The organism is Actinoplanes sp. 13 (genome assembly GCF_056134165.1).
Genome location: NZ_JBVYOQ010000007.1, coordinates 1 through 57,671, shown reverse-complemented (window position 1 = coordinate 57,671; position 57,671 = coordinate 1). Strand labels below are relative to the sequence as shown.

Annotated in this window: 45 protein-coding genes (1 of these 45 running past the window's edge); 19 read left to right on the top strand and 26 right to left on the bottom strand. The window is 69.6% G+C overall.

All coding sequences use genetic code 11. The annotated features are described in order from the left end of the window. The 5 genes from AC0NH5_RS16665 to AC0NH5_RS16645 form a co-directional block, all read right to left on the bottom strand. Nucleotides 1–750, bottom strand: the 5' portion of a protein-coding gene (locus tag AC0NH5_RS16665; protein ID WP_474404538.1) for a cytochrome P450 family protein. The gene continues 435 nt to the left of window position 1, outside the view; the window shows 750 of its 1,185 coding nt (coding positions 1–750); the start codon lies at nt 748–750; its stop codon lies beyond the left edge, outside the window. Then, nucleotides 734–1,414 (bottom strand): hypothetical protein, encoded by a 681-nt coding sequence (locus tag AC0NH5_RS16660; protein ID WP_474404536.1) that lies wholly within the window; start codon nt 1,412–1,414, stop codon nt 734–736. Before AC0NH5_RS16660 ends, AC0NH5_RS16665 begins: the two co-directional genes overlap by 17 nt. Before the next feature lie 100 nt (nt 1,415–1,514). Beyond that, nucleotides 1,515–2,516, bottom strand: coding sequence for a TRAP transporter substrate-binding protein DctP (gene dctP, locus AC0NH5_RS16655; protein ID WP_474404534.1), 1,002 nt, complete (start codon nt 2,514–2,516; stop codon nt 1,515–1,517). A gap of 27 nt (nt 2,517–2,543) precedes the next feature. After that, nucleotides 2,544–4,526, bottom strand: a complete 1,983-nt coding sequence (locus AC0NH5_RS16650; protein ID WP_474404532.1) for a putative bifunctional diguanylate cyclase/phosphodiesterase — start codon at nt 4,524–4,526, stop codon at nt 2,544–2,546. An 88-nt stretch (nt 4,527–4,614) separates the two neighbouring features. Next, the gene (locus tag AC0NH5_RS16645) at nt 4,615–4,986 is read right to left on the bottom strand and encodes a DUF4267 domain-containing protein (protein WP_474404530.1); all 372 of its coding nucleotides are present in this window, start codon (nt 4,984–4,986) and stop codon (nt 4,615–4,617) included. A gap of 84 nt (nt 4,987–5,070) precedes the next feature. Here AC0NH5_RS16645 and AC0NH5_RS16640 point away from each other — a divergent pair, with 84 nt between their 5' ends. Continuing rightward, nucleotides 5,071–5,673, top strand: a complete 603-nt coding sequence (locus tag AC0NH5_RS16640; protein WP_474404528.1) for a TetR/AcrR family transcriptional regulator — start codon at nt 5,071–5,073, stop codon at nt 5,671–5,673. Nucleotide 5,674: 1 nt separating this feature from the next. Here AC0NH5_RS16640 and AC0NH5_RS16635 read toward each other — a convergent pair whose 3' ends face one another. Beyond that, nucleotides 5,675–6,526, bottom strand: a complete 852-nt coding sequence (locus AC0NH5_RS16635) for an SDR family NAD(P)-dependent oxidoreductase (protein ID WP_474404526.1) — start codon at nt 6,524–6,526, stop codon at nt 5,675–5,677. A 168-nt stretch (nt 6,527–6,694) separates the two neighbouring features. On the opposite strand from AC0NH5_RS16635, the gene AC0NH5_RS16630 reads away from it, so the two are divergent. Further along, complete coding sequence (locus tag AC0NH5_RS16630; protein WP_474404524.1) at nt 6,695–7,552, top strand: helix-turn-helix transcriptional regulator; 858 nt, start codon at nt 6,695–6,697, stop codon at nt 7,550–7,552. A 105-nt stretch (nt 7,553–7,657) separates the two neighbouring features. Further along, a complete protein-coding gene (locus tag AC0NH5_RS16625) occupies nt 7,658–9,490 on the top strand; it encodes a LamG-like jellyroll fold domain-containing protein (RefSeq protein ID WP_474404522.1) in 1,833 nt (610 codons plus the stop codon). Here AC0NH5_RS16625 and AC0NH5_RS16620 read toward each other — a convergent pair. Next, a complete protein-coding gene (locus AC0NH5_RS16620) occupies nt 9,435–10,913 on the bottom strand; it encodes a diguanylate cyclase domain-containing protein (RefSeq protein ID WP_474404520.1) in 1,479 nt (492 codons plus the stop codon). The genes AC0NH5_RS16625 and AC0NH5_RS16620 overlap by 56 nt on opposite strands. A 143-nt stretch (nt 10,914–11,056) precedes the next feature. On the opposite strand from AC0NH5_RS16620, the gene AC0NH5_RS16615 reads away from it, so the two are divergent. Next, nucleotides 11,057–12,610, top strand: coding sequence for a diguanylate cyclase domain-containing protein (locus tag AC0NH5_RS16615; protein WP_474404518.1), 1,554 nt, complete (start codon nt 11,057–11,059; stop codon nt 12,608–12,610). Here the strand turns inward: AC0NH5_RS16615 and AC0NH5_RS16610 are convergent, their stop codons facing one another. Next, entirely contained in the window at nt 12,611–13,279 is a 669-nt protein-coding gene (locus tag AC0NH5_RS16610; RefSeq protein WP_474404516.1) for a TetR/AcrR family transcriptional regulator, read from the bottom strand. A gap of 108 nt (nt 13,280–13,387) precedes the next feature. Between AC0NH5_RS16610 and AC0NH5_RS16605 the strand changes: the two genes are divergently transcribed. Beyond that, nucleotides 13,388–14,341: an SDR family NAD(P)-dependent oxidoreductase gene (locus tag AC0NH5_RS16605; RefSeq protein WP_474404514.1), complete on the top strand. Its 954-nt coding sequence runs from the start codon at nt 13,388–13,390 to the stop codon at nt 14,339–14,341. Here the strand turns inward: AC0NH5_RS16605 and AC0NH5_RS16600 are convergent. The 5 genes from AC0NH5_RS16600 to AC0NH5_RS16580 form a co-directional block, all read right to left on the bottom strand. Next, on the bottom strand, nt 14,313–16,328 hold the full coding sequence (locus AC0NH5_RS16600) for a SpoIIE family protein phosphatase (protein ID WP_474404512.1): 2,016 nt from the start codon (nt 16,326–16,328) through the stop codon (nt 14,313–14,315). The genes AC0NH5_RS16605 and AC0NH5_RS16600 overlap by 29 nt on opposite strands. Nucleotides 16,329–16,429: 101 nt before the next feature. Next, nucleotides 16,430–17,233 (bottom strand): nitroreductase family protein, encoded by an 804-nt coding sequence (locus AC0NH5_RS16595; protein ID WP_474404511.1) that lies wholly within the window; start codon nt 17,231–17,233, stop codon nt 16,430–16,432. Next, complete coding sequence (locus AC0NH5_RS16590; RefSeq protein WP_474404509.1) at nt 17,233–17,586, bottom strand: hypothetical protein; 354 nt, start codon at nt 17,584–17,586, stop codon at nt 17,233–17,235. The genes AC0NH5_RS16595 and AC0NH5_RS16590 overlap by 1 nt, the downstream gene beginning before the upstream one ends. After that, nucleotides 17,583–18,320 (bottom strand): methyltransferase domain-containing protein, encoded by a 738-nt coding sequence (locus AC0NH5_RS16585; RefSeq protein WP_474404507.1) that lies wholly within the window; start codon nt 18,318–18,320, stop codon nt 17,583–17,585. Before AC0NH5_RS16585 ends, AC0NH5_RS16590 begins: the two co-directional genes overlap by 4 nt. Before the next feature lie 225 nt (nt 18,321–18,545). After that, nucleotides 18,546–18,998: a lamin tail domain-containing protein gene (locus tag AC0NH5_RS16580; protein ID WP_474404505.1), complete on the bottom strand. Its 453-nt coding sequence runs from the start codon at nt 18,996–18,998 to the stop codon at nt 18,546–18,548. Between the two features lie 468 nt (nt 18,999–19,466). On the opposite strand from AC0NH5_RS16580, the gene AC0NH5_RS16575 reads away from it, so the two are divergent. Then, the gene (locus tag AC0NH5_RS16575) at nt 19,467–19,820 is read left to right on the top strand and encodes a putative quinol monooxygenase (protein ID WP_474404503.1); all 354 of its coding nucleotides are present in this window, start codon (nt 19,467–19,469) and stop codon (nt 19,818–19,820) included. Between the two features lie 171 nt (nt 19,821–19,991). Here AC0NH5_RS16575 and AC0NH5_RS16570 read toward each other — a convergent pair whose 3' ends face one another. After that, nucleotides 19,992–20,597: a TetR/AcrR family transcriptional regulator gene (locus AC0NH5_RS16570; RefSeq protein ID WP_474404502.1), complete on the bottom strand. Its 606-nt coding sequence runs from the start codon at nt 20,595–20,597 to the stop codon at nt 19,992–19,994. 161 nt (nt 20,598–20,758) lie between these two features. On the opposite strand from AC0NH5_RS16570, the gene AC0NH5_RS16565 reads away from it, so the two are divergent. Then, nucleotides 20,759–21,730, top strand: coding sequence for an aldo/keto reductase (locus tag AC0NH5_RS16565; protein WP_474404501.1), 972 nt, complete (start codon nt 20,759–20,761; stop codon nt 21,728–21,730). A 238-nt stretch (nt 21,731–21,968) separates the two neighbouring features. On the opposite strand, the gene AC0NH5_RS16560 is transcribed toward AC0NH5_RS16565, so the two are convergent. Further along, complete coding sequence (locus AC0NH5_RS16560) at nt 21,969–22,637, bottom strand: VOC family protein (RefSeq protein WP_474404499.1); 669 nt, start codon at nt 22,635–22,637, stop codon at nt 21,969–21,971. A gap of 605 nt (nt 22,638–23,242) precedes the next feature. On the opposite strand from AC0NH5_RS16560, the gene AC0NH5_RS16555 reads away from it, so the two are divergent. Together AC0NH5_RS16555 and AC0NH5_RS16550 are read left to right on the top strand one after the other, a co-directional pair. After that, nucleotides 23,243–24,577, top strand: a complete 1,335-nt coding sequence (locus AC0NH5_RS16555) for a glycoside hydrolase family 6 protein (protein WP_474404498.1) — start codon at nt 23,243–23,245, stop codon at nt 24,575–24,577. 275 nt (nt 24,578–24,852) lie between these two features. Then, on the top strand, nt 24,853–25,821 hold the full coding sequence (locus tag AC0NH5_RS16550) for a right-handed parallel beta-helix repeat-containing protein (RefSeq protein ID WP_474404496.1): 969 nt from the start codon (nt 24,853–24,855) through the stop codon (nt 25,819–25,821). Between the two features lie 343 nt (nt 25,822–26,164). Here AC0NH5_RS16550 and AC0NH5_RS16545 read toward each other — a convergent pair whose 3' ends face one another. Then, nucleotides 26,165–28,867: an ATP-binding protein gene (locus tag AC0NH5_RS16545; RefSeq protein ID WP_474404495.1), complete on the bottom strand. Its 2,703-nt coding sequence runs from the start codon at nt 28,865–28,867 to the stop codon at nt 26,165–26,167. 232 nt (nt 28,868–29,099) lie between these two features. Between AC0NH5_RS16545 and AC0NH5_RS16540 the strand changes: the two genes are divergently transcribed. Then, a complete protein-coding gene (locus tag AC0NH5_RS16540) occupies nt 29,100–29,624 on the top strand; it encodes a GAF domain-containing protein (RefSeq protein ID WP_474404493.1) in 525 nt (174 codons plus the stop codon). A gap of 262 nt (nt 29,625–29,886) precedes the next feature. After that, nucleotides 29,887–32,118 carry a putative bifunctional diguanylate cyclase/phosphodiesterase gene (locus tag AC0NH5_RS16535; protein WP_474404491.1) on the top strand — a complete coding sequence of 744 codons (2,232 nt, stop codon included), beginning with the start codon at nt 29,887–29,889 and terminating at the stop codon, nt 32,116–32,118. 67 nt (nt 32,119–32,185) lie between these two features. Here AC0NH5_RS16535 and AC0NH5_RS16530 read toward each other — a convergent pair whose 3' ends face one another. Next, the gene (locus AC0NH5_RS16530) at nt 32,186–32,407 is read right to left on the bottom strand and encodes a hypothetical protein (protein ID WP_474404489.1); all 222 of its coding nucleotides are present in this window, start codon (nt 32,405–32,407) and stop codon (nt 32,186–32,188) included. 113 nt (nt 32,408–32,520) lie between these two features. After that, complete coding sequence (locus tag AC0NH5_RS16525; RefSeq protein ID WP_474404487.1) at nt 32,521–32,994, bottom strand: LIC_13387 family protein; 474 nt, start codon at nt 32,992–32,994, stop codon at nt 32,521–32,523. Nucleotides 32,995–33,060: 66 nt separating this feature from the next. Here AC0NH5_RS16525 and AC0NH5_RS16520 point away from each other — a divergent pair, with 66 nt between their 5' ends. Both AC0NH5_RS16520 and AC0NH5_RS16515 read left to right on the top strand, forming a co-directional pair. Beyond that, nucleotides 33,061–33,645, top strand: coding sequence for a TetR/AcrR family transcriptional regulator (locus AC0NH5_RS16520; RefSeq protein WP_474404485.1), 585 nt, complete (start codon nt 33,061–33,063; stop codon nt 33,643–33,645). A gap of 73 nt (nt 33,646–33,718) precedes the next feature. Further along, a complete protein-coding gene (locus tag AC0NH5_RS16515) occupies nt 33,719–35,503 on the top strand; it encodes a glycoside hydrolase family 15 protein (protein WP_474404483.1) in 1,785 nt (594 codons plus the stop codon). A gap of 143 nt (nt 35,504–35,646) precedes the next feature. On the opposite strand, the gene AC0NH5_RS16510 is transcribed toward AC0NH5_RS16515, so the two are convergent. Beyond that, nucleotides 35,647–36,909, bottom strand: coding sequence for a low temperature requirement protein A (locus AC0NH5_RS16510; RefSeq protein WP_474404481.1), 1,263 nt, complete (start codon nt 36,907–36,909; stop codon nt 35,647–35,649). Nucleotides 36,910–37,130: 221 nt separating this feature from the next. Between AC0NH5_RS16510 and AC0NH5_RS16505 the strand changes: the two genes are divergently transcribed. From AC0NH5_RS16505 to AC0NH5_RS16495, 3 genes are all read left to right on the top strand, one after another. Continuing rightward, entirely contained in the window at nt 37,131–37,466 is a 336-nt protein-coding gene (locus AC0NH5_RS16505; protein WP_474404479.1) for a CU044_2847 family protein, read from the top strand. After that, nucleotides 37,444–39,255, top strand: coding sequence for a trypsin-like peptidase domain-containing protein (locus tag AC0NH5_RS16500; RefSeq protein WP_474404477.1), 1,812 nt, complete (start codon nt 37,444–37,446; stop codon nt 39,253–39,255). Before AC0NH5_RS16505 ends, AC0NH5_RS16500 begins: the two co-directional genes overlap by 23 nt. 140 nt (nt 39,256–39,395) lie before the next feature. Then, entirely contained in the window at nt 39,396–39,908 is a 513-nt protein-coding gene (locus AC0NH5_RS16495) for a VOC family protein (RefSeq protein ID WP_474404475.1), read from the top strand. A 38-nt stretch (nt 39,909–39,946) separates the two neighbouring features. Here AC0NH5_RS16495 and AC0NH5_RS16490 read toward each other — a convergent pair whose 3' ends face one another. Together AC0NH5_RS16490 and AC0NH5_RS16485 are read right to left on the bottom strand one after the other, a co-directional pair. Continuing rightward, nucleotides 39,947–41,140 (bottom strand): hypothetical protein, encoded by a 1,194-nt coding sequence (locus AC0NH5_RS16490; protein WP_474404473.1) that lies wholly within the window; start codon nt 41,138–41,140, stop codon nt 39,947–39,949. Next, nucleotides 41,128–43,176 (bottom strand): NACHT domain-containing protein, encoded by a 2,049-nt coding sequence (locus tag AC0NH5_RS16485; protein WP_474404471.1) that lies wholly within the window; start codon nt 43,174–43,176, stop codon nt 41,128–41,130. The genes AC0NH5_RS16490 and AC0NH5_RS16485 overlap by 13 nt, the downstream gene beginning before the upstream one ends. A gap of 442 nt (nt 43,177–43,618) precedes the next feature. On the opposite strand from AC0NH5_RS16485, the gene AC0NH5_RS16480 reads away from it, so the two are divergent. Continuing rightward, entirely contained in the window at nt 43,619–45,988 is a 2,370-nt protein-coding gene (locus AC0NH5_RS16480) for an acylase (protein ID WP_474404470.1), read from the top strand. A 420-nt stretch (nt 45,989–46,408) separates the two neighbouring features. On the opposite strand, the gene AC0NH5_RS16475 is transcribed toward AC0NH5_RS16480, so the two are convergent. The 4 genes from AC0NH5_RS16475 to AC0NH5_RS16460 all read right to left on the bottom strand — a co-directional run bounded on the left by AC0NH5_RS16475 (nt 46,409) and on the right by AC0NH5_RS16460 (nt 54,734). Next, nucleotides 46,409–48,415, bottom strand: coding sequence for an ATP-binding protein (locus AC0NH5_RS16475; RefSeq protein ID WP_474404468.1), 2,007 nt, complete (start codon nt 48,413–48,415; stop codon nt 46,409–46,411). Nucleotides 48,416–48,703: 288 nt separating this feature from the next. Beyond that, complete coding sequence (locus AC0NH5_RS16470; protein ID WP_474404466.1) at nt 48,704–52,270, bottom strand: response regulator; 3,567 nt, start codon at nt 52,268–52,270, stop codon at nt 48,704–48,706. Nucleotides 52,271–52,388: 118 nt separating this feature from the next. Next, on the bottom strand, nt 52,389–52,928 hold the full coding sequence (locus AC0NH5_RS16465) for a hypothetical protein (protein WP_474404464.1): 540 nt from the start codon (nt 52,926–52,928) through the stop codon (nt 52,389–52,391). Nucleotides 52,929–53,126: 198 nt separating this feature from the next. Beyond that, nucleotides 53,127–54,734, bottom strand: a complete 1,608-nt coding sequence (locus tag AC0NH5_RS16460; RefSeq protein WP_474404462.1) for a methyl-accepting chemotaxis protein — start codon at nt 54,732–54,734, stop codon at nt 53,127–53,129. A gap of 127 nt (nt 54,735–54,861) precedes the next feature. On the opposite strand from AC0NH5_RS16460, the gene AC0NH5_RS16455 reads away from it, so the two are divergent. Both AC0NH5_RS16455 and AC0NH5_RS16450 read left to right on the top strand, forming a co-directional pair. Continuing rightward, nucleotides 54,862–55,479 (top strand): TetR/AcrR family transcriptional regulator, encoded by a 618-nt coding sequence (locus tag AC0NH5_RS16455; RefSeq protein ID WP_474404460.1) that lies wholly within the window; start codon nt 54,862–54,864, stop codon nt 55,477–55,479. Beyond that, on the top strand, nt 55,476–56,276 hold the full coding sequence (locus AC0NH5_RS16450; protein WP_474404458.1) for an NAD(P)H-dependent oxidoreductase: 801 nt from the start codon (nt 55,476–55,478) through the stop codon (nt 56,274–56,276). Before AC0NH5_RS16455 ends, AC0NH5_RS16450 begins: the two co-directional genes overlap by 4 nt. 28 nt (nt 56,277–56,304) lie before the next feature. Here the strand turns inward: AC0NH5_RS16450 and AC0NH5_RS16445 are convergent, their stop codons facing one another. Next, complete coding sequence (locus AC0NH5_RS16445) at nt 56,305–57,525, bottom strand: sensor domain-containing phosphodiesterase (RefSeq protein ID WP_474404456.1); 1,221 nt, start codon at nt 57,523–57,525, stop codon at nt 56,305–56,307. Nucleotides 57,526–57,671: the final 146 nt, after the last annotated feature.

Genomic DNA, 57,671 nt, shown 5'->3' with positions numbered 1-57,671 from the left:
TGGGTCGTTCCGCTTGTCCGGGAGTTGGCAGAGCAGGTGGACGGCGTTGCCGATCAGGTTCGTCGTGGTCTCGTGCCCGGCCACCAGCAGCAGGAGGGCCATGCCGACCAGTTCGTCGTCGGAGAGCCGGTCACCGTCGTCGACGACTGCCAGGAGCGCGCCGAGAAGATCGTCGGTGGGCCGGGCACGCTTGCGGGCGAGCAGGTCACCGAAGTAGGCGACGATCTCGGACATGGCCCGGACCATGTCGGCCGCGCCGGCATCACCCAGGATGATCGAGTCGGACCAGGCACGGACCGGGCCGCGCTCGGCGGCCGGGATGCCGAGCAGCTCGCAGATCACCTGCACCGGAAGCGGGGCGGCCAGCCCGTCGATCAGGTCCGGCGTGGAGGCGGTGGCCAGCTCGCCGAGCAGCCGGTCGGTGATCTCCTCGACCCGCGGGGCCAGGACCTGCACGCGGCGTGCGGTGAAAGCCGCCGAGACCAGCCGCCGCAGCCGGGTGTGGTCCGGCGGGTCGCGCAGCAGCATCTGCGTCTCCAGGGCCGTACGCAGCTGCCGGGGCAGTTGGTCGACCGGTTGCTGCTTGGACAGTGACGGATCGGTCAGCACCTGCCGAGCCTCGTCCCACCGGGTGACCATCCAGAACGGAATCCCGGCAGCCGAGGTGACCCGGTGCACCGGCCCGGTCTGCCGGAGCTCGGCCAGGGTGGGATGCGGGTTCGCCGCGTACGCATCATCGAACAGCGCCATCCGGCTTCCTTTCCACCGAGGGCATGCTCCGGCCGTCGCGGGGGGCCGCGCCAACCGTGTATCCGCCGGCCTGAACAGCGAAGAACGGTGCCGGCGCCATGCATCGCCGGAGCTCCGGATCGTCCGGGCGCCCGGGCACGCCGCGCAGCTGTGGACCGGACCAGCCGACCCGATCGACATCACCGCGACCGTTGTCGGCGATGCTGAAGCCGAACCGTTGCTTCATCCACCCGTTCTCGCGGCTGATCGGGTCCGCGTCGATGACCTCGCCGGTGATGGTGGCGACCCGGCCGCCCGTCACGACGCAGTCGACTCTGATCTGTGCCCAGATGGTCATCGGCCCGCCCGGCCAGTTCGGGGCGTAGTGGGAGATCCGCGCCGTGCCGTGGGCGGCGCCGTTCATCGGGTCGGTCGTCCCCGCCGGGTACGTGACGGCGGCGTTCACGGAGAACTGCACGTCATGCGTCGGGTCCTGATAGCGCAGGCGGCCCCAGCCCTGCACCGCGGTGGAATTCGTGGTCGACGCGTCTGCCGTGCCGCTCACGACAGACGCGCCCATCGCCGTGGCCATGACAGCAAACGCGGTCACTGCGAAATGACGGAATACTGTTCTCATCGGATCTCCTCCTGATGCTGCGGAGTTCAGCCCGCCGGTGGCCTCCACCTTCGGCGTGACCGGACCCCTGTCGCATCCCTCGGAGTAGCGAGCCGGGTCCCTCTGCGGAGGGACCCGGCTCGCGGGGTTCACGATGACCGGGCGGTGATCAGCCCGCGCCCGGCAGCAGGGTGGCGAGGTCACCGAAGGTGCCCCGGTGCGCACTGATCATTTTCGCCAGCACTCGCCGGAAGGCGGCCACGTCGACGTCGTCGAACCGGCTGCCCTGCTGTCGTGCCAGGCCGGTGCTGTCGCCCGTGGCCGCGGCCCACAGCCGGATCTCCTCCTCTTGGGCGAGGCGGCCCGCTTCCCTGATCGCGTCGCGCATCGGGGCCGGACGTTCCGACAGCCATTTCGCGCTGGCGAGCAGCACGTCGACCCCGTGCTGGTGGCGGGTCCAGGAGAAGTGCGGGGCGTGCTCGAGGTGTTTCTCGGTCGCGTAGAAGACGACGCTGTTCTCGGCACCGTCGACCAGCCCCTGTGCCAGGGCGGACCCGATGTCGTTGGTTGCCAGCGGCACGGCGGTGGCGCCCAGCGTGTTGATCATGTCGATCGACAGGATGCTCTGCGGCACCCGGATTCGCAGCCCTTTGAGATCGGCCGGCGCGTGGATCGGGCGTACCCGGTTGTAGAAATTGCGGTCCCCGGCGTAGAAGAAGCCGAGCATGACGAGTCCGTGTTCGCCCAGGATGGCCGAGCATCGGCGGCCGAAGTCGCCGCGCATGCTCTCCAGGCACCGCTCCCGGTCGGTGAACGCGTAGGGCAGGCTCGTCACCCCGAGCCGCTTGTCGTAGGCGGTGAGGTTCGCCAGCAGCGTCTTGCAGAAGGCGAGTTTCCCGGTGCGCAGCGCCTCCGCCATGCGCTGCTCGTCGCCGAGTTCGCCGCCGGGCTTGACGGTCACCAGGCACTGGCCGCCGGTCAGGTCGGCCACCCGTTCGGCGAAGAACTTCTCGGCGGCGACCAGCGGACTCGTCGGCTGGACCGATTCACCGAGCAGCACGGTCACCGGGCCGGTCGTGGCCGACGGCGATCGGTTGCAACCGGTCGCCAGGCCGGCACCGGCAGCGCCCACGACCGCGCACACCGACGTCATCAGGGCTCGGCGGTTCACCTGCTCACGGTATCCGGGCAAGCCACCTCAAAAGGAGCTAACCGTCATCCTGGATCGGGTCAGCCACGCAGTCATGTCGGCTGCCGGGAGCGGCCGGCTGATGTGATAGCCCTGCGCCTCGTGACAACCGAGGTCGCCGAGGGCCTGAAGCGCCGCTTCGGTCTCCACACCTTCGGCGACGACCCGAAGCTTCAGATTCTCGGCCAGGTCCACGATCGCGCGCACGATGGTCTCGTCCCGGGCGTTCCCGCACATGTCCGTCACGAAGCTCCGGTCGATCTTGAGCTCGTGCGGCGGCATGTCGCGCAGGTGCGCGATCGACGAATATCCGGTGCCGAAATCGTCGATCGAGATGGAGACACCCTGCTCCCGCAGCTCTGCGAGCACCTCGCCGGCGCGCACCGGGTCGGCGATCACGGCACTCTCGGTGATTTCCAAGGTCAACAGCTGCGGGCGTACGCGATGACGCGCCAGCGCCGCAGCGATCATGCCGGGGAACGTGTCGTCGGTCAGCGACCGGGCCGGGACGTTCACCGAGACCGGCATCTCGTGGCCGAGTCCTGTCCACGGGCCGACCTGGGCCAGGGCCTGGTCGAGCACCTCGGCGGTGATCAGGTCGATCAGGCCGCTCTCCTCGGCCAGCGGGACGAAGGCGTCCGGGCCGAGCAGTCCCCGCTCGGGGTGCTGCCAGCGCACCAGGGCCTCGGCACCGCAGGGCCGGCGGGTGGCCACGTCGATCTTCGGCTGGTAGAAGACGACCAGCTCGCCACGCTCGACGCCGCGCCGCAGCTCGCCCTGCAGAGTCAGCCGGCTCGCGTCGCCGCTGTCCAGCGAGGTGTCGTAGCCGTACACGCCGACGTGGCGGCGCTTGGCCGCGTACATGGCGACGTCCGCGTGCTGCAGCAGCTCGGCCGCGTCCTGGCCGTCGCGCGGGTACGACGCGGCACCGATGCTCGCGTCGATGTCGACCAGCAGGCCGTCCAGCTGGATCGGCCGGCGCAGCGCCTCGAGGATGCGCTGTCCGGCCTCCAGCGCGTCCGGACGGTCCGGCGTCGTGGGCATGATCAGCGCGAACTCGTCCCCGCCGAGGCGTACCACGACGTCGCCGGCCCGGCAGTTGTCGTTCAGCCGATGGGCCACCTCGATCAGCAGCTCGTCACCGACGTGGTGCCCCAGCGAGTCGTTGACCTCCTTGAACCGGTCCAGGTCGATCAGCAGCAGGCTGAACTGCCCGCCCGTCGCCTGCCAGTTGTGCACCGCCGCGTCGAGTTCGTCCCGTAGCTTCGCCCGGTTGCCGAGCCCGGTCAGCGGGTCGTGGGTGGCCTCGTGCAGCCGCTGCTCGGCCTGCCGTTCGGCGCCGCGCTGATAGACGAAGAGCACTCGCGCGCAGATCGCGAACAGCGCAACGACCATCGCGATCGTCGCCGCGGCGATGCCGTTCAACAGCTCGGCACGCCGGTTGACCTCACGCAGGTAGCCGGACAGTTCCTGCTGATGGTGGTCGCCGAGGTCGAGGACGGTGTCGCGCAGCGGCGCGAAGGTCAGTGCGGCGAGATCGGTGTATCCGGCGACGTCGGTGCCCCGGTCGGCGCGCGACATGATGTCGACGACGATCCGGTTGTAGTTCTCGTAGGCGCCGCGGATGGCGTCCAGCTCCGACCGGTCGACCGCGCTGTTGCGCTGCAACCACTCCAGGTTCGCCAGGCCCGCACCGAGCTTCGCCGTCAGCTGGCCGCGACGGTACTCGGTGCCGCCGGTGGCCAGGTATTCCCGCAGCGCGGCGTCCTCCGCGTTGATCTGGACCGACAACCCGTTCAGCTTCTGCGTGATCGTCTGAACGCGGCGGACCTCCTCGGTGGTCTCGGCCATGCCGGTGGAGGCCAGCACCGCCGAGACGGCCAGGATGACGATGCCGGCCCCGGTGCCGGCGATGGCCGACCGGGCCGTCGCGCGGGCCTCCAGCAGCCGGCGCCACTGCTCCCGCGCCGACCGGCCGCTTGCGCGATTCACCTTCACACGGTTTCTGTTCGGCGCTGCGGCCGCCGACTTGACCCTTCAGCCCGTGACGGATGCGATAGCGGCGCCGCTCGGGGTCGCGTCAGGCGGCGAACAGCAGGACGGCGCTGAGGAGTACGACCACCGCCGTCGCGAAGTGGATGCCGAAGGCCACGGCCTTGGTGCCGCCGTGGCGCAGGACGATCACCGTGTCTCCCAGCGGGGCCAGGGCGACGACGAGCATGAACCAGGCCTCGGCCTCAGCACCGACGAAGGCCAGAAGAGTCAGGCCGACCAGGCCGTACGTCAGATCGCGAACTCCTTTGACCGAAAGGTAGGCGTCTGCCTGTCCCGCTTCGGCCGGTACGCCGTAGCCCGCGGCAGCTGAGTGAGGGGCCAGCAGGAACCGGGCCCCGATGAAGACGATGAACAGGTTGAGCACGATGGCGAGCCCATAGGCGAGCGTGGTGACCACAACAACTCCTTGCTAGCACCGCTAGATTCAGGAGCGACACTAACATGTCATTGATAGTCGAGCTAGCGCCGCTAGGATGTGGGCATGCCGATCCAGGAGCGCCGTCAGCGCGAACGTCAGGAGCGGGAGCGGCTGATCATCGGCGCCGCCCGGCAGCTCGCTGAGGCCGAGGGGTGGGACGCCGTCACGACACGCCGGCTCGCCGACCACATCGAATACAGCCAGCCGGTGCTCTACAGCCACTTCAAAGGCAAGGACGCCATCATGGCGGCCGTGGCGGTCGAGTGCTTCGCCGAACTGGCCACCGCCCTGCGGGCGGCCCGCGCCTCGGCCGGCGACGCCCGAGCCTCGCTGACCGCGGTGGCCACCGCGTACGCGGACTTCGCCGAGACGCGGCCGGTCCTGTACGAGACCATGTTCACCAGTGCCGTCGATCTGACCTTCGCCAGCCCGGAAACCCCGGCCCCGCTGCAGGAGGGCTTCAGCGAGATCCGCGAGGCGGTGCGGGCGGTCGCCGGCGACGACGACCTCGACGCCCGCACCGAGGTGTTCTGGGCCGGCCTGCACGGACTCATGACCCTGACCCGGGCCGGTCGCCTGCGCCGCGAGCAGCACGAGCGGCGACTGAGCCTGCTGCTCCGTCAGTTCACCGGGTCAGGACCGGAGTCCGCGACCGGCAGCGCCTGATTCACGCCCCGGTGAGAGCGGCGGTGGCCTGCCACAGCTTTCGGGCGGCCACCGGGTCCTGGCCCGCGCGGCCGGGCTTACGGACGACCGGGTGTCCGGTGAAGCTGAACAGACCGTCCGGGCCGACGTACGCGTTGCCGGGAACATCCTGGGTCGCCGCGTACAGCAGAGGCAGTGCCCCGTGTTCGACGTCCTGGACCAGGAACGGCAGACGGTTGACGATGTTGAGCTTCGAGTGCGTGACCAGTCCGGTGCGTGCGACACCGGGGTGGGCGATGATCGAGCGGAGGTGGCTGCCCGCGGCCGTCAAACGGCGTTGCAGTTCCAAGGAGAACAGCACGACGGCGAGCTTGGACGACTCGTAGACGGCCAGCCCGTTGTACTTGCGGGTGCGCCAGTCCAGATCGCCGAGGTCCAGCTTGCCGAAGCGGTGCAGCTGGCTGGACACCGTCACCACGCGGCCTGCCAACCGGGGCAGCAGCAGGTTGGTGAGCAGGAACGGCCCGAAGTAGTTCGTCGTGGTCTGCAGGTCCAGCCCCTGCGGCGTGCGGGCCGCCGGGATGTCCATCACCCCGGCGTTGTTGATCAGGACATCGATGTCGCCGGTGTACGACTGCGCGAACGCACGGATCGAATCCAGGTCGGAAACGTCGAGGTGCCGAACGTCGAGGTCACCTCGCATGCCGGCCACGGCACGGCGGGCCTTGTCGACGTCACGCACGGCCAGCACCACGTGGGCGCCGGCCCGGGCGAGCTCGCGGGTCGTCACCAGCCCGATCCCCCCACCGGCACCGGTGATCACCACCGTCCTGCCGGTCATGCTCGGCACCTGGTCCACAGTCCATTTGGTCATGAAGTTTCCTCCTGATGGAAACGTGTTCGATCTGCCGCGATCCAGTAGAAGCGGCCCCGTGCCGGTGGATGAAGGACCTGCTCAGCCACTGAATGGCAGGGCGTGGCTAACGGTGGCCGGCTACCGGACGATGAGGCCGAGGCATACGACGTTCAAGGCGGGAGCCCGATGGTGGACACGACACTGGACCGCGACGGCCTGGCCGCCTTCCTGCGCGGCCGGCGGGAGTCCCTGCAGCCCGAGGATGTCGGGTTGCGCCGCGGTGCCCGTCGGCGCACGACCGGGCTGCGCCGGGAGGAGGTCGCCGAGCTGTGCGACATGTCGGCCGACTATCTGGCTCGTCTGGAGCGTGGCAGTGGGTCCCAGCCGTCGCAGCAGATGGCTGCTGCCATCGCCCGGGGCCTGCGCCTGACCCCGGACGAACGTGACCACCTGTTCCTGCTGTGTGGTCACCGGTTGCAACCACGGCACCTGCGCGACGCGCACATCAGTCCCGGTCTGCTGCGCGTCATGGACCGGCTCCAGGACACCCCGGCGCAGATCGTCAGTTCGATCGGCGAGACGTTGCAACAGACGCCGCCCGCCGTGGCTCTGCTCGGCGACGAGACGCTGCACACCGGCCAGGCCCGCAGCGCCCTCTACCGTTGGTTCACCGACCCCACCGCCCGTGATCGGTACCTGCCTGACGACCACGACCTGCACAGCCGCGTCTACGTCGCCATTCTGCGCGCCGGAGCGGCCGCGCAGGGTCCCGGATCACCGGCCGCCCTGCTCGTGGCCGACCTGCAACACCGGAGCAGTGAGTTCGCCGAACTGTGGAGCCGCCAGGAGGTGGGACTGCGGTGGAGCAGCGCCAAACGCTTCGTCCACCCCGAGGTGGGACGCATCGACCTGTACTGCCAGACCCTGCTCGACCCCGATCAGGGGCAGTCGTTGCTCATCTTCACCGCCACCCCCGGCACCGAGGATCACGACAAGCTCGCACTGCTCGCCGTGCTGGGCGCCGACACGTTCGCCGGCTCCTGACGCCGGCGACGTCCGGCAAGGGCGCCACCGCGGCGCGCGAGATGTTCGCCTGGCGCTTGCATTGCGGCAGATTGCTGTTGCCGTTGGTCCACGATGGTGTCCGGCGTGGATCGACGAAACCTCATCAGGGCGGCGCTGACCGCCTCGGCCGCGCCGGCCGTGGTCGCCGCGCCCGCATTGACGTCCCCGGCCCCCGCCGCCGCCTCCGGCAAGGGCGGCGGCTTCGACGCCGGCAGCCCGCGCTTCTCGCTCGCGGTGCTGCCGGACACCCAGTACCTGTTCGACGCCGACAGCGCGGATCCCACGCCGGTGCGGGAGACCTTCCGCTATCTGCTGGAGCAGCGGGCCGAGGACAACATCGCGTTCCTCACCCACCTCGGCGACATCACCGAGCACGGGACCGAGCAGGAGCTCGATCTGGCCGGCGCCACGTTCCGCGCGATCGACGGACGGCTCCCCTACAGCGTGCTTGCCGGAAACCACGACGTGCCGGGGTCCAGCACCGACCAGCGCGGCGACTCGGCCTATCTGCGCACGTTCGGACCGGCGCGGTTCCGGGGCCGGCCGAGCTTCCTAGGGGCGACGCCGGACGGCTACAACAGCGCGCACCGGATCAGCGCCGGCGGGCGGCAGTGGCTGATCCTCGCGCTGGACTGGCGGATCTCGGACGGCGGGCTCAGCTGGGCGCAGGAGGTGCTCCGCGAACACCCGACGCTGCCGGCGATCGTCACCACCCACGACCTGGCCTACGCCGACGACGACGGTCAGGCGTTCCTGTCCCAGCACGGCCGGCGGCTGTGGGACCGGCTGATCAAGGACAACGATCAGATCTTCCTCACCCTCAACGGGCACTACTGGCCGCCCGGGCGGGCCGTGCTGCGCAACGCCGCGGGTCACGACGTGCATGTGCACATCACGAACTACCAGGACCGCTACTACGGCGGCGCGAGCATGATCCGGCTCTATCACTTCGATCTGGTACGCAACCGGGTCGACGTGGAGACGTTCGCGCCGTGGTTCCTGGCCGGGGATGCGCACGGGCGTACGCCCCTGGCGCAGGAGACCATCGAGCTGACCGGGGACACCGACCGGTTCAGCCTGGAGATCGACTTCGACCGGCGCTTCGCCGGGTTCGCGCCACCTGTCCTGCCCGCGCCACGGCCCGCCCGGCAGGTCGTCGACCGGCACACCGTCGCCTACTGGCGGTTCGACACGGCGGGGCAGTCGGTGGCGGACGGCGCCACGGTGCCCGACCAGTCCGGCAACGGGCACCACCTGACCGTGAAGCGGCTGCCCGGCAGCGCGCCGGAGGTCCTCCAGGTGTCGGCGGAGCACCACGTGGGGGCGCCGTCCCACGCGAGCCTGCGCTTCGACGGCGGGAGCGTCCCGGCCCGCGGCGCCCTGTTGCAGACGGCTGCCGACTCCGGGCTGAACAGCATGAAGTTCCTGGACGGGTACACCATCGAGGCCTTCCTGAAGCTGCCGGAGCCGTTCACCGGCGACCACAACTGGATGGGGGTGTTCAGCTGGGAAGGGCGGGCCGGGGACGCGGGCAAGCAGAGTGGCTGGTCGCCGCTGGAACCGACGTGCAGCCTCAACCTCTCCCCCGAGCGGTTCGTCCAGTACGTGGTGTACTCCCACGAGGGCGACCACAACCCCACGCACTGGAGCCATTCCGTGCCGGTGGGCGTGTGGCAGCACGTGGCGGTGGTGAACGACGGGCGGCGCAGCGTCGTCTACGTCAACGGTTCGCCGATCGCCCGCAACCCCACCCGGCCGGCGCGGGGCATCGCCACGGTGGGACTGCCGTTCACGCTGGGCGGGACGTCGTTCGATCTTCGGTACGACCAGGGCTTCTACGGCTGGATCGGCGACGTGCGGATCACCGGGCGGGCGCTGCGGCCGGATCGTTTCCTGCCGGCCGGCCGCTTCCGGTAGCGGCAGCCACGCCCGGCGACCTGGTGGCGATCTTGTCGCGGTACATGTTCGCGTCCGCCTCGGCGAGCAGGCTGTCGCAGGTGTACCGGCCCGGTGGGGTCGCCACCGCACAACCGATGCTGACGCCCACGTGCAGGTCGTCCGGCCCGAACCGCAACGGGGCGGTGACCGCCCGGCGGATACGTTCGGTCAAGGTCTCCGGGTCCGTTGCCGCCTCGGACAACACGACGAACTCGTCGCCACCGATCCGGGCCACCGTGTCCCCCTCCGACACGGCTGCCCGAAGTCGCGCGGTCACCTCGACGAGAATGAAGTCACCGACCGCATGGCCGTACTCATCATTGATCGGTTTGAAGCCGTTGAGGTCCAGATAATGCACCGTCGGCGCCGGGCCGCCGGGTTGCCGCAGCACGGCGGCCAGCCGTGCGTGCAGCTCCGGCCGGTTCACCGCCCCGGTCAGCTGATCGTGGCTGGCCCGGTGCGCGAGGGCGTCACGTGCCCGTTCCTGCTCGCGGACGACCAGCATGAACCGGCTCAGCACGATCCCCGTCAGCAGTCCCATGGCGGTCAGTGTCGCCAGTCGGTCGACCCCCCGCCCGCCGGCGTGAATGGTGCTGAGTGCGGGCAGCGTGAGCAGGGAGACGCCGAGGAAGACGACCCGGGCCAGGTGGAGGCGCTCCCGGTCACTCTGCGGGGCGTCACTGAGCTGTGCGGCGTCCGGGTGCCACAGAGCGGCGGCGAACATGGCGTTGGCCAGCAGCAGCACCGGGTCCAGCCGAGCGGTGTCGAACGCCTCGAAGTTCAGCGACATGACCGAGATGGCCACGTCGCCGGCCAAGGTGAGGGTGAGCGCGGTCAGCAGATAGGTGGTCGGTCCGCTGCGCCGGCCGGGTGCCAGCACGACGAGGGCGGCCGCGGCGAACAGCAGGACGTCCCCGAACGGATAGAACGCGGTGAGCAGGGTGCCCCACGACGGGGGCCCGTCGATCTCCGGCGAAATCATGTACTGCCACACCAGGGCCGCCACCGCGACGCTCATCGCCAGCGCGTCGAGGGCTGCCTCGCGTAACCGGCCCGGCGCGCGCAACCGGACCATCAGCACCATGCCGGCCGCCAGCAGCGGATAGCCGGCCACCCAGAACACGTCGGCGGCGGACACGTCGCCCAGCTCGCCGTACCGCCGCGTCAGGGCCCAATAGAGCAGATCGCCGGCCAGCCAGACGGTGAGCGCGGCAGCGATCAGCCCGTGCGCCACGCGGGCGCGGCCGACTCGTCTGCGCGCCCCGAGCCAGGCGAACACCGCCAGCGCGCCGAAGGCGGCGGTGTATGTCAGCTGCGCCGCAGCCGTCTCCGGCGCCACCAGGGTAGGCAGACCCATCAGCGCGGCGGCGACGGGCACGGCAGCCGCAGGAACACGTCTCACCCCACACCTATCGGCTCGAAGCCCACTGATCACAGTTTCTCGCGATCGCAACCTCGCCGGGTGGACCCCTCAAGCGCACAGCTCCGCCGCCGATCAGCCATGGTGCGCAGCATTGCCACCACTAGTCACCCTGACGAGGACTGATGAGCCCGATCGCCGCATCACCGCCCGGCCGGCGTTTCGACCCGGTCCTGGTGGTGCTGGCCGTCGCCGGCTGTCTGAGCGTCGCGATCCTGGGCTCGGGGCTCGGCGGGCGCACCGTGCAGCTGCTGGTGCTGTGGCCGGTCACCGGAGCGGTCGAAGTGCTCATGGCCGTCACGGGATGGCGGCTGGTCCACACGCCCGGGTTGTCGCGAGCGCATCGGCGGGTCTGGGGTGCGATGGGCTTCGCCGGGTTGAGTTTCGCCGTCGGCGTGGTGACGCAGCTCCCGGTGATCGCCCGCGATCCCGGCGGCGTCGCCGCGGTCCTGGGCGGACAGGGTTACTCGGTGGCGATTCTCGTCGGCACCGTGGCGGTGGTGTCCGTGCTGCTGACCTGTCCGCTGGGCCTCGACTCCGGCCGGGAGCGGCTGCGATTCTGGCTGGACACGGCAACCGTGATGGTCGCCGCGGCGACGTTCGGCTGTTACATGACGATGGCGTCGGCCAGCGGCGGGGCGACGGGCTCCGGCCATCTCCTGCAGATGCTGATCGGGCCGACGTCGTTCCTGCTCGCGGTGTTCGCCGGGATCAAGCTGCTGCGCAGCCCCGCGGCGCCGTTCACGTTCTGGGCCGGCATGCTCGGCATCATCGCCTGCACGGTGGAGGGCGTCACTCGCGGCGCCCGGCCGTGGCTCATCGAGCACGACCAGCTCGGCTGGGAATCCGCCTGCACAGCCGCGGTGGTCGTCCTGCTGGGCGCCGCCGCCCGGGTGCAACTGCTGCAGGCCCGCAAGAACCCGCACGAGCTACGGCGTTCCGGGCGGCGCCCGTACAGCCTGCTTCCGTACGCGGCCATCGGCGCCACCTTCTCGCTGATGATCGGCGTGCTCGCGACCGAAGGCCTGATCCCGCAGGCGTGGATCACCGTCGCCGGCGTGTGCGTGAGCACCGCGTTCGTCGTGGTCCGGCAGGTGACCGCCTTCATCGACAACGCCCGGCTGCTGACCGCCATCGACGGCAAGGTCGCGGAGTTGCGCCAGGCACTGACCGAACGGGACCGGCTCGCCGAGCGGCTGCAGCATCTGGCGTTCCACGACCCGCTGACCGGCCTGGCGAACCGGGCCCTGTTCCAGCAGCACCTCGCCACGGCACCGGCCGGTGCCGCCGTCCTGCTGATCGACCTCGACGAGTTCAAGCCGATCAACGACCGATACGGGCACGCCGCGGGCGACGCCGTACTCGTTGCGGTCGCGCAACGGCTGCGAACGGCGGTGCGTGTCGGCGACCTGGTGGCCCGGCTCGGCGGCGACGAGTTCGCCGTCGTCACCGCCGGCGTTCCCGACGATGTGCCGGCATTCCTGACCCGCATCGCCACCGCGGTCGAGCAACCGATCGAGGCCGGCGGGACGCGGGTGCATGTCGGCGCCAGCATCGGCACGGCAACCGTCGACGGCACCCGGCCGGTGGACGCGGTCCTGCACGACGCCGACCTCGCCATGTACGCGGCGAAGAACGAGCGTCGCGGCCCGGCGGTCCACGCCGGCCGTCACCTGTGATCACCTGTGGCGGGGCAGCACGCCCAGCAGGGTTGCGGTCAGCGACAGCTGCAGAGCGTCCGTCAGGTTCAGGTGGACCTCGGCCAGGTCCGGCTCGGCCTGGTAGGCGGCTTGCAGGCTGGGTGGCGGGTTGCTGTACGCCGGGAGCGCGCCGGCCACCACCATGGTCTGCAGGCTGAACGCTGTCGCGTTCTCGCCCAGCTCCGGCAGATGTTTGCGGAGCAGGGCGGTCATGGTGGTCAGGCGTTCCAGGGAAGCGCGCTTGTAGCGTGCCACGACCTCGACGGAGACGTTGTGCTCCAGGACGCTGACCTGTGCACCGAACAGGTCACACATCACCACGCGGGTGGCGAGGGAGCGGCTGAGGACCTCGGCCACCGCCGTCGCGCGCTCGGCCATCGGCAGGTTCGCGTCGACCCCGTCGGCCAACTCGCCGGCCAGGTCCGTCAGCCACTGCTTCAGGAAGTGGTCCAGCAGTTCCAGCAGCACCGCCTCGCGGGATTCGAAGTAGCGCAGCACGTTCGGCTTCGCCAGGCCGACCCGGCGGCTGAGTTCGTTCAGGGTGACCGCGGCCACGGGCATCTCGTCGAGCATCGCCGCTGCCGTGTCGAGGATTGCCCGCCGGCGGATCTCCCGCTGCTCCTCGGTTCGCGCTCGCTGGAAAGTCACGATCACCACCCTAACTTAAGTACCTGCGGTACGTTGACAACGTACCGGGGGTACTTTAGCGTCGTCGGCACAAGATACCTTCGGTACGCTATTGATGGGGAGCCTGGCATGGGCGAGAAGTGGAACACGGCGAACATCCCGGGCCAGCGCGGGCGAGTGGCCGTGGTGACCGGCGCCAACACCGGCCTGGGGTACGAGACCGCCAAGGCGCTCGCCGAGCGCGGCGCGTCCGTCGTGCTCGCCGTGCGCAACGTCCAGAAGGGGGAACAGGCCGCGGCCCGGATGACCGGCGACGTGACCGTGCAGGCGCTGGACCTGACCTCGCTCGACTCCGTCCGGACCGCGGCGGCGGCACTGCGGTCCCGGCTCGACCGGATCGACCTACTGATCAACAACGCCGGCGTGATGTACACCCCGAAGCAGACCACCCGGGACGGCTTCGAGATGCAGTTCGGCACCAACCACCTCGGCCACTTCGCGCTCACCGGGCTGCTGCTGGACCTGATGCTGCCGGTGCCCGGCTCGCGCGTGGTGACGGTCAGCAGCACCGGACACCGCATCCGGGCCGCGATCCACTTCGACGACCTGCAGTCGGAGCGGTCGTACAGCCGGGTCACCGCCTATGGCCGGTCCAAGCTGGCCAACCTGATGTTCACCTACGAGCTGCAGCGCCGGCTCGCGCCGCACGGCACCACCGTCGCGGTGGCCGCGCACCCCGGCCTGTCCAGCACGGAGCTCGCCCGCAACACCCCCGCGGCCCTCCGGCTTCCGATCACCTGGCTCGCGCCGCTGATCACCCAGACGCCGGCGATGGGCGCACTGCCGACCCTGCGCGCCGCCACCGACCCCGGCGCGTTCGGCGGCCAGTACTACGGCCCTGGCGGGCGCTACGAGATCATGGGCCACCCCCGGCTGGTCACCTCCAGCCCGGCGTCGTACGAAGTGGCCGTCCAGCAGCGGCTGTGGGCCGTCTCGGAGGATCTCACCGGCGTGAGGTTCCCCGCCGTCACGTCCCAGCGCAACCCGGCGCCCGTCAGCTGGACGCGGCGGATTCCCGGGTGAGGCACAGCAGCGCGATGTCATCGCGTCGAGGGCGGGGCCCCACATCGCTGGTCAGGATGTGGTCGAGGATGTCTGTGGGGTTCCCGCCGGGTGCGCTGCGCACCGCTGCGCACAACTCGTCCAGGCCCAGGTCGATGGGATGGCTGCGGTCCTCCACGAGCCCGTCGGTGTAGAGCACCAGCACCGCGGCCGGCGGGAAGACGAAGCTGCTCTCGCGGTAGACGACCTTGTCGGATGCGCCGAGCGGGGCGTGCGTCGGGAGCTGGAGCAGGCCAGTGGTGTGGCCGTCACGCAGGATCGGCGCCGGGTGTCCGGCGAGCACCCCGGTGACGGTGCCGTCGGCGACGTTCAGTTGCAGGTAACAGCACGTCGCGATGGTGTTCAGCCGCAGGGCGCGGATCAGGTGGTTGGTGTTGCGCATGACGTCGGCCGGTGAGTGCCCGGCGAGGGCGTAGGCGCGAAGCGCGTCGCGGACCTGCCCCATGACGGCCGCAGCCGTGGTGTTGTGCCCGGCGACGTCGCCGATGACGATGCCGACGACACCGTCGCGGATGGCGATGATGTCGTACCAGTCACCGCCGACCTCGGCGCCGCGCGTCCACGGCAGGTAACGGGCGGCATGGTGCAGCCCTGCCGTGTGTGGCAGGTCCGCCGGGAGCAGAGCGTGCTGCAGTTCGGAGGCGATCGACACGCTGGTCTCGAACAGCATCGCCCGTTGCAGCGCCTGGGCGCCGAGGCCGGCCAGGGCCGTCAGCGTGGACCTGGTCTCGGCGTCGAAGTCGCGGGGCTGCCGGTAGCCGACGACGAGCGTGCCCAGCACTTCGCCGGCGACGGTCAACGGCAGGAAGGCCCACGCCTGCCGTTGCCCCGGGGACACCGCCGTCGCCGCGCCGGATTGGGTGGCGTAGAACTGCGCCAGCGAGGTCAGATAGCGGGGTTCGCCGTCGTGGGCCACGACGGCCGCCGGGTAGGGATGGTCGATGGGCAGTTCCCGCAGGTGAGCGACGACCTCAGGCTCGTATCCGGCGTGATAGGCCAACCGCAGGGACTGGTCGTGGCGCAACAGCAACGCCAGGGACTGCCCGCCGGCGGAAGGTCTGAGCACCGAACCGATAGCGGCATAGACCTGTGCTGTCGTGCTCGCCGCGACCAGCGCCGTGGTCACACTCTCCAGGCTGCGGGCCCGGGCGGCGGCCTGCTCGGCCAGGGCAGCGGTGTCGGTCAGCTGCTGCTGCCTGTCGATCTGCTCGGTGATCTCGCGGAACGACACCGCGACATGGCCGCCACCGGTGCGGCCGACCTTGATCTCCCACACCTGGCTGATCTCCGGGTAGGAGAGCTCCTGCCGGTACGGCTGCCCGGTGTCGGCGGTCGTGCGGTAGATGTCGAACAGGCCGCTGTCCCAGCTCTCGGCGGAGACCTCGCTGAGTGGCTGACCGACGACATCCTCCGCGCTGCGGCCGGTCAGTTTCGCTCCGAGCTGGTTGACGTAGTCACAGACGAAATCGACGATCTGCCCGTCGGAGTCCCGCACGGGACGCAGCACCACGAACCCGTCGAACGCGGTGTCGAGCATGTCGTACAGGCGCTCGCCGCCGCTCGACTGCGGTGACACGGTGACCTGGCGCAGGTCGATGAAACGAACCATTATCCCGTCGCGGTACGGGCCGACCCGGAACTCGAAATGGCCGCTGACGGTGGGGCGGTCGTAGTACACCGAGCGCACGGCCGGAACACCGGTCTCCACCACCTCCTGGTAGAACGGCAGCGTGCCGTCGTGCACGGTGTCCGGCCACAGCTGCCGGTAATGACATCCGACCAGCTCGTCACGGGAGCGCCCGAGCAGCAGGCAACCGGCGTCGTTGATGTAGGCGAGCTCGAAATCGACGATCACGCCGCCGTCGCGCACCGCGCGTGAGATCACCCAGCCCTGCGGTTCGGCGTCGAGCATGGCGAGCACCTGCGCGTCGGGAAGCCAGTCCCCCACCCCCGCCACCTCCTGCCTCGGGCGCGTCGCCGCGTCGCGCCAAAGGCATCATCGCCTGCCCGGGTTCACACCACCTAATCGCTTCAAACCTGTGGGCGGTCTCATCCGTGGCTTCTTTCGTCCCAGCCTTCCTGGGGCGTGGCGCAGGTGCCGCGGAAGACGTACTGCGAAGGCAGCCTGCGCTGCTCACTGGTCCAGTCGATCGGTGGCCGGCGCTGCTCGGCGGGCAGATAACCGAGCCGGTACACGGCCATCAGCTCCAGCTCGTCCGGCACCTGAAGCAGGCGGGCGATCTCGTCCCAGCGGCCGGGGACCTCCATCGGGAAAGAGATGAACTGGATGCCCATGCCGAGTTCGACGGTGGTGAGCCAGACGTTCTCCATCGCCGCACCCATGCTGAACACCGAGTAGAACGACGACAGCTCGCCGGGCCGGTACTCGGATCGGTCGAGCATCACGCCGAGCAGCAGTGGCGAGCCGGCCACGAGCTTGCGGTTCTCCTCGCCCAGGCTCTGCGGGACGCGCATGGCGTTCATGAGCTTCTGTCCCCGGGCGGTGAACACCTGGCTGGTGAACGGGCGCAGCGGTGCGGGCAGGCGGTCGAACAGCATGCCGTCGCGCCGCCGTTCCATCTCTTCCTTACTGAACCGGAAGTACGGCTTGTAGCGCTCGAAGAAGGTGCCGTTGGACATCGCCTCGGTCATGCTCTCCCCGCTGATCCGCGCGATGGCCTCGATCGTGGGGCGCTCCTCCACGATCACGAACCGCCACGGCTGGCTGTTCAGCTGCGACGGGGCGCGCCCCGCCACCTCCATCAGGAGCCGCTGGTGCTCCTCGGAGACCGGGTTTGGCAGAAACGCACCGTTGGTCGTCCTGCGGCGACGAACCACATCGAGAAACTCCATCAGTGACTCCTCCAGGCGGAAATGAGAGCGGCCGCGAACGCCGGCGCCGCCGACCCGGCCACGGCGACATGCCGGCGAAGCTGTCCACCGGCGTACGGCAGAGCGGTGAGCGAGGCGGCCGCCGGCAGCAGCGCGAGCCCGGCGGGCCGGCGCTCGATTGCGCTGGCCGCGAGCGCGACCGCCGTCAGTGACGTCGTGGCGATGAACAAAGCGTGGTGCAGCCAGCGGATGCGGCTGTTGTCGATGACACCGGCGGCGACAGCAGCGCCGAAAGCGCCGTTGCCCACGTAGCTCGCGGTGGCGGCGGTCACCAGGATCCGGGTCGCTCGTCCGGTCGTACCAGAGCCGGTCATGGGTGTTCTCTTTCGTGGGTGAGCAACAGACGGTGCGGGAACATCGACGTGACGCGCCACCCCGTCGGCACGGCTGCCTGCAGCTCCGGGCGCCGATAGCTGCGGCGGATGGACAGCAGCCCGTCCTGATGGATGAAGGACCGGCGGGCGAACGGCAGCGTGGCGGCGGCGTAGACGCCGTAGCCGCTGCGGGTCCGGGACAGGTCGTTGTGAACGGCCAGTCGGCGCGACAATGCGAGGCTGTCGGTCAGCAGGGCGGCCAGCGCCGCCGTGTCGAGGTGGTGCAGCAGGTGGTTCGAGGTGACCAGGTCGTACCGGTCCCCGCGGGCGACCAGCTCCGCGCTCGACGCCTGTTCGAAAACGACGCCCGCGTTCGGCAGCCCGCGCACATGAGCGATGGCGCGATCATCCGGGTCGATGGCTGTCACGTGCAGAAGCACGCCGTCGCGAGCCGCCCACCTCGCGAGGGCGCGGGGGATGTCGCCGCCGCCGAAGCCGATGTCCAGCAGGGTGGTGGGCCGGTGGGTGTCCAGGCGCGGCCGGATCCATCGCCGGTAGATCCGCTGCCAGCCCGAGACGAGCCGGTTCACGGTCGAGAACTGCCGGTAGGTGCGTTGCAGCCGGTCGAGGTCGCAGTCGGGGTCGTCCATCAGCTCCTGCGACACGGTGTCCCGCCGGCCCATCCCGCCGCCACCATCTGGTTGAACACGTTTCGTGCCCTTGGCCGTCAGCATCCGCCGGCTCCGCTCCTCTCGACGCCCGGCACCACGAGGTCTCGCGGTGCCGGCGTCCGCCGATCTTCGACGTAAGGGCTTTCCAGCGACGAGAAGAAGAAACCCGCCGATGCGGTTCCGGCGCCGGGCACTGTCCGCACCGGTTCGCCGAACAGAGCCCGCGGTGTCCGCAGACGGAACCGGCCCGCCACCGTGAAGGCGACGGGCCGGAACAGGATGTGCAGGTCAGCAGGCAACCTTGGTGCGGCCGGCCTTTTGTTTCCACGTACACGTGTCGTGGGCCTTGCCCGCCTTGGTGCGCAGCGTGGCGGTGTCGCCGGTGTTGTTCCACACGTAGTTGCCGCGACCCCAGTACAGGTGGGTCTTGCTGTTGGTGCCCTTCCCGGTATGCAGATAGATCTTGCCGCCCTTGCCGGGGATGGTGACGTTGCCGAGCGTGTAGGTCGCCGACTTGTCGACGATCTTCCATCCCTTGAGGTTCACCGCTTTGCTCCCGGTGTTGACGAGAGCGATCCACTCCTTGTTCAGCGACGCGTTCGAGCGGGTGTCCTTGCCCGGCGAGTCGTACTGGGTGGAGTGGAACCGCAGTGCCGGCGCGGCCTGGGCGGGGTTGGCCGTGACGGCGATGCCGCCGGCGGCGAACGCGAACGCGGCTACAGCACCCACGAACTTGCGCATACAGGATTCTCCTCGCGGTTGGCGAAAGGGCGCTCCGTATTCTTCCGGCCTGCCGGTGCCGAGCAGCACATGACAGCTCCGGTGTTCGGGCACTCCATGCCAGCCGATCGCTGCCGCGTGATGACCGTGCGGAACATCCCGGCCAGCCGATGATTCGCTGTCGATATCGTTCGCTGCCAGATATGACGCGAAGCGACCCGATCCACCGCCGCGCACCATCAGCAGCAGTAGTCGTCGTCCCGGTAGGGCCTCCATCCCGGCTGTCGATGCCGGGTGCGACGACCTGCGGCCTGCGCCGGCCAGCCGTGCTGTCCGATCCCGTCGACGCTTCAACAGCTGTCCCAGGACAAGTTACTAGTTCGATGTAAGTAACTTGTGGGGAGTTTGCCGGGCGCTCGGCGACGGACAAGCATTTGATGCGTGGCTGTTACCGCGGCCGCAAGGGATCGAACAAGAAAGGCCACCACCATGTCTGACCTCAACCACTTCCGTGCCGAGGAATTCGCCCCCGCCGAGGTGCTGGAGTCCACCACCCCGGTCGGCTTCTGGGGCTCGGCACGAATCAAGCCGGACGCGGACGCCGGCGAGGTCGAGAAGACGATGAGGGCCGTGATGGACGCGGCCCGCGAGGAACCCGGCTACGAGCTGTACGCGATCTACCACAGCCCCGACGAGACCGGCTCCTACCGCTTCAATGAGCGCTGGACGACCGGTGCGGACCTGCGCCGGCACATCGAGAACCCGGCCCTGTTCCCTTACCTCGGCCGCTTCGCCGAAACCCTGGACTTCTCGGACGCCCAGTGGGTGCGCGCGCTGGTCTGAGAAGGCTCCGCCGAGCCTCGTCGCCACCCGGCGACGGGGCTCGGCGGGCGAGAAACGCCCATGAAGCCCGATGAAGGTACGCGTGTCGCGGGCGGCGCCTTGCATCTCCTCGGCCTCGGCCAGATTGACGGCGAAGGGCCGTTCGCTCAACACCGGAACGATGCGCGGTGGTCACGTCGGCCAGGCGAACAGTGCCGTGTCGACGATCTCGTCGAGCACGTCGGGCCCGAGACCGTTCGCGGCCTGCACGGCGATGCCGAACCCCATCGTCATGACGTATCGGGCCAGGCGCCCGGGGTCGGCGTCACGCGAGAGGTCACCCTCCTCCACGGCGCGCCGGAAGCGCGCCTCGAGCTGGTCGCCCGCGTCGATGCGCCAACTGGCCAGCACGTCGTGCGCCGGCCGGCTCTGCTCGCTCAGCCCCAGCGCACCCTGAACCGACAGGCACCCCGCCGGGCGGCCGGGTGACGTCGTCGTCCGGACGGCCCCCCGCAGGAATGCCTCGGCCACCGCGCGCGCGGTGGGCTCCCGCAGGGCGCGCGTCGCATAGGAGGCCGGCCCTTCGGCGTAGCGCTGCACGGCCTTGCGGAAGAGCTGCTCCTTGTTGCCGAAGGCGGCGTACATGCTCGACTTGGTGATCCCCATCGCGCCGGTCAGGTCCGTGAGGCTGGTGCCGTCGTAACCCCGGGCCCAGAACACCTGCATGGCCCGCTCCAGTGCCTCGTCGACGTCGAACTCCCGGGGGCGGCCGAACACTGTGCTCCGGGATCCACTCATGACGGCATCCTCCTCGGGGTCAACAGGGTCGGCGGGCCCCTGCGGCCAGCTGTCTCCCACCTCACAGACGACTTTACTCCCGATCGGTCCAGATGTGGTAGCGTTCTGTACCGACCGGAACTTAAAGCGGTCGCGGTCACCACAGAAAGAGGATCACCACGATGAGAACCACCTCGCTCGGCGGCCTGGAGACCTCCCGCATCGGCCTGGGTGCCATGGGCATGTCGGCCTTCTACACCGGCGCCGGCCAGCGCGACGACCAGTCGATCCGCACCATCCAGCGGGCCCTGGACCTCGGTGTCACCCACATCGACACCGCCGAGGCGTACGGCCCCTACCTCAACGAGGAACTGGTCGGCCGCGCCATCAAGGGACGCCGGGACGAGGTCGTCCTCGCGACCAAGTTCGGTCACATCTCGCACACCGGCCGCCCGGGCAACGACAGCACCGCGGCCAACGTCCGGCTCGCGGTGGAGGGATCGCTGCGCCGCCTCGGCACCGACCACCTGGACCTCTATTACCAGCACCGGGGTGACCAGGACACGCCGATCGAGGAGACCGTCGGGGCGCTGGCCGAGCTGGTAACCGAGGGCAAGATCCGTCACATCGGACTGTCCGAGGCAGGGCCGGCGACGATCCGGCGGGCGCACGCCGTTCACCCGATCGCCGCGGTGCAGTCCGAGTACTCGCTGTGGGTCCGCGACCCCGAAGCCGAGGTGCTGCCGGTCCTGCGCGAGCTCGGTGTGGGCCTCGTCCCGTACTCCCCACTGGGTCGCGGGTTCCTCACCGGCAGCATCCGCACGCTGGACGACCTCGACGCCGACGACTGGCGCCGTACCAACCCACGCTTCGCCGGCGGCAACCTCGAACGCAACATGCGCATCGTCGACGAGGTTCGCGCCGTCGCGGCCGAGGCCGGTGCCACGCCCGCGCAGGTCGCCCTCGCCTGGCTGCTCACCCAGGGCGACGACATCGCCCCCATCCCCGGCACCACGCGCATCGACCGGCTGGAGGAGAACGCCGCTGCCGACCGCATCAACCTCACCGACGGCCAGATCGCCCGGCTGGACAAGCTGACGCCGGCCACCGGCGACCGCTACGACGAAGCCAACATGGCCGCCCTCGACCACTGAGCGGATCGCCACCCGGAGTCGTCACCAGAGGCGGCGCGGCGCGCGCCTAAGACGACTTCATTCACCACATCCCCCGGCCCATCACCGACGACGCCTTCGGCGAATGGCTTCACCAGCGCCGGACCGCGGAACCGGCGGTCGCCTCCTAGCACTGCCGCCTACGTCTTCATGACGCCGGCCGCCGCCTATGACACCTAGGTCGGCCGTGGCACCGCTCTTGGCCACACGGGCCACTCGGCTACCTTTCGCGATGACGGTGGCGCAGCCACTGACCGAGCCCGGCGGCGTCCTCAGCGGCGATGAACGCACTGGATGCGTTGATCAACGCTTCCTCAGCATGCAGGGTGCACCCCCACACGGTGTCGCCCCACGAGTCAGCAAGTTTCAGTTCTGCCGGCCGGCCGCAGGGGCCGCCGTCGGCGGCACCGATCTGACACGACACCGGTGCGCCGCCACGCCGGCTGACCGCCTCCGCTGCCTGCCTGATCAGGGAGACTCGGACGGCCGCTGCGGTCGGTTCCTCCCGCGCGTGCGCCGCGATCGCTGTTCGTTGCCCGACCAGCACCACGTTCCCGTCCGGGTCCTTGACACTGAGTTCGCCACCCGGGGCGTGATCTGGGTAGCCCACCAACTCGTACGGATGGTCCGCCTCGTCCAGGCGGACCTGTACCGCCTTGAGGTTCTCGACGTAGACGTAGATCAACAGCGGGAGTTCTACCGTGACCAACAGCGGCCGGACACAAGCGAGCAGCAAAGTATGCTCTCCGCACTGCAGGTGCGACCAACGGGACGCGCCGTCGTCACCTGCACGCACTTCGGTGTAACCGAAACAGGCATAGAAACGCCGACTCAACTCGAGATCACGGACGTAACACACCGGAACGGCCGCGGCGACCTGGGGTTTCATGCTGGGCAAAATACCGCAGCAGATGACAACGCGATCGAGGAACCGCCGTCGCGGGAGGATGTCGACCGATGACTGTCATCCTTTGCGGTGTGCCGGTAGTTTGCGACGGCGCCCCAGTGGTGAGCATGATTATCGAGCACGGCCCGCGTGCCGCCGGCGGTGCTCGTCCATGTGCCGCATGCCGACACCGATGACGCTCGGGTCGGCTCGATTCCATGCTGAGCTTCCCTGCAGGAATGGCGGTCCATTCACCGGCGACGCGCATTTCGCAGGCGTCATGTTGCTATGGCCACTTTGCCGGCGTACCCCGGAGCCATGTGACGGGTGCCGGATGAGGATGCCTGATCGCGTCAGCTGAGGGTTTCCCCAGCGGCTCACGGCCCAGGCGCGGTGGGCTGTCGGCGTCCACGTCGGAGTGGGGCATCGCGATCGATGGAGATCGGGTAGCTTGATCGACGCCGCGGTCGGGGTCTATCGATGCACCCCGATGCTGGTGGCGGCGCGCACGCGTATCCACGGGGAGTGAAGTGAACAAGGCACGTCGATCATCCCTGTCCGCTGTCCTGATGGTCGCTGCCGCCTGGAGCGCCCTTTCAGTGCCGCAGATGGCACCGGCCCATGCTGCGGCGCCGGTGGTGAACCTGGTGTCCAACGGTGATTTCAGCAACGGTTCCGCCGGGTGGTGGCACACCGCGAACGCGCCGTCGAAGGCAGTCAACGGCACCCTGGTCGCGAATGTTGCGGGCGGCACCGCAGAAACGTGGGACGCACTCGTAGGACAGAGCGGCATCTCGGTGCGCACCGGCACGTCCTACGTTCTGTCTTTCGACGCGTCGGCCTCCACCGCTGTCACCATCTGGGCGAAGGTTCAATCGGGTACCGCCCCGTACGCGGGCACATTCAACCAGACGGTCGCGGTGACTCCGACGACCGCCCGGTACTCGTACCGTTTCACCGCGACGCTCGACACCGCCGGCACCGGGCAACTGCTGTTCCAGGTCGGCAGGAACGCGGCCTTCTCGCTGACCCTGGACAACGTGTCGCTGGTGCAGGCGCCCGAAACACCGGTGAGCCTCACCAACGGCTTCTACGTCGATCCGAGCTCGAACCCGGCTGCCTGGGTGCGCGCCAACCCCAGCGATCCGCGCGCGTCCCGCATCAACAGTGCGATCGCCACGAAGCCGATGGCGAAGTGGTTCGGTGGCTGGAGCGGCGAGATCGGCGTCGCCGTCGGCGGCTACGTGGGCGCGGCCGACGCCGCTGACCGGTTGCCCATCCTGGTGGCATACAACATTCCCGGCCGTGACGCATGCGGCGGGCACTCCAGCGGCGGGGTCCAGGGAGAGACGGCCTACCGGTCGTGGATCGCCGCGTTCGCCTCCTCGATCGGCAACCGGCCCGCCATCGTCATCATCGAGCCGGACGCCTTCGGCGACTTCCAGTGCATGGACACGGCCGAGGCTCAGGCCCGCACCAGGATGCTCACGTTCGCCACCGAGCAGTTCCGCGATCGTGCCCCGAACACCTGGGCCTATCTGGACGCCGGGAACGCCGGATGGGTGGAGGCGAGCGTCATGGCCGCCCGGCTCAACGGCGCCGGCCTGCGTAACGTGCACGGCTTCGCGGTCAACGTCTCGAACTACTTCGACACCACCACGTCAGTCGAGTACGCGAACCGGGTCAACTCGGCCCTGTCCGTCAACGGCTACCAGAAGCCGTTCGTGGTCGACACCAGCCGCAACGGTAACGGCGGCACGCCCGGACAGTGGTGCAATCCGCCGGGACGCCGCCTCGGCACGCCCAGCCAGCTCGGCGGTGACGGCGCCGAGATGCTGCTCTGGATCAAAGTGCCCGGCGACTCCGACGGACCCTGTGACGTCGCCAAGACACCGGCCGGCACCTTCAGCCCCGACCTCGCGACCAGCCTCATCGGATCGTAGGCCTGATTCTGCGATCCGAGCACGCCACGTCCGCGCGCAACCGCAGGACGGCAAGCGGCCTGACCGTATCGACGCATCAACTGCCGGCGGCATGGGTCGCCGAGCAGTGGAGACTTCGCCAAGACAGGGGTAATTGGATGGCACCGGAGAACAACCGACATTCGCGCGGCCGTCGAGGCCTGATCACCGGGTCCCTTGCGGGAGCCGGCTTGGCGGCAGGCGGGGCGATCTTCGGACGGCCGACCGCGGCTCTGGCCGCAACGGCGGGATCCGTCATGATCACGCCGACCGGCAAGACCGATGGCGTAGACGATCTCAAAGCCATCCAGACCGCCCTCGTACGCGGCGGCGCTCAAGTACTTCTGGCTCCGGGCGAGTTCTACATCAACGAGCCGATCGTGATGTCCAGCAATCAGAGGCTGATCGGATCCGGTGCCGGCGCCACCAAGATCACCCAAGTCGGCACCGGCCACGGCATCACCTCGCTCAGCACGGCGACCGTCAATTACGTGACCATCGCGGGCGTCACCCTCGTCGGCAAGGGGGCCGCAGGTAGCTCAGGCATCTACCTGGCCCCCGATACGAGTACGGCAGGATCGACGACCTTCACCAACATCACCAACATCACCATCGAGGACTGCGTCACCAGGTCGTGGGGGGACTGTGGCGTCGCCCTGGCCGCACCGATCGCATCGAGGATCACGCGAGTTCAGTCCGTCGGCAACGGCGGGAACGGGTTCTACATCACGAAGGCGAAGCTGGCCGGCGACCCGACCGAGGTGAGAGCGGGGACCTCCCTTGTCTTCGAAGCGTGTTACGCCCTCAACAACGCCAAGAACGGCTACGAGCTGGACACCGTGAGCTACTCATCCCTGACGGGATGCGCATGCGACGGCGGCACACGCGGCTACGCCCTGTACGGATGCAAGGCGGTCACACTCACCAGCTGCGGTGCCGAGGAGTTCACCACCGAGGGCTTCCTCTTGAGGAACTGCACCAGCTCCAGCCTGATGAGTGCATACACATGGGGCGGCAGCAAAGTCGGCATCCACGTGGCGGGCACCACCGCTCACCAGACGATCGGCGGCGCTGTCCAGTCGCAGCCCGACAGCCTGACAGAGCAGTTCATCCTCACCGATGCGGGCACCTCAACGGTGGTCTGGGGGGTGTCCCGGCCCGGTACCACGGGGCCCAGCACGGACACCTTCAACGGCAAGGTGGTCAACCTCGACGGCTCGGCCTGACGGCAAAGGCGCACCCGTATATGCAGTAGCCGGCGGTGGCACGTTGCCGTTCCACTCCGTCCAGTTCGGCGGGAAGCCACCGACCTGGAACCGCCGAGGCCCGCGCCGCCGGGCAGGCGATGGCGGCTCTGGGCAGTCAGACCGATAGCGGCCGTGTGCGCCGATGCCCGGACGGTCCGCGGTCGTGTCGGGTCGTGCGGACGAGACCTGCTGGCCGGATGCGGCGCGACGTCACAAGCCCGCAGCCGGCTGAGGGCCTCATCCGCGCTCGCCGCGGGACCCGGGCCGACCAGCGCACAGCCGGCCCTGCAGACAAGGGCAGCCTCAGACCGCGCCGCGCGGCTCAGTGGGTGATCGTCTCGCGTTGCTCGGAGGGCGCCGACGTGGGGCCGGGTTCGCGTTCTGCGGCGGCGGGGAGGGTGATGCGAATACGGGTGCCGCCGCCGGGGTTGTCGCTGACGCCGATGCTGCCGTGGTGGCGCTCGACGATGCGCCGGCAGATGGCCAGGCCGAGTCCGGAACCGGGCTGGTTGCCATGGTTCACGGCGCGGCGGAACGAGTCGAACACGTGGGGTTTCTCGGTGTCGGGGATGCCGATGCCGCGGTCGGCGACGATCACCCGCAAGCCGGTGTCGTCGGGCCGGTGGTGGGCGGAGACGTCGATGCGGGCCGGTTGGCCGGGCTGGGCGTATTTGATGGCGTTGCCGATGAGGTTGTCGAACAGCTGCCGGATCATGGCCGGGTCGGCGTGCACGATCGGGAGCGGGCCGGTGTAGATGTCGGGGAACAGCATCGGCTGGCCGTCGCGGGTGGCGGCGCGCAGGTGGGCAGTGCGTTCGGTGATCACGTCGGCGACGATGTCGTTGAGGTCGATGTTCTGTTGGTTGAGGTGCCCGTCGCGGGCGGTGGCGTAGCCGAGCAGGTCGTCGATGAGCCGGCGCATCCGGTCGACGCCGGACCGCATCCGGTCGAGGCTGTTGCGCACGAACGCGTCGGTGGTGGCGGGAAGTTCGTCGTCGACGATCTCGGCGTAGCCGGCGATCGCGGTCAGCGGGGCTTTGAGGTCGTGCGCGGCGATGCCGGCGAATGCGCGTAGCTCGGCTTCGCGTTCGCGCAGGGCGGTGACGTTGTGGGAGGCGGCGACCGCGCCCACGATGGTGCCGGTGGCGTCGGTGAGCGGTCGGGCGTGCAGCAGCAGAGCCTTGTGGCTGCCGTCGGGTGCGGCGATGACGGCTTCCATGCCGTCGACGTTCTCGCCGCGCAGCGCCCTCATCAGCGTGTCGCCGATGGCCGGCGGGACGCCGCCGGGGCGAGTCAGACCGACGTGAGGGGTGACGGCCTCGACGGTGTGCGCGGCGTCGGCGGGCAGATCGCGGCGGGCGGTGCGGTTGGCGTGCACGATTGCGCCGCTGGTGTCGCAGGTGATGACGGTGACGTCGATGGCGTCGAGAACCTGTACCAGGTATGCCTTCTGTTCGATCAGGGCGTCGTGGGTGGCGCGGAGCCGGCTTTCGGCGCGGTTGCGGGCTTGCAGTTCGTCGCGCAGGGCGTCGGCGGTGGCGGCGAGCTGGGCGTCGGCGGCCTTGCGGGCGGTGATGTCGTGGAAGACCGCGACCGCGCCGATCTGCCCGTGAGCGCTGTGCAGCGGGCGCGCGGAGACGCTGATGACGACTCCGCCGGGATGGGCCGGGTTGCGGATCAGCAGCTCGACGCGGTCGACGGACTCACCGGCCAGGGCACGCACGAGCGGTATCTGCCCGGCCGGGAAGGGGGTGTGGCCGTCGGGGTCGTACATGCCGTAGTGCTGTTGCCAGTTGTCGGTGCCGCCGACGTCGTCGGACAGGCCGAGGATGGCTTTGGCGGCAGGGTTGTGCAGCAGGAACTCGCCGTCGGTGTCGACGACGCCGACACCGTCGCTGATGCCGTCCATGATCGCTGTGAGGAGGTCGGCCTGCTGCCGGGCGGCCGTCTCGGCGGCCGTGAGCTCGGCCGTGGCTGTTTCGACCTGGGCGCGGGCGCGGGCCTGGCCGGTGGCCAGAAGGTGGACGAGCCCGGCCAGCAGGAGTGTGAGCAGGGCGCCTGCCCCGCTGGCCAGGGTGGGCATGCCGGTGGAGGCGCCGGGCAGGGTCGTGCCGGCAGCCTGGATCTGCAGCCGCCATTGCCGGCCGGCCACGGTGATCTGTGTGGTGCTGGACAGGTCACGCTCGCCGTCGACGGCTGCGTGCTGGGTGGCCACCGTCGGGTAGGAGCCGTCGGCGGAAGGGGCGCTCAGCGTCACGTCGACCAGGTTCTGCGACACCCGGTCCAGGGTGGCGCCGATGAAGTTCTGCCCGCGTAGGCCCATCAGTACCCAGCCGCGAAACGGCCGTTGCCCGTCGGCGGCGGCCGGCCCGTACACCGGCGCGGTCAGGCTGAACGACATCTGGCGCTGCTCCGGCGGCAGTTTCTGGTCGATGATCAGCTGGTAGGGGTCCGACACCACCGGCCGAGCACTGCGCCGGGCCTCGGTCAGAGCCTGGGTCGGCGCCGCTGCCTGACTCACGTCGATGCCGTGATGGGCGGTGGTGGTGCCGTCCAAGGGCTGGCTGAACACGGAGAAGATGTGCTCGTCGGCGTTACTGCCGGGTTGCAGCACCAGGTCGGGCAGGCCGCGGGTACGCCAGAGCGCCTGGACCGCCCCGATCTCACCGTCGTGGGCGGGCACGAGGAAGACGATCGAGGTGGCTCCAGCCAACCCCATGTCGCTCAGCGGGCGTGTGACGCCGGCGAACTTCTCGGCCGTCAACGACTCGAAAGCGCCGACCGCCGCCGCCACGGTACGCAGCGTGTCGACGTACCGGCCGGCCTCGGCCGACACCGCTTCGGTGACCAACGTCGCGCGCCGCTGCATCTGCTGCTGGGCGGCATCGCGCTGAGCTACCGCGAGCGCCGCACCAGCCGTTGCCGACACCAGCAGCCCCACGACAACCACCAGCGCGGTCACCGCAGCAACCGACCGTATAAACCGCGCCCACCAAGCCATGACCACCTCATCGGCAGTCCGCACGGAGGAAGCCATTGTCATTGCGGTGCGGTACGGGAGCAGCGGTCACAGCCGATGGGGCCACCTACCGGCGGGAGAGGGCGCGGTGGCATGAGTGGCACTACACATCCCGGATGCGTTCGCGCCCTTGGCCTGTGCCGCACCCAGCGCCCGCAACCGTTCTGCCGTCGATCCGCACCCTCCGCGGCGACCCGAGGCCGATAGCGTCGAGGGACCCTAGTTTGGAAGGTTTCACATGCTTACCAGCTGCCGTAGAACGCCGGTCGACGCCCTGCTCCACCCGGAGCGGCTGAAAGCGGTAGCGCAACTACTCCCCCGCACCGACGAGCCCTCGGCGGCGTTGCAGCAGTACATCGACTACGTCGCCGTACTGCTGGGCGCACCCATCGCGGCGGTCTCGCTGATCCTCAACGATGCCGGACTCCTGACCGCCACCTACGGGGTGCAAGGCTGGCTCGCCGAAGTCGGTGGCATGCCCGCGGAGTGGGCGCCCTGCGCCACCGTGGTCCGCCACGACGCGCCCCTGCTGATCAGCGACACCCACGACGAACCCGCGCACACCGCCAACCCGCTGGTGATGGTCACCGGGGTACGCAGCTACGCCGGAGTGCCGTTGCGTCTGCACGGCCAGGCCGTCGGCTCGTTGTGTGTACTGGCCGGGCAGCCCGCCATGTTCACCCCGACTGACCTGGACATCCTGACCCACCTGGCTCCCCAGGCGGTCTCGCTGCTGCAGGCCACCACCGACGCCCACTACTGAGCAGCTGCTGCCGGGCGATCACGGCGAGGTCGCCCTGGCCTTGAGAAGCCGGGCGTGTTCGATCTTCTCCGGTGCGTGCACGACGTGGCGTCCGGCTGCCTCGGCGACGGCCGCGGGCATTCGGCGCGTTCGGCGCCGGGCCGGGCGTGCGCGTTGCGGAGCCAGGCCGTCGTGGACGACGGTGGCGCGGGTCTTCTTGTCCGCCCGGACCCGCTAATCCGGGATGCCTCAGCCGGAGGCCACCGGCGCCGATGGTGTGATCATGCCGTTGTCCCGTATCGATGACCCCGAAGCCGACTACTGGACTCGGCAGATTCGGCTCGGTGCGGTCATCGCGGCGGTCGTCACCGTTCTCGGCGTCGTCCAGGTGAGTCTCAACTGGGCGCCGGAGCGGCAGTGGTGGGCCGTGCCGATCGCTGTCGCAGCCGCGGTGCAGGCGTTGGCCGGGACGCTGCCCTGGCGCCGTTGGGTGCGCAGCCACCGGGTACGGACCTGGTTGCTCAGCTGGTGGGTGCTGGAGATACCCGTTCTCGTGCTGTTCGCGCAGACCGATCCCATGGGTGTGGTCCTGTACCTGCCGTGCGGGATGCTGATCATCGTGATGGCGGCGGCCCTGTACTCCGCGGCGGCCGTGATCGGTCTCGGCATGGTGACGCTGGCCGGTTACCTTGTTCTCCTGGGCGATGCGCTGGCTACCGGCACGGTGCTCGTCGTCGGCATGACCTCGGTCATGGCCAGTGTGGTGACGGTCAGCGCCATCATGGCTCACAACCGCCGCCGGCTCGACAACCGTCGCCGCGCGGCGGAGCGGCGCACCGAGGCCCTGCTGCAGAACTCCCCCGAGGTGGTCATCGCCGTCAGCGGGGACGGTGACGTGCGATACGCCAGCCCGTCGATGCAGACCGTGTTGGGCTACTCGCCGGCCGCCGTCACCGGCGCCATGCTCGGCACGCTCGTACACCCGGAGGATCTTCCGAAGATCCGCGGCTGGATGACCGCGCTGCAGTCGTCGGCGCCTGCCACCACGTCCGAGGCCGAGGCTCGGCTGCGTCGCCGGGACGGCTCCTGGGCGGTCGTCGACGTCATCGGGACGAACTGCCTGCAGGACCCCGATCTGCAGGCGATAGTGATCAGCATGCGCGACATCGGTACGCGCAAGGCACTGGAGGACCAGCTCAGCCGTCAGGCATTCACCGATTCACTGACCGGCCTGTCGAACCGGGCGCTGTTTCGTGACCGGCTGAAGCACGCCACCGCACGCCGCGGCGCCGACGTCACGCTGATCCTCATCGACCTGGACGACTTCAAGGACGTCAACGACAACCTGGGACACAGCGCCGGCGACGAACTGCTCACCACGATCGCCGGCCGGCTGCGCGGCAACGTGCGCCCCGGCGACACCCTGGCCCGCCTCGGCGGCGATGAGTTCGCCGTGCTGATCGAGGACCTCGACGGCCGCGACGCCGGCGCCATGGCCGAACGGTTGCTGCAGGAACTGCGCCAGCCGATCCGGCTGGCGAGTCGCGACATCCGTTGCACCGCCAGCATCGGTGTCGCCGGTAGCGACTCCGAGGGCGACGATCTGAGCGGCGAGGAGTTGCTGCGCAACGCCGACCTGGCCATGTACGCCGCCAAACGGCAGGGCCGCAACGCCTGCGCGCTGTTCGACCCGGCGATGTACGCCAGCGTTCTCGACGAAGCCCAGCAGCGTCTGGAGATGGAACAGGCCCTGGCCGGCGAGCAGTTCGTGGTGCACTACCAGCCGGTGGTGGATCTGCCCACTCAGCAGCTGGTCGGCGTGGAGGCCCTGGTCCGCTGGCAGCACCCGGAACGAGGGCTGCTCAGCCCTCAGCACTTCATCGACAACGCCGAGGTGAGCGGCCTGATCGTCCCGCTCGGCCGGTGGGTGCTGCAGCAGGCCTGCCGGCAACTCGCCCGATGGCAACAGCAGACCCCGGACGCCCACGGCCTCAAGATGAACGTGAACCTCTCAGCCCGCCAGTTCCAGTACCCCCACCTGGTCGATGACGTTCGTGAGGCGATCGAACAGGCCGGCATCGAGGCCGACTGCCTGACCCTGGAACTCACCGAGTCGATGCTTCTGCAGGACATCGAGTCGGCCATCGCCACGTTGCAGACGCTCCGCGACCTCGGCGTGCACCTGGCCATCGACGACTTCGGCACCGGCTACTCCTCGCTGAACTACCTCAAGCGCCTCCCGGTCGACGTACTCAAGATCGACCGCGCGTTCATCTCCCACGTCGCCACCGACACCGACGACAAGGCCCTCGTCGACGCGGTGGTCAGCATGGGACAGGCCCTGCGCCTGCACACCGTCGCCGAAGGCATCGAAACCGACCGGCAATGGGAAATGCTGCAGCAGCTCGGATGCGACTACGGCCAAGGCTTCCTGTTCGGCCGGCCGGTGGAGCCCGGATCCATCGACACGCTGCTGAGCGGTACGGGAAAGGCAGTAGACACCAACGCGGCGTGAAGCCGTTCGGCGCGTTGAACCCGTCGCCAGGACGCCGGACGTCCAGCGCGCACGCAATCGGCTCGATTCAGTCGGGTGGGCCGACCGGGCTGCCTTGAACAGCGGGGCTGTCGGCGGCCACGCCAGGCGTTCCCGATTCGCCGTCCTCGGCGAGCTGTTGATGATCGTGGTCCAGGTCGCCCGGATTACCGTTGTCAGGCTCAGTCATGGCCTCGGGATCCATGGAGCCGGGGTCCGCGACGCTGCTCAGATCGTGATTGGGGAGTGTCATGACCACCGTCGTACCCACTGCCGCGGTGACCTCCCCCGATCTCGGAAACGTTCATGAAGCCTTCACCTGGGGCCGAGATCGAGACGAAGGCGGACGGTAGCTTCGCTAGCGCCGCCGATCCGGCTGACGGGCTAGTGCCCCACCGCCTCCGGGATTGCACCGTGGATCCTCGGCGGGGCCGCACGGCGCGACGCATGCAGCGCCACCGCGAACGCTACGGACGCGATCGTCATGAGGATGATCGGAGGAGCCGGCAGCAGCAACCCTGCCGTGACCAGCAGTGCCAGTGACAGCGCCAGCATGAGAGCAACTTGCGCCCGTTGCGCGGCGCGGCCGTGGCGTGTCATGAGCAGGATCGACGCGCCCCACGCCACCAGAAGAACGGCCATCGCGACGCTGAAGCCCTGCATGAGGTCGGCGACGCTGTGGCTCGGCGGCATCGGGAAGCGTGCCTGCTCCATCTGACGCTCGACGGCGGGCATGTCACCCGTGGACGGCATGAGGCTCGCGAGCATGAGGTGACCGGTCCCGGTCAGCACGTAGACCCACCCGCCGACGCGCGCTGCCGTTCTCTCGCGGCGACGCAGCCTGTCCTGACCAGTCATCGACTCGTCCTCTCGTCATCAGCCTCTACATCGGTAGAGTCGACTCTACTCTTGTAGAGTGCCGTCATGTCAACTGAGCGACTGTCAGCGATCGCCGACGCGGGCCTGCGGTTGATCGCGCGAGAAGGGCTTCGCGGGCTGACGCACCGGGCGGTCGATGCCGAGACCGGGTTGCCGGCCGGATCGACCAGCTACTACTTCCGCAAGCGCGACGACCTTGTGGCCGCGTGCGTCCGGCGCCTGGCCGAGATCGACCTGCTCGAGATCGCAGCCACCGGCATCGCCGAGCGCGCGATGACCGCCGACCAGCTCGCGGACATGGGCGCCGACCTGATGTGGCACTGGATCACCGTTGACGCCTACCGCCACCTGGCCCGCTACGAACTGCTGCTGCACTCGCACCGGCGCCCGGAGCTGGCAGCGGAACTGATCGACGCCGGAGACAGGCTCAGGGCGGCGATAGCGGCCATGCTCGAGGCTCAGAACTGCGCCGAGCCGGCATCCACCGCCGTCTGGTTCGTGAGCTGCATCGACGGTGTGGTGCTCGACCAGCTCACCGGTCCGGGCCGGCGCCGGATGTCCCGCTCGGACCTGCGCGCCTTCGCGCTGGCCCTCGTCGGTGCGGCGCTCGCCAAGCCCGGCGACGGGTGAGGAGCATCGGCCTGGAAGGCTCACCACTGCGACCGTCGCCCGTCGGCGACCACCACGACACGAGGAGTGCATGATGGCCGGGCGGATCGAGGACTACGCCATGATCGGCGACCTGCACACCGCGGCCCTGGTCGGCCGCGACGGCTCCATCGACTGGCTGTGCCTTCCCCGCTTCGACTCACCGGCCTGCTTCGCCGCGCTGCTGGACAGCGAACGAGCCGGACACTGGCGGCTGGCACCGGTCTCCGGCGGCACCTGCACCAGCCGCCGGTACCGCGGCGACTCCCTGGTGCTGGAGACCGAGTGGACCGGCCCGGACGGCACCGTACGGGTGATCGACTTCATGCCTCCCCGCGGTGAGGCGGCCGATGTGGTCCGCATCGTCGAGGGCGTCCGCGGGCGCGTGCGGATGTTCAGTGAGCTGCGCCTGCGCTTCGACTACGGCTCCGTCGTCCCGTGGGTGCGGCACGTCGACGGCATGCTCACCGCCGTGGCCGGCCCCGACGCGGTGTGGCTGCGCAGCCCCGTGCCGGTGCACGGCGAGGACCAGGCCAGCTGGGCGGAGTTCGAGGTCAGCGCGGGCGACCGCGTGCCGTTCGTGATGATCTGGGCGCCGTCACACCAGCCCGCCCCCGTCCCCGTCGATCCGGAGAAGGCACTCACCGAGACCGAGACGTTCTGGTCGGACTGGATGAGTCAGTGCACCTACCGCGGCGAATGGGACGACGCCGTACGCCGGTCGCTGGTCACCCTCAAAGGCCTGACGTACGCACCGACCGGCGGGATCGCCGCGGCGGCCACCACGTCGCTGCCTGAGAAGATCGGCGGCAGCCGCAACTGGGACTACCGGTACTGCTGGCTGCGTGATGCCACCTTCACCCTGCAGGCCCTGCTCGCCAGCGGCTTCGTCGACGAAGCCCGCGCCTGGCGCGAGTGGCTGCTGCGCGCAGCCGCCGGTTCACCCGCCGACCTGCGCATCATGTACGGCCTCGACGGCACCCGCCGGCTGCCCGAGTACGAGCTGCCCTGGCTGGCCGGCTACGAGAACTCCACGCCCGTACGGATCGGCAACGGCGCCGCGGAACAGTTCCAGCTCGACGTGTGGGGCGAGGTCCTCGAAGGCCTGCACCTCGGCCGGGCCACCGACCTGGCCGTCTCCTCGGACGCGTGGGAACTGCAACGCGCGCTGATGGACTTCCTCGAAAGCAACTGGGACAAGCCAGACAACGGGCTGTGGGAGGTCCGCGGCCCGCGCCGGCACTTCGTGCACTCCAAGGTCATGGCCTGGGTCGGTGCCGACCGGATGGTTCGTGCCGTGGAGCACTTCGGCCTCGACGGACCCGTCAACCGGTGGCGGGCCCTGCGCGACGACATCCACCGCGACGTGTGCACCAGCGGCTACGACGCCGACCGCAACACGTTCACCCAGTACTACGGCGGCACCGACCTCGACGCCGCGCTGCTGGTCATCCCCCGCGTCGGTTTCCTGCCCTGGGACGACCCCCGCGTCGCGGGCACCGTCCGAGCCGTCCAGCAGGAACTCTGCGACGACGGGTTCGTCCTGCGTTACCGCACCCACTCCGGCGTCGACGGGCTCGCCGGCGACGAGGGCGCCTTCCTCGCCTGCAGCTTCTGGCTGGTCGACGCCCTGCACGGTGTCGGCCGCACCGGCGAGGCACGCGACCTGTTCGAACGTCTCCTCGCACTGCGCAACGACGTCGGCCTGCTCGCCGAGGAATGGGATCCGGTCGGCAAACGCCAGGTCGGCAACTTCCCGCAGGCCTTCAGCCACGAACCGCTCATCAACTCGGCCCGGCAGCTGTCGACCGACACCACCGCAACGACCACCGGCCTCTGAGCCGGACTCAACCTCCGGCTCCAGTCACGCGGCGCTGTACGGGCCGGGCATGCACGGCGGTGGGCGGGCATCGTATGCCTTCGATCAATCACGTCGGGGCGACCAGACTGCGATCGGAAGCCATGGCGCCCGGTGCGCCGCCGTCAGCGCGCCGCCGCGTCACCGGACCCGGGAGGTGCCGAAGCGGCGCGGCGCCTGGTGTCGAGAACGGCCGCCATGACGGTGATGACCGCGACAGCGGCGAGGGTCGCCAGCGCGGGCAGATAGGCACCGAGCCAGGCGAACGGGGCCAGCACGACGGCCGCCGCCGGAAGCGCCGGATCGAGGCGGCCGGTGGTACGCCGGCGGAACGCGGCCTGAGCGAGCAGATGCATGATCAGCCCGCCGATGAGCGCGACCAGGGCGACTCCCTTGAGCGGGTCGGTCAGATCGTGGGCCTGTTCGTCACCGACGTACTCGAGCGCCTTCTTCAGCCCCAGGGCGAGCAGCACGATCCCGGCGATGAGCGGCAGGTGCAGGAAGCTGTAGGCGTCCCGGGCCAGGGTGGCCCGCCGCTCCCCGGAAACCGCGGCCAGGGCGTGTTCCCCGGCCGCGGAGCTGATGCCGAAGTAGGCCCACCAGAGGCCGCCGGCCAGCGCCAGACCCAGAGTGGAGGCCACCACGATCGGCCAGGAGATCGGGAGGCGGGCGACGCCGACACCGATCGCCACGATCGACTCGCCGAGGGCGATGATGACGATGAGGCCGTGCCGCTCGGCGAAGTGGCCGACGGAAGGGATCCGCCACCCGCGCGCCCCGCCGAAATAGGTTCCGGCGTAGTCGATGGCCAAGGCTGTCACCCACAGCCACGTCCGCGCCGCGCCGTCGGTCGCGGCAGCCGCCAGCAGCAGCGCCGTGCCGGTCAGCATCGCCGGGGTGAACCGCAGCAGCTGGCCGCGCAGGCCGGCGTCGCCGCGGGACAGGATGTAGAACAGCAGCAGGTGCAGCGACCGGAAGACGAAGTAACACACCGCCACGACGACCGGGCCGGACAGCCCGCCGGGAGCGTCGTCGAACGCTTCCGGGATGGTCAGCGCCAGGATGAACATCGCCGCCATCGCCGTGAACATGCCGATCCGGGCGATGCCGTGATCGGCGCGGGCCAGGTTGGCGAGCCACGCATAGCCGGTCCAGCTCCACCACAGCAACGCGACGACGAGCAGCCCGTGGATCAGGCCGATCCCGTTGAGCTGCGCCGCCATCGTGGCGGTGACCTGGGTCAGCGCGAAGACGAAGACCAGGTCGAAGAAGAGCTCCAGAGGGGTGACCGAGTCGGCCGGCGGCGTCGTCTGTCCCCCGGGCCGAGGTTCGCGCCCGGGGGCCGTCGGTGGGCGGGTCTCGTCCGCAACGGCATCGCGGTGATCCATTACTTGCCTCCCGTGGTAAGGACCCGGCCCCGCCGGTTGTTCCGCCGCCGGCATCGACAGGCGCCATCGAGCCGTCATGTATGTAATCACGTAATCAGGTAATTGGGGGGCCGCCTCGAGGCCGTGCAGCGCGGCTCGTCGATCGTCAGGCATCCGACACCGTCGGTGGGGTTTCCGTCATAGAGTTCGGGCTCCCGGTACCCGATCGAGGAGACGGCCGCATGGACGAACCGGTTACCGGCACAACCATCCTGGTCGACTTCGGGCCCCGTGCCGGGCTCCGCGACGTCACGTCGAAACCCGCGGCGCTGGCAGTGCGCTCGGCCGCCGCGATCGAGGCCGCCATGCAGTCCCTCCACGACGTCGCCGACCGTGTCACCGGCTCGATCGAGAGCCTGGCCCGCCGGCCCGACGAGGTCGAGGTCGAGTTCGGCATCAAGCTCGACGCCGAGGCGGGGGCGCTCATCGCGCGCTCGAAGGCGGAGGGGCACCTACTCGTGACGTTGCGGTGGGCCGCGGACGACGGCGGACGCGATGAGAACCGCGAGAATCCGTAGGCAGCGGCTCCGGGAGATAAGCGTCGAGATCCGTGATGCCCGGACCGGCGAGCCGGCCGGCACCGGTGTTCTCGTCTCCGCCGCCGGATTTGCCGTCACCTGCGCACACGTGGTGCAGGCCTGCGGTGTCGACCCGCGGGTGAGCTACGGCGACGACGTCCTGGTCCGGCTACCGCAGACACCGTTGCACGGGGCCGTCGACCGGCTGGCCAAGGTGGCGTGGCATCCGCCCGACCACGAGGACGACCTGGTGGTGCTGGAGCTCGCGGGCGGGCCGGTCCCGCCCGAGCGGGTAGGGGTGTGCGGCCCGGCCGGCGACGAGGCGGACGGGCAGCCGTTCCAGAGCTGGGGCTTCCGCCTGCGTGACGACTACCCCCAGCTGATGGCCCGGGGGGTGATCGAGAGCCATGTCCCCGCCGAACGCAACTATCTGCTGGAACCGCTGCAGCTCACCTCCCCGCAGTTGGACGCCGGCATGAGCGGGTCGGCGGTGCTGGACACCACGCGCAACCTGGTGGTCGGGTTCGTCTTCCGGGTGTGGGACTCCGGGGAGTCGCCGCGCGACCGCGACCTGGCGTTCGCGGTCGACGCCGGGCTCCTGGCGCATTCACCGGTGGCCGACGCCATCGTGTCGACCTCGCTGCCGCTCGGACCGGTCGCCAAGCCGGTGCTGCATCCCGCTCTCCTCGATGCCGCCGCGGGTGCGATCGACGAATCCGCGGTCTTCGCGGAGCCGCCCGAGCACCTCGGGCGGTACGTGGGGCGCCGTCCGCTGCTGGACTTCTTGGATCAGGCCCGGGCCGACCCTGCGTCGAAGCTGGCCGGTGTGTTCGGGCCGTCCGGCATCGGCAAGACCAGCCTCGTCCGGCAGTGGCTCGCCCGTGCACCCGGCCGGACGCCACCGTTCTGGTGGACGTTCGACCCGGCGAAGCAGGAGGAGGACGACTTCCTCGTCGCGCTGATCGGTCACCTGTCCGACGGTGCGCTGGAGGGGCGGAACTTCCCGTCGGCGGCAGCCAAGGCCAACCTGGCGGCTTACCTCATGCAGAGCGCGCCGGCCCGGTCGGTCATCGTGTTGGACGACGTCTCGTCCTATCAACGGTGCGAACCCGAGCTGTACGGATACTTCCAGAACGGGGCGCTCCGGGACTTCATCAACTACCTGGTCTCCGCCGACCAGCGCACCCTGACCATCGTCACCAGCGACCTGCCCCTGCTCGAACTGGAGAACACGCCGGGCGTGGCATCCGTGCACGTGGACCCGCTGCCGGTCGAGGAAGGCGTGGCCCTGCTGGTCGCCAACGGCGTCGCCGGCGACCCGGCCACCCTGCGGGACATCGTCGCAGACTGGGGCGGGCATCCGCAGGCGCTGACCGCGGCCGCCATCTACCTTCGCGGCCGCTACGTCGGCCCGGGCCGGCGCTGGATCGAGCTGCCCGGTGACGACGACTTCGCCGGCCGGTTGCAGGCGGTCGGCGAGGCCATCCAGGAGCGCCGCACCCCCATCGAGCGATGCGCGTTGCAGGTCCTCGCGATGGCCCGCCGACCTCTGCCCGGCGAGGCGCTGACCGCCGTGCTGACCGCCCTGGCCGCGGCCGGCCTGGGCCCGGACACCGCACCGGACCTGAACGCGCTGTTGCGCTCGGAGGCGGTCCGGGAGAGTCCGGCCGGCTACGTGCCCCACCCGGTGCTGCGCAACCTTTACCGGGCCCAGCTGCACAAGGCAGAACCGGGCCTGCCCGTCGCGATCCACCGGCTGCTCGCGAACCACTACTACGCGAGCGCCTAGGACGGCAGCCGCCGCTCGTGATGTGAGCTGGAGACCTTCGGAAACAGGTCCGGCCGCCGCACCAGGAGTCAGTGCGGGCTGCGGTCGGATAGTGGCCGCAATCGGGGTGAGACTCCAAGTCTCGACGGAAAGGTGAAGACATGCATATCCCCGGCGGCAAGTCGACGGTCACGCCCTACGTGGCTGTGCGGAGCGCGTCCGAGTTCCTCGATTTCGTGGCGCGGGTGTTCGGCGCGGCCGAGGTCGGCCGGGTCAACAACCCTGACGGGAGCATCGGCCACGCCGAGACCGTCATCGGCGACTCGGTCATCATGGTGTTCGACGCGCCGAAGGCTTGGCCGGAGACCCCCGCCTTCCTGAGTGTCTACGTCGAGGATGCTGACGAGACCGTGGCTCGCGCGATCGACGCGGGTGGCGCCCTGATCACCGAGGTGGCCACTTCCGGCATCGTCGGCGACCGCGGCGGCCGGGTGAAGGACCCGTCGGGCAACATCTGGTGGATCCAGACGCATCTGGAGGACGTCGGCGAGGCCGCCATGATGGAGCGTTTCGCCGATCCCACCGAATCGGCGATCATGGAGGACGCACAGCGGACCCTCGACACCGAGATGCGTAACCGGGCGCAGCAAGGTCGAAGTCGCGAAAGCAGTTGACTCATTACCTGGCACCGCGGGGTCTGAAGTCGTGTCCACTACTGGAGCCGGGCCAGCACCTGCTCGGCCACCCGGCGGCCACGGGTGTAACCCAGCTCGGCGGCGAGGTCGCGGGCGAGCTGCGCCTCCGCGCGGGCGTTGATGGTGCCGCCGTCGTCGTACGCCAGGGCGAGCTGGGTGCGGGCGTCCACCTCGACACGGCGTAGCCCGTACGCCTGCGCGATGCTCATCGCCTCGCCCGCCGCGACCTGGGCCGCCACGCCCCGTCCTCGGGTGTTCGCGAAGCCGGCCTGGTTCACCAGCACCTCGGCCAGCACCTGCTTGTTGCCGGTCGCGCGGGCCAGGTCGGCTGATTCGTCGGAGAGGTGCCGCAGCGCGTCGTCGTCCCCGCCGATGAGCGTCATCAGCCCGAGGATCTGCGCCACGTCGGCGGTCCACCCCTGCTCCCGGCAGAACTCCAGGTTGCTCCGGTTGACCCGCAGAGCCTCCGCCGTGTCGGCGCCGGCCAGCAGATGTGCCGCGTAGCGCACTCCGCTGAGGCTGAACAGCAGCGGCACAGCCGTGTCGTCGGCGGCGATCCGTAACGCCCGGGCATAGGCCGCCGCCGCCTGCCGCGGCGCGTCGGTCAGGTCGTCCAGGTGACCGATGGTGGTGTGCGCCATCAGCGCATCTTCCTGATCCCCCGACTGCGCCGCGAGCGCGAGCGCGGCATCGGCGCTCGCCCGGCAGCTCGCCAGCGCACCCGATGCCAGATAGGTCTCGGCGAGGTTGTGACAGGAGAGCGCCGCGTTGTGCGGGTCGTGCACGGTCAGGGCCGCGGTCGCCGCCCGGCCGGCGAGCGAGGTCGCCTGGTCGAGCTGCCCCAGTGCGTGCAGGCAGACCGCGGTCTCGTGCAGCAGCCAGCGGCGCGAGTGCGGGCTCGCGGTGCGGGGGTCCAGCCTGACGTCGTGCCGTGGATAGAACTGCCGAAGCAACTCCAGGGCCACCTCGTACCGCCCGAGCGTGGCCGTCAGCCGCGCCCGGGGGCCGAGGTAGAGCCGGTTGTACAGGATCGCGGCAGCGGCGTCGAAGTCACCGGCCGACGCCGCATGGTAGACGGCCTCGATCAGCGGTGTGAGCTGGGCGTCCAGCGCCGACAGTCGACCGTCTTCGGGGTACGGCCTGGCGTCCAGCGCGGAGTTCTCCCAGTCGGGTACCACCTCACCGGTGTAGTGGGCCGTCACCTCCGACATGTGCCCACGATAGGCCCCTGCGCCGGCTCCCGGCCGGCGAAGTAGTAGCGCAGAATCTGGTGGCTGAACGCGAACTCGCCACCACCGGTCCGCTGCACCAGCGAGAGCTGGGCGGCCCGCCCCAGAAAGGCCGGCAGGTCCGGCGGGATCAGCCCGTCGTCACGCAGCAGCGCCTCCACCACCGCGACCTCGACACGCACGCCCAGCATCGTCACCAGCACGACCACGAACACCACCGCCGCGGCCAGCAGCCCGTCACCGACCGCCGGCCCCAGGTCCACCGGCTCTCCCCAGCGCAGGATCAACCCGGCTGTGGCGAGGACCAGCGCGGCACCCGCTCCGACGACGACCGCCCCGATCGCCGCCCACCGCAGCACCCGCATCAGGTAGGGCCCGAACGGCCGCGGTTCCATCGCCGCCACCCAGTTCCTGGTGTCCACGGCCTCCAGCGTCCATCCCTGTATGAACCCGAGCCCGCTGACCGCCAGCACCGCGACCAGAGCGAATACCAGCACCTGACGCCGTTGCGCGGCATCGTAGGCGGCCCACCCGGGAACGTGCCCCCACAGCTGGGACACGTCGAACACCACACAGGCGATGGTCACGAAACCGATCGGCCGCCGGAAGCCCCGCCGGAACGAGCGCACCGACCACGACCCGCGCAGCCGGAACGTGTGCACCGGCTCGGTCGTGGCCGGCCAGTCCGGCACCCGCACCCCGACGCTGAGCAGGAAAAGGCCCGCGGCCGCCACGAAACCCACGATGGGATGACGCGGCACCAGGATCACGGCGGTAGCCACCGCCTGCACCAGCCCGAGCAGCACGCCGATCAGGATGCCGACGCTGCGGCGGCGGCCCGTGCCCGGCAGCCAGCCTGACATCAGGTAGTCGTGGAAGTAGAACGCCTGCATCCGTTCCATCTGCTTCGCGATCCAGCTCAGGCAGCCGAGAAACGACTCCCGGTCGGTGAGGCCGGGGTCGCGCGCGAGCATCGTTTCGACGTACGCCCAGATGATCGCCTCCCGGGGATGCTCGCCGGCCGACCGCGCCACCCGGCACCCACCGCGATCCGGAAATGCCAGCAGCGCGGCGGTGAGAAACAGCCGGTTACGCAGCGCCTCCACCAACGCCGCCGACCCGCCGGCCACCTCCCGCAGCTCCTGGTGGGACTCCGCTGCCCGATCGAGATGCAGTAGTACCTGCTCCCGGCTGACCGGTTCGACGGTGACCGTCTGCAGACCCAGCGCGTCCGTCTGATCGTCCTCGTTGGCGCAGACCAGCATGCCGATCGCCGGACAGCGTCCCCGGAACGCATTCAGCTCATCGATCACTTTCCGCCGCCGGGTGGCCGGAAGCCAGCCCAGATTGTCGACCAGTAGGTAGAGCGTGCCTTCGCCGAGCCACCGGTCGGTGACACCAGGCGGAACCGCGTGGGCCCGCAGCGTCTCCCGTAGGTGGGCCTCCAGCTCGGTTCCGCCTCGCCAGGTGCCGGCGTCGACGGGCACCGGCACCACTGCCTCCTGACCGCGTCTGCGCCGGCGGTCGGCCTCTTCGACCAGAGACCAGCCCACATCACGCAGCAGGGTGCTCTTGCCCGATCCCGGTTCACCGACGACGACCACCGAGAACCCGCCGCGTTCCTCGGCCACAGTCCGGACCAGATCCGCAGCGCCGGTGATGCCGTCGTTGCCCGCCCTCAGCGGAAGCGGCAGCCGGGCCAGCTCACCGAGCTGCACCCCCGCCTCCGCGGCGATCGAGCCACGGTCCATCCCGTCCAGCGTCCGCCGGATGCCACCGATCAGCCGCTCCGCGTACAGCCCGTCCTTGCCGACCGGTCCCCCGCCGTCGGTCTGCCGCCTCTGCCGGACCGTGTCGATCGCGACCACCACGAACGCCATCCCGAGCATCGGCAGCAGCAGAAACGGCGATTTCAGCCATTCCGGAGCTCGATCGGTGAGCAGGTTGATGATCGACGGAATGGCGAGCAGGCTGAGTATCAGCACTCCGACGACCACCAGCCGTGCCGGCTTCACCATGCACCCTCCCGCCCGTCACCAATCTCTGACGGACAGCCAAGGTCCTCCCATGACCACGGTGGGAAGGTCACTTCCACCGGGCGAGCTGCTATCGGGGTGCCACTCGAGGTTGCTCACCACCGCCGGTCCCCGCGCGACCCGCGCTGGCGAGCGGGGTGAGAGTCAGAACCCCGACGGCCACCAGCCGTGCCGGCTTCACCATGCGCCATCCCGCCAACCACCGACCGCTGCCGGACAAACGACGTCCGGGCAGGTCACCGGCACGGGCCTCGGCACGCTTGGTGGTTGTCGGCTCTTGCGGGCACGCCCTGCACACCCTCGGCTTCCGGCAAGCTCCAGCCCCCACAGGGGTGTACGAGCGGCGCCGACGGCGGCAGGATGGGCCGGGAGCGTGACTGTCCCGGATGGAGCCGCCGGGCATCGCATCGAGGGGGATGCCGCCATGACAGCCTTGTCCGTGCGCCTGGGCGCAGCCGCGATCGCCGTCGGGATGACCGGCGTGGGGCTGCTCGTCGCACCGTCGCCCGCCGCCGCCGGCGCCGAGCGTGATCGCGGCTACTCGGCTCTGATCCGCCGTGCCTCCTACGGCGTCCCGCACATCACCGCCGGCGACTTCGCCGGGCTCGGCTTCGGCGTCGGGTACGTGCAGGCCGAGGACAACATCTGCGTCATCGCCGAGAAGGTGGTGACCGTCAACGGTGAGCGGTCCCGGTGGTTCGCGGCGGCGGGGCCCGGCGACGCCGATGTGCGCAGCGACCTGTTCTATCGCAAGGCGATCGACGACCGCGTCGTCGAGCGGCTGCTGGAGGGCCGGCGTGACGGGGTGCAGTCGCCGTCCGACGACGTCCGTGCCCAGATCCGCGGCTTCGTCGCCGGTTACAACCACTTCCTGCGCCGCACCGGCGTGCAGGGTCTGACCGACCCGGCGTGCCGGGGCAAGGCCTGGGTGCGCCCGCTCACCGAGACCGACATCTGGCGTACGTCGTGGGCCAGCATGGTCCGGGCCGGCTCCCGGGCGCTGCTCGACGGCATCGTCGCCGCCGCGCCACCGGCAGCCGCCGGGTCCGCGGCAGTCCCGGACGCGCCGGGCGCCGCCGCGGTGGTCGCCGCCCGCGACGGGGCGAGCGCCGGGATCGGCAGCAACGCCTACGGCCTCGGGGCGCGGGCCACCACCGACGGAGGCGGGATGGTGCTGGCCAACCCGCACTTCCCGTGGCAGGGCGCGGAACGCTTCTACCGGATGCATCTCAAGGTGCCCGGCCGCTACGACGTCGAGGGCGCGGCGCTGATCGGCGACCCGATCATCGAGATCGGGCACAACCGTACGCTCGCCTGGAGTCACACCGTCTCCACCGCGCGCCGGTTCGTCTGGCACCGCCTGAGCCTGGTGCCGGGGGACCCCACCTCCTACTACGTCGACGGCCGGGCGGAGAAGATGCGCTCCCGCACGGTCACCGTGCAGACCGGCGGCGGCCCGGTCAGCCGGACCTTCCACGACACCCGCTACGGTCCGGTGGCCGTCGTGCCGGGCACCTTCGACTGGACGCCGGCCACCGCGTACGCCGTCACCGACGTCAACGCCGGCAACAACCGCGCCTTCGACGGGTGGTTGCGGATGGGTCAGGCCAAGGACGTCCGCCAGCTCAAGGCGGTGCTCGACCGGCACCAGTTCCTGCCGTGGGTCAACGTGATCGCGGCCGACGCGCGCGGCGAGGCCCTGTACGGGGACCACTCGGTCGTACCCCGGGTGACCCACGCCCTGGCCGCCGCCTGCATCCCGGCGCCCTTCCAGCAGCTCTACGCCGGCAGCGGCCAGGCGGTCCTGGACGGCTCCCGGTCGGACTGCGCGCTGGGCACGGACCCCGACGCCGCGGTTCCGGGCATCCTCGGGCCGGCCAACCTGCCGGTGCGCTTCCGCGACGACTACGTCACCAACTCCAACGACAGCCACTGGCTGGCCAGTCCGGCGGCGCCGCTGGAGGGCTTCCCGCGGATTCTCGGCGCCGAACGCACCGAACGCAGCCTGCGTACCCGGCTCGGACTGGACCAGATCGGGCAACGCCTCGCCGGCACGGACGGCCTGCCCGGCAAGGGCTTCACCACCGGCCGGCTGTGGCAGACCATGTTCGGCAACCGGGTCCACGGCGCCGAACTCGTCCGCGACGACCTGGTCGCTCTCTGCCGCCGGCAGCCCGCCGCGACCGCCTCGAACGGCGCGGCCGTCGACCTCACCGCGGCCTGCGAGGCGCTGTCCCGCTTCGACCTGCGCGTCGACCTGGACAGCCGCGGGGCGCACCTGTTCACCGAGTTCGCCCTGGCCGGCGGGATCAGGTTCGCCGACACCTTCGACGTCACCGACCCGGTGCGCACCCCGCGCCGCCTCAACGCCACCGACCCCCGGGTACGCACCGCGCTCGCCGACGCCGTGCAACGGCTCGCCGGCATCCGGCTCGATGCGAAGCTGGGCGACATCCACACCGACACCCGCGGCGACCGGCGCATCCCCATCCACGGCGGCCGCGGCGAGGCCGGCGTCTTCAACGTGATCACCAACCCGCTCGTGCCCGGTGTGGGCTACCCGAAGGTCGTCCACGGATCATCATTCGTCATGGCCGTCGAACTCGGCCCGCACGGACCGTCGGGGCGGCAGATCCTGACCTACTCCCAGTCGACGAACCCGAACTCGCCCTGGTACGCCGACCAGACGCGGCTCTACGCCCGGAAGGGCTGGGACACCGTCAAGTACACCGAGACGCAGATCGCGGCCGACCCGCATCTGCGTACCTACCGGGTGGTCCAGCGGGGGCGCTGACACGGGTCCGGCGGACCGCCGCGAGAACCGGCTCGACCCACCCGGACGCGGTGAGAGGGCGGTCCGCCGCACCGCGCCGGCCAAGCCGCCGGCGAGCAGTCGCGCCAGCGCCCGGCCGGTGCGGTGAGCGAGCAGATCGCCCGCCACCATCGCCGCGGCGGCGACACCAATCACCACCGCCGGATGCAGGGTCCCGGCTCGGGCCAGCGCGCCGGCCGCCATCAGCACCCCGAACGAGGGCACGAAGGCTCAGCGGATCTCAGCCGGACGACGCCCTTCAGCCAGGCCTTACCGAGCGGTGGCCTTTCGAGGTCACCTCACGAACGGTGGCTGCCGTACCAGCCCCCAGTCTTCGATCACATCGTCGTCGATCGGGTGATGGTGGGCGGATTTCCGTGCCCGGCGGGCGGTCCCTTGTCTTCAGCCGGTGGTGGTAAGGGTTCGGGCGTAGGCGGAGCGCCCCGCCGGCAGGGTGAAGGACATCCGGGTGCCGGTGGCGTAGGGATTGGCGGTTGCCTCGATGGTCCCGCCGTGCCGTTCCACGATTCGCTTGCACATTGCCAATTCCAGGCCGGTGGCGCCGGAGTTCTTGTCACGGTGGAAGTTGGTGAAGATCTCGTGTCGTTGTCCTGGTGGGATGCCGACGCTGTTGTCGAGAATGTCGATGCGTAGCAGGCCATTCGGGTCGGGCTGGCAGGAAATGGCGAGGTAGGGCTTGACTCCCGGCGCCATCATCTGCAGTGAGTTGTCGATCAGGTTTTCCAGGAGCTGCCGCAGCAGCACCGGGTCCGCCTCGACCGGGTCCAATCGGCCGACCTCGAAGTGCGGCGGCGGCTTGCCGGTGCTTTCGGCGTGATCGATGCGGCTGTTGATGATGTCCCCCACGAGCAAGGTGAGGTTGACCGTGGTGCGCATCATCTTGCCGTCGCGGGTGGCGGTGTAGGCCAGCATCCCGTTGAGGAACGTGCGCATACGGGCGGCTGCCCGCTGGATGCGATGCACTCGCTCGGCCGGCTGGTATCCGGCTAGTTCCTGCTCCAGGACCTCGGACCAGCCTTCGATGGTGGTGAGCGGATTGAGCAGGTTGTGCGCGACCCGTCCGGCGAAGGACATCAGCTCGTCGCGGTGCCGGCGATCGGCGGTGACGTCGTGGAAAACCACGACCACGTGGCCGGGACCTGAGTTGAGCCGGGCAGTGTTGAACCGGACCACTCGCCCTTCCGGCGCCGTGCTGCTGCGGACCAGGATGTCCATCGGGCCGGCCTCGTCGCCCGCCAGGGCCCGCACATGTGGCAGCTCGGCGTCAGTCAGCGGTGTGCCGTCGGGCCGGAAGAATCCGTGGTCACTGCCGAGCGCCACTTCGCCGGTGAGGGTTTGCACGGAGCCGAGCAGGCGGCCGGCAGCCGGGTTACGCAGGACGAGGCGGCCGCTGTGGTCGAGAATGGCGAGGCCCTCGGTCATCGCGTCGATCACGGTTGTCATCATCGTGGCCTTGTCGGTGGCTTCCTGCTCGGAGACCTGGAGGCGCTTGATCAGGCTGTCCCGCTCGTCGCGGCTGAGCGCGAGGGTGAAGCCGACGGAGGCGAGGATGCCGGCGTAAACCTGAATCAACAGCATGCTCAGGTCCGAGTCGGCCACCGCCGCGTACGGTCCGTGGCCGGTCGCGGTGAAAGCCAGGGCGACGCAATTGAAGACCACGGCGTGCCCGATGACCAGCGGACTGGGCATCCGCGCGGCCGCCCACACGGTCAGCGGGATCAGGACGAACCCGATCGGCAGCCTGTGCTGACTGAACACGGCCCAGTAGGCGGCGGCCGAGGCGGCGAAGATGGCCACACATTCCAGGGCGAACGCCACGCCCAGGCGGGACAGCCCGTGACGGTGGCCGCGCAGCACATCGATGAGCAGCCATGTGGCTGAACCGAAGACCAGGATCGCGACCACGTCGCGGACGATCAGGGCAGCCACGGGGATCGGGGTGAATCCCGAGCCGCCGGTCAGCAGCGCGTCGTCGAGACTGCGCAGGAGGGTGGCGGCCGAGGCAGCGATGACGGCACACAGCAGAAGCCGCCACAGGTCCAGCAGGTTTGACAGCGGCCTGCCGCCGCTGTCGGGCGGCCAGCGCCGGGCGGCAACCGTGAACACCACCGCACCCAGAGTTGCGGCCAATCCTTCGGTCAGCGCGGACGCCGGGTTGATGCCGGCAACGGCGAACCCGGCCACGGTCAGCGGGGCGATCGCCGCCAGTGCGGCCCAGCGCCAACGAGAGTCACGGTTGACCGCGACCCAGATCGCCGCGACTCCGAAGGCAGGCCAGATCATCGGGGCCCCCGCGTCGCCCGACGCGGTGCCCGCGCCGGCGATGACGGCGATCAGGTACAGCGCCACGAAGCCGGCAACGGGGGGTACGGCCCTGGGAAGTCTCATGCGGCCCACCTCGTATTCGGATCAGCCCTTTCCTGCCTCTTCGGCATCGAGTGGCAAGGAACTTAATTCCCGGTGGTCACCTTGTCGGCCTCGATCCGCCGCCGCGGGCGGGTCTCTGCGGACGCGGTTCATGTGGCGACCTTTGTTGACGATGATGGCCCGTCGAGGTCGTCCTTCAGCCTTCGACGGGCGCCGAGTGCTCTGTGCGGGTGAGTTGAGGCCGGCGAGTCGGTGCCACGCACTTCAAGGCCTCTGTTGCCGGCCCGGCCATGGTTGACCAGGTGAACGTCAGTCGTCACGGGGATCGCGGCCGCTGACTTCGGTGCATGACCGTAGCTCAGTGATCAGGGCGTGGCCGGTGGCCGTGGTTTGCTGCAGGATGGTGGTGGCGAGGGTGGTGATCGCGGTCGTGTCGCCGCGTTGGGCTGCGTGCTCGAGGTGGGTGCAGGTTTCGGCGAGTCGCCGGGCGCCGAAGGTGCCGCTGCTGCCACGCAGTTTATGGGCGAGTCTGGCCAGTTCGTTCATGTCTTGGCGGACTGCCGCCGCAGTGATGGCCGCCGCGGTGGCTTGGCTGTTGTGCAGAAAATTGGGCAGGAACCGTTCGAACAGGGCCGGTCCCATGTCGCGTAGTTCGTCAAGGGCGTCATTGTCGAGCAGGTGCAGGGTGCTGTCGGGGCTCGGCTGCGGTGCCGCGGTGATCGGTGGTGTGGCCGTGAGGACGCTACGCAGCATGGTGTCGAGGTCGTGTTTGCGCAGCGGCTTGCTGAGGAACTCGTCCATTCCTGCGTCGCGACAACGCTGCTGGTCGGAGACCAGCGCCGAGGCGGTCAGGGCGATGACCGGAATCCGGTTGAGCGGGGCGGGCAGTTCGCGCAGTCGCTGCGTTGCGGCGTAGCCGTCCAGTACCGGCATCTGGCAGTCCATCAGGATCGCATCGTAATGCGTGCTTTGCAGTAGCCCCAATGCTTGTTCACCGTTGGCGGCGATGTCGGCCTGGTAGCCGAGGCTCGCCAACATATGGGCGGTGACCTGCTGATTGACCTCGTTGTCCTCGGCGATGAGGATCCGCCCGCCGGATCGGCGAGGCTGGTTGTCAGAGGGTGTGGCGTCGGTGGGCGGTCGGCCGGGAATGATGAGCTGGGACAGTGTTGCTCGAAGTTGAGCGGCGCGTACCGGCTTGGTGAGGTGCACGGCGATGCCGCATTCGCGGGCGGCCTGTACTTCGCCGGCCATCGCCGTGGAGGTGAGCATGGCCAGGCGGGTCGCCGTCAGGCCGGCGTCGGCTGTGATCGCGCGGGCCAGGTCCAGGCCGTTGGTGCCGGGCATGTGCATGTCCAGCAGCGCCACCGGGAACGGGTCGCACTGCTCGGCGGCGATTCGCAACAGGTGCAGGGCGGCGTCGGCGTCGGCGGCGGCTTCAGGTTGCATGCCCCAGCCGGTGAGCAAGTCGGTGAGCACCGTCCGGTTGGTGGCGTTGTCGTCGACGATCAGTACCCGTACGCCGGTGAAGGGGGTGGTGTCGGCCACCGAGGTGGACAGCGGCTCGATAGCGTCGGTCAGTGGCAGGGTAACGGTGAAGCGGCTGCCGCTTCCCGGTTCGCTGGTGACGTCGATGGTGCCGCCCATCAACTGTACGAGTTGACGGCTGATGGTCAGGCCGAGGCCAGTGCCGCCGTACCGGCGGGTCGTGGACGCGTCGGCCTGGGTGAACGCATCGAACAGGCTGGTCAGCTGGTCGGCGGGGATACCGATCCCCGTGTCGGTCACGGTCAAGGTCACCAGGCGGATGCCGTCGGAAGTGGCGTCGCCGACAGTGACAGCCACGGTCACCTCGCCGCGGTCGGTGAACTTCACCGCATTGGACGCGAGGTTGGTCAACACTTGCCGGATCCGGTGGGAGTCACCGCGCAGCGCCGGCGGGATCGCCGGGGCCACCACGGCCGCTATCTCAAGGTTCTTGGCCTGCGCGGGAGCGGCGAGCAGGCTGACGACGTCCTCCACCACAGCGCGTGGGTCGAAGTCGATCGGGTCGATGTCCAGCTTCCCAGCTTCGATCTTGGAGAAATCGAGGATGTCGTTGATGACGTTCAGCAGTGCGTCCGCGGAGTTCTGTACGGTGGTGAGGTAGTCGCGCTGCCGCGCATCGAGTTCGGTCTCCAGCAGCAGACTGGTCAGGCCGATCACGCCGTTCATCGGCGTGCGGATCTCGTGACTCATGTTCGCCACGAACTCCGACTTCATCCGCGAGGCAGCCAGGGCCTGGTCACGGGCGTCGGCCACCGCAGTCTCGGCATGCCGCCGGCCGGTGATGTCGCGCACGAACGCGTGACGGGATCCGTCATCGGTCGAGACCCAGACGGTGACCTCCACCGGCAAGCTTTCGCCATCGCGGCGGCACGCCAGGCTCTCGATGCGCCGGTCGAGCTGGTGCGACACCGATCCGGTCAACAGTTGACCCAGAGTCGGGGCCGAGCCATCGCCGGACGTGGGGAACAGTTCGTCCGATCGCCGGCCGACCGCTTCGGCCGCCGTCCAACCGAACGTGGCGGCTGCCTGGGTGTTCCAGCGGTTGATCCGCCCGCGGGCATCGATCGACACGAACGCGTCACCTGCCGCTTCCAGGATGCCGCTGAGCTGAGCCTCCCGCTCGGCGACCAGCGTCTCCGCCATACGACGACGCCGTTCCGCCCGGATCGACAGCAGAAGGGTCACCAGAATCACTTCGGCCAGCAGGGAGGCAACCGCCACGAGCCGGCCGGTGAACCGGTGTGCGCCGGCGAAGGCTTCCTCGGCCGGAACCTGCGCGACGACCGCCCAGTCCACGTGTGGCAACGGCCTGTAGGCCACCACGTGCTCGAGCCCGTCAACGGTGTCGCGGCCATCCCCACTGCGCCCGGCGAGGGCCGCCGTCACGTGCTCGTCGCCGGCGAGCGACGGCAAGCCCGCGACGGTGTTCAGGAGCGTGCCGTTGCGGTCGGTGACCTGCAGCCGCACCTGCTGTGCCGCAGCGAGCCGGTCAGTGAACGACGCCAGCGCCTCAACCTTGTAACCGACCGCAATGACGCCCACCACGGTGCCATCGGAGATGACCGGTGCGCTGACCGCGACCGCCCGCGGCTTGCCGGGCAACGAGGTGACAAACGCTTCGGAGATGTACGGCGCTCGTGTACGCACCGCGCCGCGGAAGTAGTCACGGTGCGCGAAGTTGCGGCCGACAAGACCAGCCGCCTCCTCGACAGGGTCGAAGGAGATCATCACCCCGGACGCATCCAGCACCCAAGCGCCCAGGAACGACTCGTCCCGCGCGGCCAGTCCGGCGACGTGCCGCTCCAACCCGGCCCGGGTCGAACCGCTGGAACGGGTCAGCTCAGCGGCCAGCAACCGCCGCTCCGCATATGAGGCGATCAGTGTTTTGAGCCCCGCGAGCTTGTCGTCGAGGTGAGCGACGCCGGCATCGGCGCTGACGGCCAAGCGGCGGGCCACCTCGGTCCGAACGGTCTGATCAGCTTCCCGCACAGCAAGATAGGTCAACCCGCCCAACGGCAGCAGCAGCAGCGCCAGGCAGCCGGCGCACGACTGCAGGACCGCACGCCGGAAGCCTGCCCGCGCTCCGGCATCTGCAAAAGTCCGGCCGCTTCGAACGATGACGCCGGCGACAACGGCCACGGATAACAGCACCGAAGTCGTAGCGATCATCGCCACATGGTCCGCCGACGCCTGCACCGCACGAACGATCAAAAGAATCGGCAGCGGCGCCAGCACAGCACCCGCGAGCGCGAACAGCCACCGTCGACGTACTCGTGGGGCCCACAAACCGGGTGCTGGCGTCGGCATCTTTCCGGTGGGCTCCGTCACGCCCGAACGATCGGCGGCATTCACCGCGGGTTGATGGTTCCGTCGTCCGATGCTTCCTGCGCGGAGGGCGTCGCCGCCGACCGTCGCAGCAGGAAAGCGCCAAACACAGGACGGTGGACTACTCGACAGGGGCCGACGCCACGTCGTCGCGGAGTTTACGCGCCCGGCGACGAAGCCATAGTCCGTATCCCACAGTCACGAGGCAACCCGCAGCAGCCAGAATCGCTGCCTGGAGGAGACGATCACGGGTGGCGGCATCACACGCCAGCCGGAATTCCGTGAAGTCGGAACCGGCTGGACGGTACAGGTCAACCAACGTCCCGCAGTTGGCGAAGGACCAACCATCGGCCGGGAACGGCTGAGTGGCCAGCAGCGCAGTCGGCGTCAACAGCACGGCGCCGGCCGCCGATCGCCGAGTCCACTGTCCGAGCGACGCCGGCGTGGAGGCAGTCGACCGGATCAGTGCACCCAGCGCTACACCACAAGCCATCACGATTGCGGTACCTGCCATGGTCACCACGAGGCCAGGCGAAGGCCCGGAAAGCCCGACAAAACCACCGATCGCGGCGAAGACCACCCCAGTCACCGCCACCGCGATGCCTGCGCCGATCACGCGTTCGCTACGGCCTTCGTGCGACGCCTCGGGACAGGACAGCATCGGAACTCCAACAGCTCATCGGTTCGGGCCCGGACGGTATCCGTAGCGGCATGCTGCCGCCCCATCCCACCCTGCTCACCGACCGGCTGAGCACACCGCTCAGAGGCAGGCTGCGCGGCAATCGCGGTGCGTGAAGCACATGCGGGACTTCGCTGCACCGAGCCGATCGGGGCCACCCAGGTCTCGTCCTGACTCGTGTCAGTAGACGAACCGGGACACCGCCGCCTGCAGCTCGCTGGACATGCGCGACAGCTCGGCCGCGGACCGCTGCGCGTCCCGTACCGATTCGGCCGTGGTGCGGGCGTTCTCGGCGACGCTGGTGATGCTTTGATTGATCTGGCCGGTCGCGTTCGCCGCCTCGCCCACGTTGCGGTTCATCTCGGCGGTGGTGGCGCTCTGTTGTTCGACAGCTGAGGCGATGGTGGTCGTGTAGTCGCTGATGTGGCCGATGATCTGGCTGATCTCCCCGATCGCCGCAACCGCTTGGTTGCTGTCGGCCTGGATCGCCTCGACGCGGCGGGCGATGTCCTCGGTGGCCCGCGCGGTCTCCTGCGCGAGATCCTTGACCTCGCCGGCGACGACGGCGAAACCCTTGCCGGTCTCGCCCGCCCGGGCCGCCTCGATCGTGGCGTTGAGCGCCAGCAGGTTGGTCTGCTCCGCGATCGCCGTGATCACCCGGATGACGTCGCCGATCTCGCGGCTGGAATCGCCGAGCGTGCCGATGGTCCGGTTGGCCGAGGCGGTGATCCCGACCGCCTTGCCGACCACCTCGGCCGCGTTGTTGGCGCTGCGCGCGATCTCGGCGATCGCCGAGCCCATCTCCTCCGAGCCGGCGGCCACGGTGTTGACGCTCTGCGAGACCTCGTCCGACGCCTGCGAGACGACCCGGGCCTGCTGTGACGCCGTCGCCGCACCCTCGCTGATCTGGTTGGCGATGACCGAGGTCTGCTCGGCGGCCGCGGACAGGCTCTGCGCCGCGGCGCCGACCGACGCGACGACGTCGCGGGTCTGCTGCTGGGCGACCGCGAGCATCGAGGCCATCTGGCCGACTTCGTCACGGCCGCGAACATCGACCTTGGCGGTCAGGTCGCCGCCGGCCATCGCGGTGAGCGAGGCCTTGACCATGTCGAGCCGCCGGACGATGACCCGGGAGACGTACGCGCCGAGCAGCACCGCGGCCAGCACCCCGGCGATCAGCACGATGATCAGGGTTCGCCGCGCGGCAGACGCCGATTCCCGGCCGGCCGCGGCTCGCTGCGCCGCCTGTGCGAGTTGTGCCTCGTTCTCGGCTTCGACCGCGTCGGCCGCCCTGGTCATCTGCGGCAGGAACGTCTCGCGGTAGGCGGTCGCGAACCCGGCGACGTCACGCTTGACGGCCAGCGGGATCAGGGTGTCGCGGGCCGTGGCGGTCAGGTCCTGGTAGGCCTGCTCGAACGCGTCCACGGTCGCCACTTCGACAGCGCCGGGCCGGTACTCGCCCAGCGCCGCCTGAAGCAGCTCGTCCCGTTCGGCGATCTGCTCGCCGATCTTTTCCCGGGTCGCCGCCGAGGCCACGCCGTACTCGAGATAGCGGGCCCGGATCGCCTGCAGTTGCCGTGACATGGCCGCAAGCGAGGTGAGCGGCGCGACATTGTCGCTGTAGAGCGCCTCGTTCTTGCTGCCCAGGTCGGAGATCGTGACCAATCCGGTGAGCCCCACCAGCACCGCGGCTGACGCGGCGATCCCGATGCCGACCTGGATCTTCGTACTGACCCGCAGATTGGCGAACCATCCGCCGCTGTCCGTTGCGGTGCCGGCGTCACCCACGTGCACTCCTTGCCGATGAGAGTTCCCTTCTTCCCAGTCGGCCCGCGGTGACCAGAACTGAGCCGCTGGGACGGCCAGTTACCTACTCATGGTAAGTTACGATTCGTAAGTTGTCTCGGGAGGATCGATGAAGGACACCTCCGGCACCGTTCCGCGGCGGCGGCTGTCGAAGCAGGACCGCCACGCTCAGCTCCTCGAAGTGGCCCGCGAGCTGATTCGCGAGGTGGGCACCGACGAGCTCACCCTCGGCCGGCTCGCCGAGCGGGCAGGAGTGACCAAACCTTTGGTGTACGAGCATTTCGGCGACCGGGCCGGTGTGCTGGCCGAGCTGTACCGCGAGTTCGAGGCGCGTCAGCACGAGGCGCTCGACGTCGCGCTGGCCGAAGCCGGGCCCGGGCTGCGGGCGGTGGCGAGCGTCGTCGCCGGCGCCTACATCGACTGCTGCCTCGCCGAAGGGCGCGAGCTGGCCGACGTGGTGGCCGCCCTTGCGGGTTCGTCCACCCTGAGCCAGGTACGCCAGGAAGCCGAGGTCGCCTATCTCGCCCGGTGCCGGCAAGCCCTCGAACCACTCTGCGGCCCGATCGACGCCGCCGGACTGCACGCGCTCATCGGCGCCGGTGACGCCCTGGCCCGCAGCGCGCTCGCCGGCCGGATCAGCGCCGCCCGCGCCCGCGGCGCCCTCACCCGCGTCATCACCGCCCTCGCCGCCGGCGACGGGCCCGCCCCCACGGAGCCGGCCCCATGACGATCACCCATCCCACGACGCCGGGCACCGCCCTCTGGCTCTACGCGCACCCGCTCCGCGGATCACTGAACGATCGTCTGTACAGCGAGGGAACCAAGGCCTTGTCGGAGCACTACGACGTGCTGACCTCCGACCTGCACGCCCAAGGCTTCGATCCCGTGCTCAGCGACCGCGACCTCGGCGATCTCGCCGGCACGGCCGGCAACATCGCCGAGCTGGCCGGCGAGGCCTACGCGCGGGATCAGTTGCCCACCGATGTACGCGAGGAGCAGGCCAAGCTGGCCGCGGCCGAATTGCTCGTCGTGCAGTTCCCACTGTGGTGGTACGGGCCACCGGCGATCCTGAAGGGCTGGTTCGACCGGGTACTCACCAGCGGGTTCGCCTACGGCGACTCCGATCCGGAGCTCGGGGTGCCACGGCGTTACGGCGACGGCGGCCTCGTCGGGCGCAGGGCTCTCGTGGTGGTGACGGCCGGGGAGGATGCCCGATCGATCGGCCCGCGCGGGATCAGCGGCGATCTCGAGTCACTGCTGTTCCCGATCACCCACGGCGTCCTCTGGTACGTGGGCATCGAGACACTCGGCCTGCACGTCATTCATGACGCGGACGGTTTGGACAACGACGGCGTCGAACGGGAGGTCGAACGGCTCCGGACGAGGCTGCGAGCTGTCGGCACCGAACCGGCCCGCCCCTACCGGCGTCTGCGCGATGGTGACTACCACGGAACCCGGGCTCTGCGTGACGACCTGCTGCCTGGCCGTACCGATCTCGGCATCCACCTCGCCGTGGGTCGTTAGGGCCGGGGCGATCGTGATTGTTCAGCCCTCATACCGCTCTGACCGGGTGCTCCCGCCTCGAGCCGGGCGCGTCGGGTGTTGCCAGGGCGTACTGGTCCCGTAGCTCCGCCGCCGTCGTGGCCTTGTCGAAGTGCCATCCCTGACCGAGCGCTATGCCCAGATCTGCCAGAGCGGCCGCATCCGGCGCCGTCTCGATGCCCTCCGCGACGACCGTGGCGCCCACAGCATCGGCGAGTTCCGCCAAAGCGTGGACGACGACCTTCAGCACAGCGTCGCCGGCCACTCCGCTCACGATGCTGCGGTCGAGCTTGATCACATCGGGCTCGGTGGCGACGATGTGCCGTAATGACGAGTAGCCTGCACCGACGTCGTCGATGGCCAGGCGCATTCCTTGGGCCCGTAACGGCGCCAGGACCGCCCTTAATCTCTCGTAGTTGCGGATGGGGTCGTGCTCGGACAACTCGAGAACGATCCGGTCGAGCGGCATCCTTGTCAGGAGGTCCGAACCCGCCGGCGCGAACAGCGTGGCCGGCGAGGCGTTCATGGCGATGTACCCGGTCACGTTCGGCAGGTGTTCCGCGGCGCGTCGCAGGGCCGCTAGTTCGAGATTCTCCCGCTCGTTGATGAGGCCCGCATCGGCGAAGACCTCATCCGGCGGCCGGCGCCACTCTTGCGGGAACCGGCTGAGTGCCTCGGCTCCGACCCGGCGACCTGTCGCGAGGTCGACGATCGGCTGGAGCAACACCACAGGACCACCTCGGTCCATCACGGGACGCAGCCTGCTCTCGATGGCGGCGTTACGGCGCCGGCGCTGGACATCCGGCTCCAGAATCATTGCCGCCGCATGTGCCAACACTTCCATGAGCACACGGTCGCGTTCGGTGAGCTGCGGATCAGCAGCGAATCCCGCCCCGCAGAAAGTGCCGTACACCGTCCCGTCACTGAGCTCCACAGGTACCGAGATGTAGCTGCGGATTCCTTGCTCTGTCCCGGGAAGCCCGGCAGCAACCGGGAAACGGGTGACGTCCGGAATCACCGGCGGCAGGGCACCATCCATAATCAGCTGGCAGAATGACGTGGCCCGAGGCTGCGTCATCCCGTCCTGCAATGGCAAGACGGAATCGACCACTTCCAGGTGCTGCACCGTCTCGTCCATGCGACTGAGAAATGCCAGGCCCATACCGAGTGACTGCCGGGCCGTGCGCAGCAACTCTGCTACCTGCTGACCGGTTTCGGAACGTTCCGACATCGGCGTCCCCCATGATTACGACGGTGGTCGACCTCTCTTCGGCATTTCATCTGGCCGGCTGAGGCCGCAGGCCGGCTGAGGCCGCAGGCCGGCTGAGGCCGCAGGCCGGCTGAGGCCGCAGGCCGGCTGAGGCCGCAGGCCGGCTG

Coding starts and splice junctions, on each gene's coding strand:
- AC0NH5_RS16605 (WP_474404514.1), top strand. CDS start 13,388: ATGGGCGAGAAGTGGAACACGGCGAACATCCCGGGCCAGCGCGGGCGA.
- AC0NH5_RS16570 (WP_474404502.1), bottom strand. CDS start 20,597: ATGAGTGGATCCCGGAGCACAGTGTTCGGCCGCCCCCGGGAGTTCGAC.
- AC0NH5_RS16520 (WP_474404485.1), top strand. CDS start 33,061: ATGTCAACTGAGCGACTGTCAGCGATCGCCGACGCGGGCCTGCGGTTG.
- AC0NH5_RS16525 (WP_474404487.1), bottom strand. CDS start 32,994: ATGACTGGTCAGGACAGGCTGCGTCGCCGCGAGAGAACGGCAGCGCGC.
- AC0NH5_RS16565 (WP_474404501.1), top strand. CDS start 20,759: ATGAGAACCACCTCGCTCGGCGGCCTGGAGACCTCCCGCATCGGCCTG.
- AC0NH5_RS16475 (WP_474404468.1), bottom strand. CDS start 48,415: ATGAGACTTCCCAGGGCCGTACCCCCCGTTGCCGGCTTCGTGGCGCTG.
- AC0NH5_RS16640 (WP_474404528.1), top strand. CDS start 5,071: ATGCCGATCCAGGAGCGCCGTCAGCGCGAACGTCAGGAGCGGGAGCGG.
- AC0NH5_RS16510 (WP_474404481.1), bottom strand. CDS start 36,909: ATGGATCACCGCGATGCCGTTGCGGACGAGACCCGCCCACCGACGGCC.
- AC0NH5_RS16540 (WP_474404493.1), top strand. CDS start 29,100: ATGCTTACCAGCTGCCGTAGAACGCCGGTCGACGCCCTGCTCCACCCG.
- AC0NH5_RS16615 (WP_474404518.1), top strand. CDS start 11,057: ATGAGCCCGATCGCCGCATCACCGCCCGGCCGGCGTTTCGACCCGGTC.
- AC0NH5_RS16480 (WP_474404470.1), top strand. CDS start 43,619: ATGACAGCCTTGTCCGTGCGCCTGGGCGCAGCCGCGATCGCCGTCGGG.
- AC0NH5_RS16485 (WP_474404471.1), bottom strand. CDS start 43,176: ATGGTGAAGCCGGCACGGCTGGTGGTCGTCGGAGTGCTGATACTCAGC.
- AC0NH5_RS16505 (WP_474404479.1), top strand. CDS start 37,131: ATGGACGAACCGGTTACCGGCACAACCATCCTGGTCGACTTCGGGCCC.
- AC0NH5_RS16465 (WP_474404464.1), bottom strand. CDS start 52,928: ATGCTGTCCTGTCCCGAGGCGTCGCACGAAGGCCGTAGCGAACGCGTG.
- AC0NH5_RS16560 (WP_474404499.1), bottom strand. CDS start 22,637: ATGAAACCCCAGGTCGCCGCGGCCGTTCCGGTGTGTTACGTCCGTGAT.
- AC0NH5_RS16515 (WP_474404483.1), top strand. CDS start 33,719: ATGGCCGGGCGGATCGAGGACTACGCCATGATCGGCGACCTGCACACC.
- AC0NH5_RS16495 (WP_474404475.1), top strand. CDS start 39,396: ATGCATATCCCCGGCGGCAAGTCGACGGTCACGCCCTACGTGGCTGTG.
- AC0NH5_RS16595 (WP_474404511.1), bottom strand. CDS start 17,233: ATGGAGTTTCTCGATGTGGTTCGTCGCCGCAGGACGACCAACGGTGCG.
- AC0NH5_RS16585 (WP_474404507.1), bottom strand. CDS start 18,320: ATGCTGACGGCCAAGGGCACGAAACGTGTTCAACCAGATGGTGGCGGC.
- AC0NH5_RS16590 (WP_474404509.1), bottom strand. CDS start 17,586: ATGACCGGCTCTGGTACGACCGGACGAGCGACCCGGATCCTGGTGACC.
- AC0NH5_RS16500 (WP_474404477.1), top strand. CDS start 37,444: ATGAGAACCGCGAGAATCCGTAGGCAGCGGCTCCGGGAGATAAGCGTC.
- AC0NH5_RS16445 (WP_474404456.1), bottom strand. CDS start 57,525: ATGTCGGAACGTTCCGAAACCGGTCAGCAGGTAGCAGAGTTGCTGCGC.
- AC0NH5_RS16535 (WP_474404491.1), top strand. CDS start 29,887: ATGCCGTTGTCCCGTATCGATGACCCCGAAGCCGACTACTGGACTCGG.
- AC0NH5_RS16490 (WP_474404473.1), bottom strand. CDS start 41,140: ATGTCGGAGGTGACGGCCCACTACACCGGTGAGGTGGTACCCGACTGG.
- AC0NH5_RS16635 (WP_474404526.1), bottom strand. CDS start 6,526: ATGACCAAATGGACTGTGGACCAGGTGCCGAGCATGACCGGCAGGACG.
- AC0NH5_RS16550 (WP_474404496.1), top strand. CDS start 24,853: ATGATCACGCCGACCGGCAAGACCGATGGCGTAGACGATCTCAAAGCC.
- AC0NH5_RS16580 (WP_474404505.1), bottom strand. CDS start 18,998: ATGCGCAAGTTCGTGGGTGCTGTAGCCGCGTTCGCGTTCGCCGCCGGC.
- AC0NH5_RS16450 (WP_474404458.1), top strand. CDS start 55,476: ATGACGATCACCCATCCCACGACGCCGGGCACCGCCCTCTGGCTCTAC.
- AC0NH5_RS16630 (WP_474404524.1), top strand. CDS start 6,695: ATGGTGGACACGACACTGGACCGCGACGGCCTGGCCGCCTTCCTGCGC.
- AC0NH5_RS16575 (WP_474404503.1), top strand. CDS start 19,467: ATGTCTGACCTCAACCACTTCCGTGCCGAGGAATTCGCCCCCGCCGAG.
- AC0NH5_RS16455 (WP_474404460.1), top strand. CDS start 54,862: ATGAAGGACACCTCCGGCACCGTTCCGCGGCGGCGGCTGTCGAAGCAG.
- AC0NH5_RS16555 (WP_474404498.1), top strand. CDS start 23,243: ATGGCACCGGCCCATGCTGCGGCGCCGGTGGTGAACCTGGTGTCCAAC.